This window comes from Janthinobacterium sp. BCJ23 (assembly GCF_059617945.1).
Genome location: NZ_JCAQAW010000002.1, coordinates 1,089,615 through 1,146,754 on the forward strand (window position 1 = coordinate 1,089,615; position 57,140 = coordinate 1,146,754).

Sequence of the window (57,140 nt, forward strand, 5' to 3'; positions counted from 1 at the left end):
TGAACATGGTGACGCGGCGCGGATTGGGCGTGCGGGGGCTGATAGTCAGTTTCATGTGCTTGGGTCTCGTCTTGTTATGTTGGTGGACGCGGCTGCGGGACAGGTCTGCGGCTGCATGGTCAGGCGTCCATCATACCAGCGCACCGCCATGGTGCGGCGCCCCTGGCGCGTTGACTTTGCCCCCGTTTCGCCTTAGATTGCTGTACGGGAACGCTGGCCGCCAGTTCCAGCGATGTCCCCCACACGTCATCAACGCCCGCAGCCCATCCGGCTGGCGGGCGTTTTATCCATGAAACTAGGGCATACCATGCATCGCACACCGACTCCGCGCTTCCGCCGCAGCCAACTGGCCGCCGCCGTCCTGGCACTGGCTTCCATCACCGCCGCCCATGCGGGCCACGCCGCACCCGCCAGCAGATACGCCTCGGCCAGCCACGCCGCTACGACCACCACGCAGTTGCCGCGCGGCGTCACGCCTTTGCACTATGCGCTGTCGATCACGCCGGACGCCGCCGCCTCCACCTTCAAGGGCGCAGCCGCCATCAAGGTCGCCGTCGACGCGCCGACCGCCAGCATCACCTTCAACGCCTTGAACCTGGAGTTTGCCGCTGCCGCCATCGAAGGCGCGGGCGGCGGCAAGCAGGTGACGCGCAAGATCGATTTCGATGCGGACAAGCAGACGGCCACCGTGCATTTCGCCCAGCCGCTGGCCAAGGGCGAGTACCTGTTGCGCATCGACTACAGCGGCAAGATCGGCACGCAGGCCACGGGCCTGTTCTCGCTCGACTACGACACGCCGCAGGGCCGCCAGCGCGCGCTGTACACGCAGTTCGAAAATTCCGACGCGCGCAGCATGCTGCCGTCATGGGATGAACCGGACTACAAGGCCACCTTCGCGCTGGACGTGATCGTCCCGAGCAGCCAGATGGCCGTCGGTAACATGCCGGTCGCCAGCAGCGAGGACCTGGGCAATGGCACCAAGCACGTGCGCTTCGCTACCACACCGCGCATGTCGACCTACCTGCTGTTCTTCGGCCTGGGCGACTTCGAGCGGGCCACGGCCATGAGCGACGGCACGGAAATAGGCGTCATCACGAAGAAGGGCGCGCTGGCGCAAAGCCGCTTCGCGCTCGACGAGTCGGCCGCCCTGCTGCGCGAATACAACGATTATTTCGGCGTGCGCTACCCGCTGCCCAAGCTCGACAACATCGCCGCGCCGGGCCGCAGCCAGTTCTTCGGCGCCATGGAAAACTGGGGCGCCGTGTTCACTTTTGAGTATGGCCTGCTGCTCGACCCGGCCATCTCGACCCAGGCCGACAAGGAAAACATCTACACCACCCTGTCGCATGAAATGGCGCACCAGTGGTTCGGCGACCTCGTCACCATGCGCTGGTGGGACGACCTGTGGCTCAACGAAGGTTTCGCCTCGTGGATGGAAGGCCGCACCACGGAGCGTTTGCACCCTGAATGGAACACGGCCCTGTCCAGCGTCGGCGGGCGCGAGTCGGCCATGAGCCAGGATGCGCTGCGCACCACGCACCCCGTGGTGCAGCGCATCGCCACCGTGGAGCAGGCCAGCCAGGCGTTCGACGGCATCACCTATCAAAAAGGCGAAGCCGTGATCCGCATGCTCGAAGCGTATGTGGGCGCCGATACGTGGCGCACGGCCGTGCGCAACTACATGCGCAAGCATGCGTATGGCAATACCGTATCCGACGACCTGTGGCGCGAAGTCGATGCGGCCGCGGGCAAGCCTGTCAGCGCCATCGCCCATGATTTCACCCTGCAGCCGGGCGTGCCAATGATCACGGTGGGCGAGGCCTTATGCAAAAACGGCAATACGCGCGTGCGCTTGACGCAGACGGAATTTTCCAAGGACCAGCCGAATAAGAGACCGCTGTCGTGGAAAGTGCCCGTGATCGCGTCGACGGTCGGCAACGGCAAGCTGGCCAAGGTGGTGCTCAAGGATGGCAAGGCCACCCTGAACGTGCCCGGCTGCGGCGCCCTGCTCGTGAACGCGGGCCAGAGCGGCTACTACCGTACCGTGTACGCGCCGGCCAACACGCGCGCGCTGGCGGGCAGCTTTGCGCGCCTGGCGCCGATCGACCAGCTGGGCTTGCTGGCGGACAGCCAGTCGCTGGGCCTGGCCGGTGCGCAAAACCTGGCCGACTTCCTGGAACTGGTGAAGGCGACGCCGCTGTCGGCCGATCCGCAGGTGCTGGGCAAGGTAGCCGCTTCCCTGGGCAGCCTGTACGAACAGTATGCCGGTGATGCCGTTCGCCAGCAGGCTTTCGGCCGCTTCGCCGTGGCGCGCCTGGCGCCGATGATGGCGCAGACGGGCTGGGAAGCGCGCGCGGGTGAAGCATCGAGCGTGGCGACCTTGCGCGGACACCTGATCGCCATCCTCGGCGACATGGGCGAACCGGGCGTGATCGCGGAAGCGCGCCGCCGTTACGCGGCCAACGAACAAGATCCCGCCGCCATGCCCGCGCCATTGCGCCGTACCATCCTGGGCGTGGTGGCGCAGCATGCGGACGCCGCCACCTGGGAGCAGCTGCACGCCAAGGCGCGGCAGGAAAAGACGCCGCTGGTCAAGAATCAGCTGTACGACTTGCTGGCATCGAGCGACGATCCCGCACTGGCGCAGCGCGCATTGGCGCTGGCACTGACGGATGAACCGGGCGTGACGAACAGCCCTGCCATGATCTCGCGCGTGTCGCGCTCGCATCCGGAACTGGCCTTCGACTTCGCGCTGGCGCACCTGGAGCAAGTCAATGCGCGCATCGACGCCAGCTCGCGCAGCCGCTATTTCCCGCGTCTGGCCGCCGGTTCGGCTCAGCCGGACATGATCGCCAAGCTGGAAGCGTACGCGCAAGCGAACCTGCCGGCCAGCGCGCGCGGCGACGCCGACAGCTCGGTGGCCGGTATCAAGTACCGCATCAAGGTGCGCGCCGAGCGCCTGCCGGCAGTCGATGCGTGGCTGGCGAAACAGGCGGGCTAAGTAATTGGCATCCCGACCCTGGTGCCGGGAACTGATGAAAACGCAGGCAAAAAAAACCGGCTTCGCAAAGTGCGGTAGCCGGTTGAAACGCTGTTTCAGAGCGCAGGGATAAAACGGGAAAACACATGAAAAAGTGGAAATCGTGCCGGTCATTGAGGTGTCCGGCAACCTTGCGCTTGGGGTTTCCGTGCGCCATGTATCCACTATGCCAGCCCTTCGTTGAAACAGGCTTAGGACTTCATTAAATCCCCGCCCGTTTCCCGCATTTCCCCTGCCCCGCCCTGCAATCATTACTATAAAACAAGTTTTACATGTCTGGTGCCGATGGTTGAGCTCACCGGCTAAGCTGTTGAGTCATGCCTGCATCCTATCGCTCCCGGAGCGTAGTGATCTGCGCATCGCATGCTGTGTGCCAACAAAAGCATCATAACAGCGTCATATGACCGCCATATGACCTAGCTCTAACATTGCACGCGCGCCGCCACGCGGATCGCGTACTATTCCCCCATCGCCCATCGCCCTTGTTCCATCTATTCCATCTGCCCCATGCCCAGCCAGAATCTTCGCACCGTTTTCCTGCTTGCCTGCGCCTTGCTGGCGTCCTGCACGCCCCTGCCGCCCGCGCCTGCCCCGGCTTCCGCGCCGGCTACTCCTGCCGCCATGCCCGCGCCCGCGTGGCAGCGGCAGGGCGTGCAGCTGCTGCACATCGCGCCCGACGATTCCCTGCTGACCATCACCGTGCGCCGTGGCGGTGCGCTGGCGCGGCTCGGGCATGACCACGTGGTGGCCAGCCGCAGCCTGCAGGGCGTCGTAGCGCCCGCGCTGGGGCGCGCGCAGTTCCGCTTCCGGCTCGACGAAATGAGCGTGGATGAAGAAAGCCTGCGCCAGGCGGCCGGTTTGACGACGACGCCGTCGGCCGACGCCATCGCCGGCACGCGCCACAATATGCTGGTGCGCGTGCTCGAGGCGGAACGCTATCCGTGGGTCAGCATCGCCGTCCGGCGCACGGACGACAAGCAGGTGTTCGATGCCGACATCACCCTGCATGGCGTGACGCGCACGGTGCAGCTGCCGGTGCGGGTCGAGCAAGCGGCCGATGGACGCCGCCTGCAGGCCAGCGGCAGCCTGCTGCTGAAACAGAGCGACTTCGGCATCGTGCCGTTCGCCGTCCTGGGCGGCGCCATGGCCGTGCAGGATCAGATGGAATTGGCGTTCCGCATTACCGCCCGGCAAGACGTCAGCGGGCCAGGATCAATCGCAAGCCCAGGCCGATGAAGATGGTGCCGGCCACCCGGTCCAGCCACAGGCCGGCGCGCGGGCGGCGGTTCAGCCACAGGCCGACGGCGCCGGAAAAATAGCCGAGCAGGCCGAACAGCACGCACGCCTGCGCCGTGAAGACCAGGCCCAGCTGCGCCGTCTGCCAGCTGGCGTTGCCTTGGCCAGCGACGATGAACTGCGGCAGGAACGACAGGAAAAACAGCACGACTTTCGGATTGATACTGTTGGCAAACAGTCCCTTGCCGAACAGGCGCAGCAAGGATTCGTCGGGCAAGGCCGCCGCACCATCGACTCTGGCGCCGCCACGGCTGCGCAAGGCGCCGATGCCCAGCCACACGAGATACAGCCCGCCGGCCACTTTGAGCGCCGTAAATGCCATGGGCGAGGCGGCCAGCAGGGCCGACACGCCGATGGTCGCCAGCACCGTGTGCGTGAGGCAGCCAAGGGCGCAACCGAGGCCGAACGCCATGCCCTGGCGGCGTCCGCGCGACATGCCCACGCCCAGCACCATCAGGTTGTCGGGGCCGGGGCTGGCGGTGATCAAGACGGCGGCGGCCAGGAAGGCCAGGAACTGGTCGGGACTGAGCATGAATATCTCGCGGGCAAAGGCGCCATGATACCGGAGCGGGCGCCAGGCAGACAGGACATGAAATTGCCCGTGTGTCACCGAGAGTCGATTAAAATGGGCACTCCAATGCAAACGGCGTTGCCGCCATTTCCGCGCGACCATCACCAAGCCCATCGATGCCAGCCCACCCGCCCCCTCCCTGCCACCGCGCTTCCAGCTACCGCGTCTGCGCCTGGCTATGCGGCTGGCCGCTCCTGCTCAGCCTGCTGTTCAGCCTGCTGGGCATGGCGGGCGCGGCGCAGGCGACTCCCATTCCCCTGGGCAAGCAAGGCATCCACCATTTGGGCATAGGTGGGCAACTATTTCTCGCCGACAACGAAGCCGCACCGGCCGATGCGGCCGCCCTGCCCGCCTGGCTGGCGCGCCAGCGTCCGGCCGGCCAGGTCGACCTGTTCGGCGGCGCCTACTGGCTGCATGCGCAGGTGCGCAACGACAGCGCTGAAACCGCCTGGGTCATCGACCCGAACGACACCCTGATCGACCTGGTGGACGTGCACGTGTATGGCCCCGGGCAGCACATGGCGCCGCAGACCTTGCTGACGGGCTACCAGCGGCCGCACGAGTATTTATTGCACTACGGCGGGAACGTGCAGCTGGCGCCCGGTGCCACGTATGACATCCTGATCCGCTTTTCCAGCCCGTATTACGCGCGCGCGCCCATGTTCGGCGTGAAGACGCAGCGCGATTACCGCAAGCTGGTGGGCAAGGAAAACTTCCTGATGGTGGCATCCATCGGCGCCCTGCTGGCGCTGGGCCTGTTCAATTTCTTCATTTTTTCCATCACCCTGGAAAAAGCCTCGGCCTATTACACGCTGTACGTGCTGACGTACGGCCTGGCCTGGGCCATGACTTTCCACGTGTTTGCCGACCTGTTCGACTGGCATCAGTTGCAGCTCCATTACGTGCCGTTTTTCCTGCTGCCCGTCTTCAGCACGCTGTTCTACATGCATTTCCTGCGCCTGCGCGACTACTCGCCCCGGCTGCACAGCATCAGCAAGATCAACCTGGTGCTGCCCTTGCTGCTGCTGCCGAGCTGCTTCTTCGCCCTGTCGTATGCGCATACCCTGGCCACCATCGCCATCAGCATCTGGATGCTGCTGGCGCTCATCTGCGGCATCGTCGTCTGGCGGCGCGGCTACCAGCCGGCGCGCTTCTTCGTGCTGGCCTTCGTCGCCCTGATGCTGCCCGGCTTTCTGATCCTGCCGGCCAACCTGGGCCTGATGCCGGCCATGGTGGCCAACGCCCAGCTGGTGACCCTGCTCGGCGGCACGCTCGACGGTTTGCTGCTGGCCTTTGCCCTGGCCGACCAGATCCGATTGCTGCGCAATAACCTGGAACAGCGCGTGCAGGAACGCACCCTGGCGCTCACCCTCAGCAACGACGCCCTGCTGAAGGCCAAGGAGCACGCGGAAGTGGTCAGCCGCCACCGCATCGATTTTCTGTCGGCCATGAGCCACGACATCCGCACGCCGCTGGCCGGCGTGATCGGCATGCTGAAATTCGCGCTGCGCGACCAGTCCGTGCGCGGGCGCACGCAGGAATACCTGCGCATCGGCTTGCACAACGGCGTGTCGCTATTGACCATCCTCAACGATATCCTCGATTTCTCGAAGATCGACGCGGGCAAGCTGACCCTGGAAACCGTGGACTTCGACTTGCTGGCGCTGATCGGCGACGCGGCCGGCATCGTGCAGGGCCAGGCCGACGCCAAAAGCCTGCTGCTGCGCCGCGAACTGGCGCTGGACCTGCCGCGCTACGTACGCGCCGACCCCACGCGGCTGCGGCAAATCCTCATCAACCTGCTGGGGAACGCGCTGAAATTCACGGCCAATGGCGAAGTGCTGCTGGAAGTGCGGCGCGCCCGTACGCCGCCACGCCAGGACGGCCGCAACGCCATTGAATTCATCATCAGCGATACGGGTCCCGGCATCGACGCGGACACCTTGCCGCGTTTGTTCCAGAAATTCGAGCAGGCCGACCATTCCACCACGCGCCGCTACGGCGGCACGGGCCTGGGCCTGGCCATCTGCAAGGAACTGGTCGAACTGATGAAAGGCACGATCGGCGTGGAAAGCCGGGTCGGCATCGGTTCGCGCTTCCATTTCACCTTGCCGCTGGAAGACGGCAGCGCGCCGGCGGCCGACGCGCGCCGGCCGGCACGCCACGCGCGCCACGCCTGCCGCCTGCGCATCCTGTGCGCCGAAGACGTGCGCACCAACCAGATCATCATCGGCACCCTGCTCGAAAGCATGGGGCATGAGGTGACCATCGTGGAAAACGGCGAGCAGGCGCTGCGCGCGCTGGGATCCGGCACCTACGATTGCGTGCTGATGGATGGCCGCATGCCGGAGATGGATGGCGAACAGGCCGCGCGCCTGATCCGCGCCGGCGGCAACGCGCAATTCCCCATTGCCGACGCGCAGATTCCCATCCTGGCGCTGACGGCCAACGCCAGCGAACATGACCGGCAGCGCTACCTGGCGTCCGGCATGGACGACTTCCTCAGCAAACCCGTCGACGAAGCGCTGCTGTTCGAAAAAATCGACGCCATCATCGACCTGCTGCTGGCGCGCGGCCACGCGCTGCCGCCTGCCGTACCCACCGAAGACGATACCCTGGCGCGCCAGTTCGGCCTGGACGGCGCCGACGACCAGTCACCCGCGCCGGCCGATCCCATGACGGCACCCGTACACATCCTGCCGCTGGCAGGCCTGTCGCAACAGCACCTGCAGCGCATCGCGCAAGCGTTCCTGACGGAAGCGCCTCGGCGCCTGGACCTCGCTTGCCACGCCGTGCGCGATGGTAACGCCAGCGCGGCCGCTGCCGCCTTCCACGCCCTGAAAGGCAGCGCCGGCTACCTGAGCCGGCCCACCCTGCACGGCCTGTGCCACCAGATGGAAACCCTGGCCTCGAACGGCCAGCTCGATAACGTGGAACAGTTTTTGCCGCAGCTGCGGACGGCGCTGGACGTGGCGCGGCGGGACCTGGAAAATCAGCCGGGCGCTTGAGGCATCCAGCCATGCGCCCGCAGCCACGCCAGCAACAGCTGCGGCCACGCGGCCGGCTCGCTGCCCGGCTTGCCCAATCCCCAGCCATGCCCTCCGCTCTGGAACTGATGCAGTTCGACGGACACGCCCGCGCGGCGCAGGGCGGCGGCCATCAATGTACTGTTATCGGACGGTGAAATCGGGTCATCGAGCGCCTGCGCGATGAAGGTGGGCGGCGTGCGCGCATCGACGTGCAATTCCACCGATAGCGCGTCGCGCGCCGCCCGCGTGGGATGGGCGCCCAGCAGCTGTTTCTTCGCATGCGTCGTGTCGAATGGCCGCTGCATGGTCAGCACCGGGTACAGCAGCACGGCAAAGTCGGGCCGCGCGGAGACGCCATCCATCGCATCGACAGGCGCATAGCGGGCGGCATCGGGCTGCACGGCCGTCATGCCGGCCAGGTGCGCGCCGGCGGAAAACCCCAGCATGCCGATGCGCGCCGGGTCGATGCCCCACTCGGCCGCGTGCGCCCGGATCACGCGCATGGCGCGCTGGCCATCCTGGAATGGCGCGGCTACCCCGCCGCCTTCCTGCGGCAGGCGGTACACGAGTTCAAACGCCATGACACCCTGCGTTTGCAGCCAGCTGGCGGCGGGGCCGCTCTCCTTGCCCGCCTCGATATGCGCATAACCGCCGCCACTGACCAGGAGAATGGCGATACCGTTCGGCTGCGCCGGGCGGTGCGCGATCAGATACGGTTGCTCGACCTGCGTGATGGAGCCCTTGGCGCTGTCGCGCTGCGGCCCCGGCGCCGCGCCACCAGGCGGGGCGCCGGGCCACAGCACAATGGCACCGGGCGGCGCGGCGCCCACGTGCAGGTGGAACAGAACCAGACACGACAGCATCAGGCGCCGCATGCCTAGAAATCCTTCTCGCCCTGGATCACGGCCGGATAGCCCGTCATGGCACGCGAGGTCTGCATGCCGGCCATCACGGCCGCCTCGACGCAGCCAGCGTTGAGGCCCGTCTTGATCCAGTCGCCCGTGAGGAACAGGTTGCTGAAGCCTGACTGGTCGGTGGCCAGCCGGTACTGCGTGCTGCCCACCACCGACATCACGTAGCGCTCGGACGGGTCGACGTTGGCACGCCAGTACTGGCTGTCGAAGCGCGCCGGTCCCATACTCTCCTTCGCATCGACCAGCCATTGCCACGGGAACGCGCCCGGCGCGCCCGCCTCGGACCACAGCGCGCCGATCTCGCTCTCGAGCTGGTGCAGCGCGCCCTGCTTCGCCCTGGCCGCGCAGCGGGCGGGAAAATCCGTGTCGGTGACGGGCGGGTAGCTGTCGACGGGGAAGGCGCTGCAAAAATACGAGACGTTTTTCGGCTCCAGCCCGACCGGCCAGTCTTCGTGCGCCAAGAGTTGGTCCATCGGCGCCCACGTGTCGTACGGCTCCGTAAAAGCCGACAGCACCGGCTGCTGGTCTTTCGGCTGCGTGGTCCAGCCCATCTGCGCCAGATTCTTGTTGAGCCACACCTGGTAAGCCTGCGTGGCCACGGTTTTCACCTTGTCGGCCGCCAGCTGCAAGGCCGGGCTTTGCGCCAGCAACTGCGGGCACAGGGCCTGCAGCGAACCGATGGAAATGCCGAACACCACCTTGTCGAAATCGACGCCCTTCTTCAATACCGTGGCGGGCAGCGCGCGGCCGAACGCTTGCTGGTACTGCTGCGGCCAGGCGCTCCAGTACGACTCCAGGTTGACTTCCTGCGCCTGCAGCAGCGCCGCCTGGGCCGGTTCGATCTGCGCGTAATCGGGCGCGCTGGGCCAGCAGGCGAGGCCCTTGACGTCTACCAGCGGCGCGTAGCCGGCGGCCGGGTCCTTCAATTGCACCTGCTGCGTGATGCGGATGCTGTCGATGTCGCCCGCGCCCGGTACCAGTTCTTCCACGCGCTGGAAGAATTTAAATTCCACGCCCCTTTTCTTCAGCACCTCGTACATCGGCGTAAAGATGGTGTCGCCCATGCCGGCCTGCATCTTGAACATGATGCCGCCCTTGTAGGCCAGGCCGATGCGCGCCATCGAGCGCAAGAGCGTCCCCGCCTCGATGTTCGGCTTGGAAAAGTCGCCGCCCTCGTAGGCAAACACCAGATCGTAAAAGCCGCGCACGGGCGCCGAATTGATGCTGAACTGCTCGTCGCCGCCATGCTTGCGCAGCCAGGCACGGAAATCGATGTCGTTGATGACGTCAAAGCCGTTCTTGAACACGCCATCCTCGAACATGCCTTTCATGACCGTGATGCCCAGGTCCAGGCAAGTGAACAACCGGCGCAATTCATCGTCGCCATCGATCAGGGCGCGGTAGCGCAGGCGCAGCCACGCGCGGATGCCGTTCAGGGTGCTGGCCAGCAGTTGGTGACGGGCCTGGTCGTGGCGCGTGGAATCGGGCGCCAAGTCGGCCACCAGCGCCACCAGCGCGCCGACGGACAAGCCCACGTCGAGGCCCAGTTCATCAGCCTGCCCCACCACTTCATCGGCCAGGCGGCGCAGCCAGCCCGGCCACACGCCTTCGCCTTGCGATGCGCTGGCGCGCACGATGCGCGCGTCGGCATCGGCCACTTGCCGGATCTGGCGTATCCACTGCTCGATCCAGCCCACCATGGCGATGGCCATCTGCCACAGCGTGATGTCTTCACCGCCCTCGCCCGGCTCGCCCGGCAAGGTGGGAAAGACGATGGACCAGTTGCGCCACTGCCCCTTGACGTCTTCCGACAGTGCCACGTAATCGTGCTGTTTAAAGGCGTCGCGCCAGGTGGCCAGCGGCGCGCCGGGCGGACGCTCCAGGCTCGCATACGCTTCCTTGATCATCTTGAAAGCGTTCGCGTAGAAGCCGAACCAGATATGCAGGCCGTGTTCCTCGATGCGCTGGCCCGCTTGCGCATTGCGCCCGCTGGCGCCCTTGCCGCCCAGGCGCCAGCCCAGCTGGTAGACGGTGATCGTGTGCCGGTTTTGCCAGCCCGGCTGGTTCGTCAAGTAATACGCGGTGGTCATGGCCGCCACGCCGCCGCCGAGGATGGCGATCTTTTCCGGCGCGATGCGGGAATTGTCGACCAGCTCCTCGCCCGGCATGGCCGTGAAATCGAAGTTCACATTGAAGGGCAAAATCGCCGTTTGCGGTCCCAGCTGCAAGCCCAGGGTCTGGTCCAGAGGGAAGCTGTCGAACGCATGCAAGGTGCATTCGTATTCATAACCGAGCAGGCGCGCGCTGTGCAGGCGGTTGATCTCGGCCGGCGCGGCCACGAGGGCCTGGTACACGGCTTTCACCCCCGCGCTGTCGGGGAATTGCTTGAGGAAAATCTGGTCGATGCGCGGATTGCGCAGCAAGGACAGAATATCGGCCCAGCCGGCCCGATCCATGTCGAAGAAATCGGGAATGGAGAGGAAAATCTGGAACGCCTGCTCGATGAGTTCCAGGAAACTGTTGACGGGCTTGTGCGGCCCCGTCTGCACGGTTGCGTTGACTTCCAGCAACGGGTGCAGCGCCAGTTTCGTTTCCGGTGAGAAATGCTGGAAGCCCTTGGCGGCGACGGAACAGCGCAGCGGCTCGCTGCCGGCGGCGGGAATCTCGTATTCGCACAGATATTTCGGATAGCCGAACAGTTCGCGCCCGTTGATCAGGGCCATCGCATCATCGACGAAAATATGGCACGGGTACCAATAGATATGCGCAAGCTTGCCTGCCGCATCCATCTGGCCGACCATGATCCAGGTGACGATATCGACTTCCGTGATCCAGCCCTTGGCCTGGTCGACGGGGTTGGCGGAATCCGCATGGTTGACGCGCGTAAACGTCAGCATCACATACGGCGACAGGGCTTTCAGGGTCATCTTGCTGCCCGCCACCTGGTTCAAGGTGGTATTCACGGTGGCCTGCAGCTTGGCCAGGTCGCCCTTGACGAAATAGCCATACATTTCCGACTGTTTCAATTGCAGCGGCGAGTGCATCATCACCGAACCGCCCTGATAGATATACGAAGGTCTTGCCGAAGGTTGCGCCGTCATTGCCCTGCCCCTGTGAAGTTTCAGAAAAACAAGATTGCTACAGTGTATTTCAGAAAGAGCATTGCATGATATGAAATAAATTAAAGGATTTGCCAAGATGCATAGCTTGGACTTGCGCACGGCAGCCGGGGCAAGCCCATGCCATCGGGTGTACGATAAAGCCTCTTGAGCGTTCCGAGCACCATGCCATGGCAATGATTACCACCGACTACGTTTCCACTTATTCCGGCAACCGTTTTTATCCCTTGCGCCCGCATATCGACAAGGTCGCCATCGAGGACATCGCCCACGGCCTCGCCTACCAGTGCCGCTTCAATGGACAGACGCAGGTGTTTTACTCGGTCGCCCAGCACAGCCTGATCGTCGCCGAACTGGTGCCGCCACCCCTGCGCCTGGCCGCCCTGCTGCACGACGCGGCCGAAGCCTATCTGGGCGACATGGTGAAGCCCTTGAAAGTATTGCTGCCGGAGTTTGCCGTGCTGGAAGACAAGGTCAGCGCCATCATCGCCGCCACGTATGGGCTGGATTTCTCCGATTACGCGCCCATCAAGCGGGCCGACCTGATCGCGCTGGCCACGGAAAAGCGCGACCTGATGCCACACTCCGCCGAGCGCTGGGCTTACCTTGACGGCATCGCCCCCTTGCCCGGTATAATCGAAGCCATGGGTCCGGCCGAAGCGAAGCAGCGCTTCCTGCATGCTTTCGCCCAACTGAGCGGGCTTGGACTTGCCGCATGAATGCTACGACCCTGCCTCACGAACGGGCGCTAAGCCCCGGTTTTTGCACGGCTTTTTTAGATATCCACAGCAACTGTGGATAAAGTTGTTGATAAGCCCCTCTTGACAAGCCGCAACACCAGTATTGATGCGGGTTTCAACAATTTGCTGATTTCACAGGCAATTTTTTACCCCAATGAAATCAATGACTTGCAATCACGATTTTGCGCTGGAGCAAAGTTACTTCACCACCATGAAAATATATTTTGCTGTGCATAAGCAATCCTGGCGCCAGGCCGTCTTGCTTGAACAGCATTGTTTTGACAAACCCCGTAGACTGGCATAGTGTGGAGTAGCGAGCACGATCAACGGTGGATAAACGCATGAACATGGATAGCGATAGTGCCGCCAAGGGGGCGGACGAACCGGACTGGCTGGTCGACGAACCGCTGGAACGGGCAGACGCGGCGGCAGAGCCTGCCACCGCGGCGCCATGGCGCGTGCTGATCGTCGATGACGATGTCGACGTGCACGTGGTGACCAAATTCGCCCTCAGCCAGGCCAGCTTCCAGGGACGCAGGCTGAGCTTTTTGCACGCGTATTCGGGCGCCGAGGCGCTGGCCTTGCTGCGCAGCACATCCGATATCGCCGTGGTGCTGCTCGATGTGATCATGGAAACCCAGGATGCCGGGCTGCAAGTGGCGCGCCAGATCCGCGAAGATCTGCACAACAGCGCCGTGCGCATCATCCTGCGCACGGGCCAGCCCGGCCAGGCGCTCGAGCACCGCATCATCATCGACTACGACATCAACGATTTCTGGTGCAAGACCGACCTGACCACGCGCAAGTTGTTCACCACCGTGATCGCCTCGCTGCGCACCTACGCCACCTTGCGCGAAGCGGAGCAACAAGTCGCCGAGCTCGCCGCAGCCCTGGCCCAGTGCGGCAACACGCCAGCGGCGCCGGCCGGCGGCACGCCCTGAACACGGCCGCTACTTTCAGTCATAAAACCAGAGCACTGGATAGGCATACAGGCTTGTGGCATGCCCCATTTTGGCCCATCCTGCCGGCCCATCGCATGTGCCGGGCGGCCCCCATTTCCTAAGTGGCGGATTGTTAAGCGCTTTTTCAGATATCCACACGGACTGTGGATATCTTTGTGGATAAGGCCCTATTGACAGCCCTCAAAGCCACAGCCCGTGCGGCTTTCAATAAACTGCTCAATCAAACAGCAAAAATAAAATCCATTAAAATCAAGCACTTGGAAACTCACACATAATCACAGGAAAATTATTTCAGCAATTTCGTTAACCCATCATTTGTGCATAACTGAGCCGTAATGATCAATCCGACAACACCGAGCTAACGCTGCCGGCAACACAGTTGCAATGCGGATACTCAATGCACGGTCTGGCGGCGCTGCTCCGGATGCAGCAGCACGCGCTCGATCAGCTCGGGGGCGATATTGTATGACTTCAGGTATTCCAGCGCGCACAAGGTGCTGAAGGCTGCCTGCACGGCGATGCCCAGGTTGACGATATCGCACATCTTCTGGTCGACGCGGGCATGCAGCGCCACGGGTTTGACGGGCATGTGCAAGGTTTCTTGGGAACTCAGCATGATGAATGACTCCTGCGGAAGGTAGACATGGCGGGACATGGCGGCGGAGAACGGCGCCGGGATGGCAGCGAGGAAGAGTGACAGCGAAAGTATTGCCGAAAAACGCGCGATGTCAATGCCAGCCAGTTATTCCCATGCAGTTTTTTTCTGATACACAAGGCCGCACGTCTAAGGCAGATCAAACGCAGCGCCTGTCGCCAGCCTAGTATGGACTGGCTGCCATCACGCGGCGTTCGCGCTGCATGGACGAGGAGACACGACATGAATACAACACCCGAACCAGCCAAAAATCCCGGCGACATCGCCCCTCCCGGCACTCCCGGAACCGGTGAAAACGTCTGCACGCATTGCCAGGGCCGGGGCGCCAAGGCCGATGGCCAGCCCTGCCCCATGTGCGGCGGCACGGGCGTGGTTATCGCCGGCATCGGCGGGGGCTGAGAACACCTATCAAAACCTACTGCGCGTCGTAATTTGCGGTCTGCGATGCTCACTGCCTCGGCGGCCCCGTACTTCGTACAGTTGCGCTTCTCAACCGCAACTTACTTCCGCTCGCTACGGTTTTGTTAGGTGTTATAAGCCACGCCAGCAACTATGTATGGACATAAGCATGGACAAGGCGAAGCAGGCACGGCGATAATCAGCCATGCCCGCACCTTCCACGCTTCCGCCCGACCTGCCCCGTCCGCAACCAGCTTCGCTTGCCGACCTGTTCTTCTCGTTCACCTGGCTGGCCCTGCAAGGCTTTGGCGGCGTGCTGGCCGTGATCCAGCGCGAGATGGTCGAGCGCAAGCGCTGGCTGACGCAGGAGGAATTCCTCGAAGACTGGGCCGTGGCGCAAATCATGCCCGGGCCGAATGTCGTCAACCTGTCCCTGATGGTGGGCGGGCGCTATTTCGGCTTGAAAGGCGCGCTGACGGCGCTGGCCGGCATGCTGGCCGCGCCCCTCGTCATCGTGCTCGTGCTGGGCGTGCTGTACACGCGCTTTGGCGACAATCCGCAGATGGCGGGCGCCTTGCGCGGCATGGCGGCCGTCTCGGCCGGCATGATCGCCGCCACGGGCGTGAAACTGGCGACCGCGCTGACCAAGCATCCGCTGCCCCTGTGGCTGACCTTGTCCATCACCGTGCTCGGTGTGCTGATGGTGGCGATCTTGCGCTGGCCCCTGCTGTACATCCTGCTGGGCCTGGGCGGCATCGGCTGCCTGCTCACCTATCGAAAGCTGTCCCCATGAATCCGCCCTTGCAACTGGTATTGAGCGCGGGCGACTGGCTGAACCTGTTCGGCCACTACCTGATGCTGTCGCTGATGTCGATCGGCGGCGCCATTTCGACCACCTCCGAAATGCACCGTTTTCTCGTCGAACAGCATGGCTGGCTGACCCAGGCGCAATTCAACGAGTCGATCGCCATCGCCCAGGCCGCGCCCGGCCCGAACGTGCTGTTCGTCGCCCTGATGGGCTGGAACGTGGGCATGAACGCGGGCAGCTACACGGCCGCCTACCTGGGCGTGTTCATCACCATGGTGGGCATCATGCTGCCCAGCACGACCCTCACCTACGTGGCGGCCCAATGGGGCTACCGCAACCGCGACCTGCGCCCCGTGCGCGCGTTCAAGCAAGGCATGGCGCCCATCGTCGTCGCCCTGCTGATTTCCACGGGCATGATTCTGGGCGGCGCCAACCATGACATCCGCACGGATTGGCCCTTGTGGAGCCTATCCATCGTGACCGGCCTCATCATCTGGCGCACGAAGATCCATTTGCTGTGGCTACTGGCGGCCGGCGCCGTGCTAGGCTGGTTCCAGCTGGTTTAGTACGCCTATCAAAACCTACTGCGCGTCGTAATTTGCGGCCTGCGATGCTCACTGTACATTCGTACAGTTGCGCTTCTCGACCACAACTTCCTTCCGCTCGCTACGGTTTTGTTAGGCGTTGTTAAGCCAGTTATTAAGCCTACACGGCCAAATGGCGCTTCACGTCGTCGCCATCCATCTGCGCAGCCAGTCCGCTGGCGACGACACTGCCGCGCGACAGGACGATGAATTCATTGGCCAGCTCGCGGGCAAAATCGAAATACTGTTCGCACAGCACGATGGCCATGTCGCCACGTTGTTTCAGCAAGGAAATGACCCTGCCGATATCCTTGATGACGGAGGGCTGTATGCCTTCCGTCGGCTCGTCAAAGATGATCAGCTGCGGCTCGGCCAGCAGGGCGCGGGCGATGGCCAGTTGCTGCTGTTGCCCGCCGGACAAATCTCCGCCGCGCCGCTGCAGCATCTCTTTGAGCACTGGAAACAGCTCATACACGTGGGGATCGATGCGCGACGCTTGTTTGCCCCGCTTCACCGCCATGCCCATCAGCAAGTTTTCCTCGACCGTCAGGCGCGCAAAGATGTCGCGCCCCTGCGGCACGTAGGCAATGCCCAGCTTGGCCCGCGCATGCGGCGTCAGTTTCGTGATGTCGCGCCTCTGGAAGACCACCTTGCCCTGCGCCACGGGCAGCACGCCCATCAGGCATTTGAGCAAGGTCGTCTTGCCCACGCCATTGCGCCCCAGCAAGGCCAGGCATTCGCCCTTGCGCGCCGACAGATTGATGCCGCGCAAGGTGTGCGAGGAGCCATAGTATTGATTCAATTGCTCAACTTCCAGCATATGTGTTCACCTTCCCAGATAGACTTCGATGACGCGCTCGTCGGCTTGCACTTCGTCCATGCGGCCCTGCGCCAGCACGGCACCCTCATGCAGCACGGTAACGATGCCTTGCTGGGCAATTTCCGCCACAAAACCCATGTCGTGCTCGACCACCATGATCGAATGCTTGCCGCGCAATTCATTGAGCAATTCCGCCGTGCGCGCCGTTTCCGCATCGGACATGCCGGCCACCGGTTCATCCAATAGAATCAGCTGCGGCTCCTGCATCAGCAGCATGCCAATTTCCAGCCACTGCTTTTGCCCGTGCGACAGCAAGCCGGCCGGCCGCGCTTCCTGGCCGTTGAGGCGAATCAGGCGCAAGATGGCTTCGATCTTGCCCGCCTGCTCGGATGTCAAACGGGCAAACAGGGTGGGCGCCACGCGCTTGTCCATCTTCATCGCCAGTTCCAGGTTGTCGAACACCGTGTGCTGCTCGAACACGGTGGGGCGCTGGAACTTGCGACCGATACCCGCGTGGGCAATCTGCGCTTCCGTCATCGTGGCCAGATTCATGGTCTGGCCGAACCAGGCCGTGCCGGACGTGGGTCGCGTCTTGCCGGTGATTACATCCATCATCGTCGTCTTGCCCGCGCCGTTAGGGCCGATGATGCAGCGCAATTCGCCCACGGAAATGTCGAGACTGAGCTTGTTGATGGCCTTGAAGCCGTCGAACGACACGCTGATCTCTTCCAGATACAGAATGGCGCCATGCGTCGTATCGACGCCCTCGCCTTTCACGCGCGAATAGCTGGCGCCCGTCTCTGTGCCGGCCATGCCGGGCAACATGCGGATACTCATGCGGCCTCCTCTGCCACGACGGCCGTTTTCTTGCGTTTGAGCTTGTTCAACACGCCGAGCATGCCTTGCTGCATGAACAGGGTGACGACGATGAACAGCAAGCCCAGCGCGAACAGCCACAGTTCCGGCAAGGCGGCCGTGAACCAGCTTTTCAAGCCGTTGACGGTGAAGGCGCCCAGGATGGGACCGATCAAAGTACCGCGTCCGCCGACGGCCACCCACACGACCATTTCGATGGAGTTCGCCGGTGACATTTCGGACGGATTGATGATGCCCACTTGCGGCACGTACAGAGCGCCAGCGATGCCGCACAGCACCGCCGACAAGGTCCAGACGAACAGCTTGAACCACAGCGGATTGTAGCCAAGGAACATCAAGCGCGCCTCGCTGTCGCGCACGCCTTGCAGCACCCTGCCCAGTTTCGAGCGGACGATGGCGCGCGCGCCGATCAAGGCCACCAGCAGGAAGGCCAGTGTCAGCAGGAACAGCACGGCCCGGGTGGCGGGCGCCGTGATGTCATGGCCAAGGATGGTCTTGAAGTCCGTGAAACCGTTGTTGCCGCCAAAGCCGGTGTCATTACGGAAGAACAAGAGCATGAAGGCATACGTCATTGCCTGCGTGATGATGGAAAAATACACACCCTTGATGCGCGAGCGGAAGGCAAAATAACCGAAGACAAACGCCAGCACGCCCGGCACCAGCACGACGAGGGCCATGCAGTACCAGAAATGTTCCGTGAAGGCCCAGTACCACGGGTAGGTTTTCCAGTCGAGAAAGACCATGAAATCGGGCAAGCTGCTCTGGTACTGGCCCTGGTCGCCGATAGCGCGCATCAGATACATGCCGTGCGCATACGCGCCCAAGGCAAAGAATACGCCGTGGCCCAGCGACAGGATGCCCGTGTAGCCCCATACGAGGTCCAGCGCCAGCGCGGCCAGCGCGTAGCACATGAACTTGCCCACCAGCGCCACCGTATAGGCGGACACATGCAAGGCATGGCCTTCGGCAAACGCCAGGTTAAAAGTCGGCAACAGCGCCGCCAGCAACGTGCATGCGGCAATCGCCAGCCAGACGGGCCGCGTGAACAGGCCCTGCTTGGATTGATAGGAGGTAGTCATTCGACGCTGCGTCCCTTCATGGCAAACAGGCCCTGCGGCCGGCGCTGGATGAAAATGATGATGAACACGAGAATGGCGATCTTCGCCAGCACGGCGCCCGCCACCGGTTCGAGGAATTTGTTCACTTCGCCCAGCCCCAGCGCAGCGATGACGGTGCCGGCCAGCTGGCCCACGCCGCCGAGCACCACCACCATGAAGGAATCGACGATGTAGCTTTGGCCCAGGTCCGGCCCCACATTGCCCAGCTGCGACAGGGCCACGCCGCCGAGCCCGGCGATGCCGGAACCGAGGCCGAAAGTCAGCATGTCGACCTTGCCCGTGGCCACGCCCACGCAATCGGCCATCCGGCGGTTTTGCGTCACGGCCCGCACGAACAGGCCCAGCCGTGTCTTGTTGAGGATCAGCCACACGGCCATCACGACAAGGACGGCGAAGACGATGATGGCCAGCCGGTTGTACGGCAGCACGAGGCCGCCCAGCACCGTCACGCCGCCCGACATCCAGGCGGGATTGGCCACTTCCACGTTTTGCGCGCCGAAGATCGTGCGCACCGTCTGCATGAGGATCAGGCTGATGCCCCAGGTGGCCAGCAGGGTTTCCAGCGGCCGCCCATACAGCCAGCGGATGACCGTGCGCTCGAGCGTCACGCCCACCAGTCCCGCGACGAGAAAGGCGGCCGGCAAGGCGGCCAGCAGGTAGGCATCCTGCAGGCCTGGCAGATAGGTGCGGAAGAACAGCTGGCACAGATACGTCGTGTAAGCGCCTATCATCAGCAATTCGCCATGCGCCATATTGATGATGCCCATCAAGCCGAAGGTGATGGCCAGCCCCAAGGCGGCTAACAGCAGCACGCTGCCCAGCGAAATGCCGTAGAACACATTGCCGGCGAATTCCATGCGCGCCACTCGTCCCTTGATCTGGCCCATGGTGTCGATGGCGGCCAGCTGCACGGCTTCGTCCGGCTCGCCGCCCTTGTCCAGCATGGCTTGCAGCACGGGCAGCAGCCGGGCATCGCTACTGCCCGCCAGGTCCTGCACAGCCTGCTTGCGCGTGGCGGCGTCTGGCGCATGCAGATTGGCGCTGGCGATCAGCACTTGCAATATCTGCTGGATCTCGGCATCGCTCTCTTGCGCCAGCGCCTTGTGGATCAGGGGCAGCTGCGCGGGATCGACGGATTGCTGCAATGCCTGCGCAGCGGCCAGGCGCGTTGCCCGCTCGGGCGCCAGCAGTTTCAACCCGGACAAGGCGCCCGCCACGGCCGAGCGCAAGCGGTTGTTGACCATGACGCCGTCGATGCCGTCCGGCAGCGGCACGCTCTTGCCGCTTGCCGGGTCATATGCCTGCTCGCCGTCGACGATGTAGACCTTGCCGTCGGGCGCTGCATACAGGCTGTCGTCTTGCAACGCTTGCAGCACCTTGGCAGCCTCGGGCGTGGCCAGGGCGGCGATCTGGGCGACGGCGGCGACCCTGGTATCGGGGTCGTCGCCGGATAGCGGTTTGAGCAGGTTGGGGGAAATGGCTGCCTGCGCAGACAGCGGCAACAGGCAAAGTAATAACAAAATACGACGTAGCAGACGCATGCGGAAAGACCTCTCATCGTTACTTCAGCCCAAGCGAAATCTGGGGTCAGACCCGTCGGGTCTGACCCCGGCCTTTCTGCTGCTAACTCATAACTTCTGCTTACCCTCATTCCCCTTGATAAACGGGCTCCAAGGCTGCGCGCGTATCGGTTCCTTGGTTTTCCACACGACATTGAATTGCCCATCGGCCTTGATCTCGCCGATCATCACGGGCTTGTGCAGGTGGTGGTTCGTGGCATCCATGGTCAGGGTGAAGCCCGATGGCGCCTTGACGCTTTGGCCGGCCATGGCGGCGATCACCTTGTCCGTGTCCGTCGACTTGGCTTTTTCCACGGCTTGCGCCCACATGTGGATGCCGACATAGGTCGCTTCCATCGGGTCGTTCGTCACGACCGAACCCGCGTTCGGCAGCTTTTGCGCCACGGCATACGCCTTCCACTGCTTGATGAAGGCCGTATTCACGGGGTTCTTGACGGACTCGAAATAATTCCATGCCGCCAGGTGGCCGAGCAGCGGCTTGGTATCGATGCCGCGCAGCTCTTCCTCGCCGACGGAAAACGCGACGACGGGCACGTCCGTGGCTTTCAAGCCTGCATTGCCCAGCTCCTTGTAGAACGGCACGTTCGAATCGCCATTGATGGTGGAAATGACGGCCGTCTTGCCACCCGTGGAAAACTTCTTGATGTTGGCGACGATGGTTTGATAGTCGGCGTGGCCGAACGGCGTGTAGACCTCGCTGATATCGCTATCCTTGACGCCCTTGCTTTTCAGGAAGGCACGCAGGATCTTGTTGGTGGTGCGCGGATACACGTAATCCGTGCCTAGCAGCACGAAGCGCTTGGCGCCGCCGCCATCCTTGCTCATCAGGTACTCCACTGCCGGGATCGCTTGCTGGTTCGGCGCGGCACCCGTGTAAAACACATTCTTTTCCAGCTCCTCGCCCTCGTATTGCACCGGGTAAAACAGCAGGCTGTTGAGTTCCTTGAACACGGGTAAAACCGACTTGCGCGACACGGACGTCCAGCAGCCAAACACGACAGCCACTTTATCCTGCGCCACCAGCTGGCGCGCTTTTTCCGCGAACAAAGGCCAGTTCGACGCCGGGTCGACGACGACGGCTTCCAGTTTCTTGCCCAGCACACCGCCCTTGGCATTGATCTCGGCGATCGTCATCAAGGCCACGTCTTTCAGCGACGTTTCGGAAATGGCCATGGTGCCCGACAGCGAGTGCAAAATGCCTACCTTGATCGTATCGGCGGCCAGGGCTGCCTGCATGTAAGTGGAGGTGGCAAGGGCCAGTGCGCCGGCGGCGGCCGCTTTCAGGATGATGCGTCGTGACATGGGGACTCCTGTGATGGGTTCGTGGGGGTCGAGCTGGGCATACGATGTTGTTAAAGCAGAATGCATGCCAGCGCCAGCAGGTGTCCGCCATGGTGCACGCGGCTCTCGCCGCACGAAAAAAAACCTGGCTGCACAAGGACTGTGCAGCCAGGTTTCAAATTGCCGTAAAACGGTGCGCCGGACGCAACAATCCCGGCATCAATCCTTGCGCGGTACGCCTCTCAAGCGGCGCCAACCCTTGCGTCCCAGCGGGAACAGCAACACGAAAGCGATCAGCCACGGCAGGATGTAGGCCATGGCCGTGATGGCGTTGGCCACGCCTTCCGACAGGTTGTCCGTGAAATTGCCCAGCGAGCGCTTGACGGGCGTCCAGAACGATTGCTTGCCTTCCGCGCTGATGGCCACGTTCAGCAAGTCCGTATCGATGCGCTGCATCAACAGCGCGTCGGCCGCCGTCGCCTGCTCCAGCTCCACTTGCACAGTGGCCAGTTCCTTGGTCACCTTGATGAGGGCATCGACATTCGCGCCCGAGCGCTTTTCCAGGTCTTGCAATTGCGCCTGGTATTGCTTGAGCATCTCCAGGCGTTTCTTGCTGTCGAGCACGGGGCGGCCCAGGTCTTCCACCTTGGTGCCCTGGCTGGTGACGTCGCCTTCGGCCGCGACCAGCGCGACAAGCTTCCTGATGCCGGCCGGCTTGGCGCGCATGCTGATGCGCGCATGCACATAGCGCCCGCTGTCGAGGCTGGAATCGAGCAGCAGGCAGCCGTTTTCCATATCGGCCTTGCAGGCGGCAAGCACTTTTTCATACAGGGGCCGCACTTGCGCCTCGTGCGTATCGACGCTGACATTATGTTCATAGGCAAGAAACTCGCTGCCCTTTTCCTTGCCATCGAGACGCGCGGCGCTCGACTGCCCGCCGCTCTCGCCCTTGCCACCGCAGCCGGCCAGCAACATCAGGCCGATCAGACCTACATACACTTTTTTCATGATTTCTTTCCTGGATTATTTTTGCAGCGGCAGCAATGTGATATCGGGCAGGTGCGCCGCCACGTCCTGCACGGTGGCGTATTGCGTCAGCGACGCCACCACCTGCGGCAGCGGTTCCGCCCAGATTTCCGGCAAGTCGCGTTCCTCGGGCGCCAGCACGGGAAAGGCCAGTTGCTCGCGTGGCGGCACAAAGGCGGCATCGACGCCGGGTTTGTTGCCGCGCGCATCGATACGGTACCAGCCAAAGTCCTGCAGATACACGGCGTTCAAGCCATGCAGGCAAAACGGCGGCCCCACTTCGCCGACGGCCAAGCGCTGGTAGCACAGGCCGGCAGGAATGCCGTTGGCGCGCAGCAGCGCGGCCAGCAGATGGCTCTTCGCATAACAGTAGCCCGTGCCATGCTGCAAGACGTCGGAAGCGCGGCAAGTGACGGGATTGCGCCGGTAATCCCAGCTGTGGGCCACCTCGTCGCGCACGAAGGCAAAGCAGCGGGCCGTGATGGCGGCGTCGCCCACGGCGCCGGCCGCCAGTGCGGCCGCCTTGGCGCGCACGGCCGGATGGTCGATGTCGATGTAGGTGCTGCTGGCTAGATATATGGAAAAGTCGGGGGGAAAGTCGGTAGACATGGCATAAAGGCAATGCGAAAAGATAATGCGCGATTTTAGTCGAAGCTTCGCAACATTCACCGTTTCTTTGCGCAGGAACAAAGAAAATCCACGCGCCGGGCCAGCTGCGCCGGGGACGGTGACTTTGGCGGCGGCCCGGTAGCTGGTATCATGCGGGCAAACACAGCCGACCCTACAGGCCCGGCACAAGCACTACCCTGCGAAGCGGCCCCGCCACCGGGCGCGCCGCCGACGCCACCCTACAGATCAGAGAAACGAGTTCCCTATGAGCACTTCATCGTCCCACCCATCGTTCTGGCGCCGTGTCCCGCTGGCTTTCGGCGCCTTCTTCAGCACCCTGTCGGACGCAGCCTATGCGGCCCGCGTGGAAAAGCTGTCCCTGCCCGAGGCTGCTCCCGTCGCGCCAGCGGCCCCGGCGCCAGCCCCCGTGCCGACACCTGCCGCCGCGCCCGTCATTTTGAAAGAAGCGACGCCGGACGCCGCCTTGCAGTTGCTGGCCCTGCTGCAACGCGAAGCGCGCCTGATCGACTTCACCCAGGAAAATCTGGGCAGCCATGCCGACGCCGACATCGGCGCGGCCGCCCGCGTCGTGCATGAAGGCTGCGCCAAGGTCATGCGCGAATACTTCACCATCGACGCCGTGCGCCAGGAAGCGGAGGGCAGCCGCATCGTCCTGCAGGAAGGTTTTGATTCTGCCCAGGTACGCCTGACGGGCAACGTGGTCGGCTCGGCGCCATTCACGGGTACCTTGAGCCACCGCGGCTGGCGTGCGTCCAGCGTGCGCCTGCCAAAACTGAGCGAGCAGCACGACGCCGCCATCCTCGCACCGGCCGAGGTGGAACTGTGAACGACACCACGAACGCCACCCCGAACACCCCGAACACCCCGCACTACGCCATCGGCATCGACCTGGGCACCACCCACAGCGCCCTGTCATATGTGAACCTGGTCGAGAGCGACGGCGAGCAATCGAGCCACGGCGTGCTGAAAGTGCCACAACTGTCGGCGCCGGGCACCGTCGAAGAGCTTTCGCTGCTGCCATCGTTCGTCTACCTGCCGCACGCCGATGAAGTCGCGGCCGGCGACCTGGCCCTGCCCTGGGTGACCGAGGAAGCGCAAGCGCCATTCGTCGTCGGCGAAATGGCCCGCAGCCGCGGCGCCACCACGCCGATCCGTCTGGTGTCGAGCGCGAAAAGCTGGCTGTGCCACCCGGGCGTGGACCGCCGCGCGGCCATCCTGCCGAACGACGCACCGGCGGAAGTCGCGCGCATCTCGCCGATCACGGCCGCTACGCGCTACCTGACGCACTTGCGCCAGGCCTGGGACAACGCCCACCCGCAAGCGCCGTTCGCCGAGCAGGAAATCACCGTCACGATTCCCGCCTCGTTCGACCCGGCCGCGCGCGAGCTGACGATGGAAGCGGCGCAGGCAGCCGGCTACACCTCATTGACCTTGCTGGAAGAGCCGCAAGCGGCCCTGTACAGCTGGATCCAGACGAGCGAAGGCCGCTGGCGCAAGGAAGTCAAGCCGGGCGACATCATTTTAGTGGTCGACGTGGGCGGCGGCACCAGCGACTTTTCGCTGATCGCCGTGCTCGAACGCGACGGCGTGCTGGAACCGCACAGGGTCGCCGTCGGTGAACACATCCTGCTCGGCGGCGACAATATGGACCTGGCGCTGGCCCACCTGGTGGCGCGCAAGCTGGCCGCCAACGGCACCCAGCTCGACGCCTGGCAAATGCGCGCGCTTACGTATGGCTGCCGCAGCGCCAAGGAAAACCTGCTGGCCGACAGCGGCATGGAAACGGCGCCGATCGTCGTGCCGAGCCGCGGCTCGAAACTGATCGGCGGCTCCATCCGCACGGAACTGACGCGCGCCGAAGTGTCCACCTTCATCCTCGACGGCTTCTTCCCGCAGGTGGAAGCGTCGAGCCGCCCTGCCGTGCGCACGCGCGCCGGCCTGACGCAACTGGGCTTGCCGTATGCGCAGGACGCGGCCATCACGCGCCACCTGGCCGCCTTCCTGGGCCGGCAAGTGGCGGCGACTGCCGAACTGGAAGGCTTTGCGGGCCGCCAGGCGGACGGCGCCAGCTTTTTGCACCCGACGGCCGTGCTGTTCAACGGCGGCGTCTTCAAGTCCGACTTGCTGGTCCAGCGCATCATGGCCACCGTCAACGACTGGCTGTACATGGAAGGCGCGGAACCGGCGCGCATGCTGGCCGGGGCCGACCTGGACCTGGCCGTCGCGCGCGGTGCCGCCTACTACAGCTACGTGCGGCGCGGCCATGGCGTGCGCATCCGCGGTGGCACGGCCAGTTCCTTTTATGTCGCCATCGAATCGGCCATGCCGGCCATTCCCGGCATGGAACCGCCGATCCAGGCCCTGTGCGTGGCGCCATTCGGCATGGAAGAAGGCAGCGAACTGGAACTGCCAGGCCAGCAATTCGGCCTCGTCGTGGGCGAACCCGTGCACTTCCGCTTCTTTGCCTCGTCCACACGCCGCAACGACCAGATCGGCGACTTGCTCGACTTCTGGGGTCCCGATGAATTGCAGGAACTGAGCGAAATCCAGGCCACCTTGTCCGCCGAAAGCCGTCAGGCTGGCGACGTGGTGCAGGTGAAACTGCATGCGCGCGTGACGGAAGCGGGCACTCTGGAACTGCTGGCCGTTTCCCCTGACGGCGCCGAGCGCTGGAAAGTGGAATTCGACGTGCGCGGCACGCCGCAGCAATAAGCATGCGCGGCGCTGCGGGCAAGCCGGCCTTCCTGGTCGGCATCGACCTGGGCACCACCAACACGGTGGTGGCCTATGCCAAGGCCAATGATGCGCAGGCTGAAATAAACCTGTTCGCCATCGAGCAGCTGCTCGCTCCCGGCGAAGTGGGTGCACGCCCGCTGCTGCCCTCCTTGCGCTACCATCCCGCCGCCGGCGAACTGGCGGCGGGCGACTTGCAGCTGCCGTGGCCACAGCAAGACCTGGAACATGCCGTGCTGGGCGCCCTGGCGCGCCAGCTGGGCGCCCAGGTGCCGGGCCGCCTCGTTTCCAGTGCAAAGAGCTGGCTGTCGCACGCGAACGTGGACCGCCAGGCGCCCATCCTGCCATGGGGCGCCGATGCCGACGTGGCCAAGGTGTCGCCCGTGGCGGCCAGCGCCAGCTACCTGGCCTACGTGCGCGCCGCGTGGAATCACCGCTTCCCGGATTCTCCGCTGGAAGCTCAGGAACTGGTACTGACCATCCCCGCCTCGTTCGACGAGGGTGCGCGCGCACTCACATTGGCATCGGCGCGCATGGCGGGCTTGCCTACCCTGCGGCTGGTGGAAGAACCGCAGGCGGCCTTTTATGATTACCTGCAGCGCCGGCGCGCCACGCTGCGCGACGACCTGGCCGACACGCGCCGCATTTTGGTCTGCGACGTGGGCGGCGGCACCACGGATTTCAGCCTGATCGACGTGGCCTTCGATGACGATGGCGAACCGCAGCTCACGCGCAGCAGCGTGGGCAACCATTTGATACTGGGCGGCGACAATATGGACCTGGCGCTGGCCCACCTCGTGGAAACGCGCATGGCCGCAGGCGTCGAAGGCGGCATGAAGCTGTCTGCCGCGCGCTTGTCGCAGCTGATGGAACGCTGCCGCGCTGCCAAGGAACTGCTGCTGTCGCAGGACGCGCCGGACAAGGCCACCGTCACGTTGCTGGGCGGCGGATCGCGTTTGATCGGCGGCAGCCGTTCCGCCGACGTCACGCGCGAGGAAGTGGCGGCCATGGTGGTCGACGGCTTCTTCCCGAAAGTGGAACTCACCGAGACGGCGAAAAAGGGCCGCGCCGGCATCGTCGAATTCGGCCTGCCGTATGCGCAGGACGCGGCCATCACGCGCCACCTGGCCAGCTTTTTGCAACAGCATCAAGGGGCATTGCCCGACACGCTGCTGCTGAACGGCGGCGTGTTCCGCGCCGACGCGCTGGCGCGCCGCCTGGCAGAAACCATGGCGCACTGGCGGGGCCAGCCCCTGACCATCCTGCATAACGATAATCCCGACGTGGCCGTGGCCCGTGGTGCCGTCGCCTACGCGCTGGCCCGGCGCGGCCAGGCACCGCGCATCGGCGGCGGCTCGCCGCGCAGCTATTTCCTCGTGCTGGGCGACGCGGGCAAGGACCACCGCGCCGTGTGCATCCTGCCCCGTGGCAGCGCCAGCGGCGAAGAAATCCGCCTGACAGAGCGCCTGTTCGCGCTGCGCCTGGGCCGGCCCGTACGCTTCCACCTGGCCACGTCCCTCTTTGAGGCGAGCACGCCACCGCAACTGGGCGAGATCGTCGATCTGGACGCCGGAGAATACTTGCGCCTGCCACCGCTGGCCAGCGTGCTGCAAGCGGAAAGCGGCGACAAGCGCGACATCACCGTGCAGCTGGCAACCGTCATGACGGAAGTGGGGACGTTGGAAGTGCACTGCGTGGCCGAAGCCGACGCCGGCCAGCGCTGGCTGCTGGAATTCCAGTTGCGCGCTGGTAAGGAAGAGCAAGGCGATGGCGAGGCTCAAGCCGTTTCGCCACGCATCAAGGAAGCCATCGAGAAGATCGAGCGCATCTTCGGCGGCAAGGCGCAAAAGGTCGACACCAAGGAAGTGCGCCAGCTGCGCCAGCACCTGGAACGGGGGCTGGGCGGACGCGAAAGCTGGGATACGCCGCTGCTGCGCCAGCTGTTCGACGCCCTGATGCTGCGCGCGCGCGGCCGGCGCCGCTCCGCCGAGCATGAGCGGGTGTGGCTGAACCTGACTGGCTACTGTTTGCGCCCCGGCTATGGCGATACGCTCGATCCATGGCGCATCGAGCAGCTGTGGGCCCTGTTCGACACGGGCGTCCAGCATCACAAGGATAACCAGGTGTGCGCCGAATGGTGGACCCTGTGGCGTCGGGTGGCCGGCGGCTTGAGCACGGAGCAGCAATTACGCCTGCTCGACGACTTCGCCTTCAACCTGCAAGCCGATGCGGCCCAGCGGGGCAGCCGCCCCGTCACCCTCGTCAACGGCAGCGACGACGACATGCTGCGCCTGGGCGCCTCCTTGGAGCGCATCCCCGGCGCCTACAAGGCCGAAGTGGGCGCCTGGCTGTTGAAACGCCTGGACAAGGCCAACAAGAAGGGCGAAGCGGCGGACACGAACACCCTGTGGGCGCTGGCCAGGGTCGGCGCGCGCCAGCCCTTCCACGGCAGCGCGCATGAAGTGGTCGACAGCGCCACTGTGGCCGAATGGCTGCACGTACTGCTGGCGCTGGACTGGAAAAAGACGGAACCGGCGGCGTTTGCCGCCACTCACCTGGCGCGCATGACAGGCGACCGCTCGCGCGACATCGGCGACGAGCTGCGCGCCACCATCCTCGCCCGCCTGAAAGCCGTGGGCGCCCCACCGCTGTGGCAGGCGATGGTCAGCGAAGTGACGCAACTCGACGAAGCGAACACCAAGCGCATGCTGGGCGAGGCGCTGCCGCCGGGGTTGAAGCTGATAGGCTGACATCATTGATCACGTAGGTCGGATTAGCCCGAAGGGCGTAATCCGACAACATCGCCGGCAGCACCTGTCGGATTACGCGGCGTGCCGCCGCTAATCCGACCTACTCGCTACGCGCCCCGCGATACCGTGGCAAACCATCTGCCAGCTTTACCCATTCCACTTGCGTGTCCGTATAGATATGGCTGTGCGGCGGCAAGCGCCCTGGCTCATCGAGACTGCCAGTGGTCAGGCCGACCTCGTCCGGGTCGCGCTCATCCTCGAACGTCAGCTGCGTGCCGCAGCGGGGGCAAAAACTGCGCGTGCAGTGTTCGCTGGACGCATACGGTGTGGCCTGCCCCTGCAGCCAGCGAAAATGCGCCCTCGGCACGCTGAACCAGGCGACAAACGGCGCGCCCGACGCGCGGCGGCACATAGAACAATGGCAGGCCGTTTCATGGAAGGCGCCCGTGCCCGCTTCGTAGCGCACGTCGCCGCATAAACATCCTCCGCTCAGCATGGCATCCTCCTGCAATTGAAAAGGCGCCCAGTGTAGCGCCGCTGCGGCGCCACGGTTTGCGCTAGATCACGGCGATGATCAACAGCAGCACCGCCAGCGGCGCCTGCACCAGCACGATACCCGGATGCGTGCGGCGCAGCTGGGCCCACACGGACAGGCCCGGCACTTCCTCATGCGGATGGTGGGCTTCGTCGCGCAGCGACATCGCGTGCAGGAACATGCCGGCGATCAGGGGGCCGGGATTGACCCACCAGCCCTGCTCGAGCAAGCCGCGCGACAAATAGATGGCCAGCGCGCCGATGGCAAACGGCGAGGCCCACACGAGCGCCAGCATCAAACGGATGCCATAGAATTCCGCCAGGGTGCCCACGCGGTGCAGGCGGCTGACATCGTGGTCTTCCATGCGCCGGTCGATGGCCAGCTCGGCGCGGCCGTACAGGGTCCACAGGCCGCCGAACAGGCAGCCCAGCAGCACGCCGATGACGATGTCGGCCACGAATACCGCATATTTGTTGACGTCGGCCGTGCCGATGCCCAGCGACGTGTGGGCGGCCGCATGCAGGTGCAGGCCGGCCTGCTCGCCTTCGGCCGTCGTATAGCGGTCGCGCACGTCATACGTGCTGCCGATATACACGACGTCCTTGCGCGGCGCTCCGGCGTCCACGCCGGCCTGGCCATCGATCAGCTTGACGCGCGTGCGCGTGGGGTTGAGGAATTGCGGCGCCACGGCGGCCGGGTGAAACGGCGCGGTGACGGCGTTCTGTTCGGCCGCCGCCTTGGCGTCGCCGCGGATGACGGGTTCGAACGCCCGGCGCGCCAATGTCTTCTCGCTGCCCGTGCGCCGCGCCAGCTGGCACACGCGGCCGGCCAGCGCCACCACTTCCTTTTGCTCGGACAAGGCGGCCGGCATGGGCTGCTTCTGCTCCTGCTCGTCGGCGCCATGCGCCAGCTCGAAGGCCACGGCCGCCAGCACGGGGCTTTTCAGCTCGATGCGCGTGACGGCGCCCATGCGTTCGCGGATGCGCGGGCTAGCAAAGTGGATGCCTGCCGCGCAGCGCGCGCGTATCCACGGCAGGTTGGCGTTGCGGTCCGACTGTTCGGGCAGGATCAGCACCAGCTGCCGGCCATCGGCGGCCAGCCGGTCGAGCAGGCCGTCCAGCGGCCGCTCGCCCGCCTTGTGCTGTTCGTACACGGCCGGCGCCAGGTCCAGGTCGATGGCCAGCACCTTGCTGCCGCGCGCGGCGGCGCTGGCGATCAATTGCTCCAGGCGCGAGCGCTCCAGCGGTTCGCGCTCTTCGAAGACCTGTTCGAACGCGGGCTGGTCGATTTCGATGATGCCGGGCCGGTAGGCGGCGCCCGGGTCCTTGCCCCGGTCCAGCAACTGTTCCTGCGCCGCGCTGGCGCGCAGCATGGCCGCATCGAGCCATTCGAGCACGTGAAAACCTTCGAGTGCCAGCATCAGCGCGGCGATCAGGCTGGCGCCGATCACGTGGTGCAGCAGATGCGTGCCCGTCAGCTTGAAGGCGGAGCCCAGCTGGACGGCCGGCCACAGCAGGCGCCGCCAAAGTGGCGGGCGCGGTTGATCCGGCTGGCTGGTTTCCACGGTGCGCTCCTCCCTTGCGTGCGATGCCTGAATTGCCATTCAGGCAATAAATGATGACGAAAGGATAGTGTATTGCAGTTGTGCCCGTTTCGCCGCACGGCTGGCATGGGCCCGCCTGGCAGCCTACTTCGGCCTGGCCAGCAGCAGCTTGCCCAGCGCTTCGAAGGCCGGCGTGGTGGTCGGATCGTTGGCCGCATTGGCCGCCGTCGGCGTGGAGGCGAAACGCACGATCACCATTTCCGCCTTCGGATCGATGTAGATGCGCTGGCCGTACACGCCGCGCGCCATGTAGGCGCCATGGTCGTTATGCGTGACCCACCACATGTCGCGGTAGCTCCAGCCCTTGAGCAAATCGTAGCCGCCCTTGGCGAACAGCTGCTTGTCGCCGCCACGGCGGATATCGTCGACGGCCGCCTTCGGAATGATTTGCTGGCCGTTGTAGCGGCCATCGTTGCGCAGCATCTCGCCGAATCGGGCCAGGTCGCGCAAGCCCGCGCTCAAGCCGCCGCCGGCAAACGGCGTGCCCGTCGAATCGACCGACATGTAGCCATCCTGCTCGGCGCCCAGCTTTTGCCAGACATGCTCGGACAGGTAGTCGTTGACGTTCCGCCCCGTGACCCTGGCGATGATCCAGCCCAGCACGTCGGAATTGACCGTGCGGTAGCCGAAGCCCTCGCCATGTTTTCCCTCATGCCGCACCGTTTGCAGGTACTCGAAATAGCTGCGCGGCCCCGTGTAATCCTTGGGCTTAGGCAGCGGGTTGCCGGCCGCCGCGTGCTGCCACACTTCCGCGTTCGGGTCGGCGTAATCTTCGCTGAATTTCAGGCCCGTGGTCATGTCGAGCACCTGGCGCACGGTGGCGTCGCCAAAAGCGGATTTGGCCAGTTCCGGCACGTACTCGGCCACTTTCCTGGCCGGATCGAGCTTGCCTTCGGCCACCAGGGCCGCGCCGATGGTGCCCATCACGGACTTCGTCACCGACATGGCGCCATGCTGGCCGCCCTCCTTCAATACGCCGAAATAGCGCTCATACACGATGCGGCCCCGGTGCAGCACGACGATGCCGTCCGTGTAATTGGCGCCCAGCGACTGCTCCCACGTCATCGTGTCCTTCGCGCCCAGGGGCGTGAAGCGCAAGCTGTCGATATCGTTGCGCAGCGCGCGCGGCAAGGGCACGGGCGCCCTCAAGCCGCGCGCCACTGCCACCGTCGGCATCAGCTGGCGGAAGTGCGATACGCTCCAGCGCAGCTGCGGGAAATTGAAATAGCTGCCATCGTCGAAGCGGATGATTTTATCGGCCGGCGGCGGCGCGCCCACCATCCATTGCAATGCAGCCGGATCGCTGGCGGCGGCCGACAGCGGCGCCGTCGTCTCTGCCGCATGGGCGCCGGCGGCCAGCGCCAGGCAGGCTGCGGCCATAGCCAGGCGGCGGATTGGTGGCAGTGTCGTCATGCATTTCTCCTGTCATGGCTGGCGCCCGCGGCGGCGCTCGCTTCATGCGATGCATGCTAACAGAGAAACTTTTTATCTTGTCCTGCGGCATCCTATTGTGCGGGCCACGCGCTGAGACGAACGTCTCACGCGTGCGCCATGCTGCAGCGCAGGATGCGCGGCCCCGCGCTTCGTGCTAAAAACGAAAACACCATAAAAAAACAGACACGAGACACTGGAGAGCGCCATGCCCTACGTCCGCCAGACCAGCCATATCGACCGCGTGCGCGACCTGATCGCCGGCCGCATCGTCAATCCAGGCGCCGATACGGCCAGGCTGGCGTCGTCGTACCGGCGCTCGCTCGACGACTACCGGCTCGATCCCGCATCCACCACGGGGCCGCGCATACTGACGGGCGCCGAACTGCGCGCCATCCAGCAGTCGGAAGAAGATTTTCTGCGCTCCACGGGCCAGTGCCTGCCGCGCCTGCACGCCATGGTGCGCGAAGCGGGTTACTGCGTCATCCTCGCCAATGCGCGCGGCGTGACGATCGACTATGTGGTCGACACGGACCAGCGCAAGGACTTCAAGAAGGCGGGCCTGTACCCGGGTTCGTGCTGGTCGGAAGAAGAGGAAGGCACGTGCGGCATCGCCTCCGTGCTGCTCGACCACGAAGCCATCACCGTGCACAAGACCGACCATTTTCGCGCCGCGTTCACGGGCCTGACCTGCAGCGCCGCGCCGATCTTTTCGCCGCACGGCGACTTGATCGGCGTGCTCGATGCATCGGCCCTGCGTTCTCCCGACGCGCGCGACAGCCAGCGCCTCGTCAAGCAGCTGGTGCGGCAAGGCGCGACCCTGATCGAGGACGGCTTTTTTCTGAAGTCCTACAGCCATTGCTGCATCCTGCTGGCGCACCGCAACCGCCACTTCGTGGAAGTGCAGCCGGAAATGCTGCTCGCCATCGACGAACATGGCGACATCGTCGCCGCCAACCGCTGCGCGCGCGACGTCATCGCGGGCCTCGGCAGCCTGCCGCGTCCCGTCGCCGAGGTGCTGGAAGTGCGCGCCGAACGGCTGTTCGATGCGCGCGCGGGACGCAGTCTGCTGTCCTTGCGCCTGGCTAGCGGCAGCACCTGGCTGCATGCGCGCGTCCGCGTGCCGCTGCGACCGGCCAAGGCGCGTCCGCGCGCCATGCGCGAGGCGACCGTCGCGCAAGACGTGGTGGCCTACACGGCGCCGGAACTGGCCGAACGCACGCGCATCGTCCACGCCATGAACGCCGCCAAATGGCGCCCGCTGCAGGCGGCCGCCATGCTGGGCATCTCGCGCGCCACCCTGTACCGGCGCCTCAAGCAGCTGCACATCGTGGCGCCGCACCGGCAATGATGCGGCAAACGCGCTGAGACTTCCGTCTCAATCGCCGCCATGCTGCGCTGCGCAATGCGGCGCCGGAACGCCAGTGTTACAACATCGTCAGCGGCAACACAGCCGCATCCCATCATAAAGTCAGCAGACTTGGAGGAGACACGATGCAAACCGATATCAACCCGCACGACCTGGCCGTGGCCGGCATCCTGGAGCAGCTCGAAGGCGCGCTGCGCGCCGGCGACAGCACGGGCGCCGCGCAACTGTTCGAACAGGACGGCTACTGGCGTGACCTGGTACTGTTTACCTGGAACCTGAAAACCCTGGAGGGCCGCGAACAGATCGCCGCCATGCTGGCCGCCCAATTGGGCGCCGTGCAGCCAGTCTCCATCCGCATCGCCGATGGCGAGCATGCGGTGGAAGCCGGCGGCGTGCTGCAAAGCTGGATCACGGTGGAAACGAACGTGGCGCGCGGCGTGGGTTTCATCCGCATCCGCGACGGCAAGATCTGGACCCTGCTCACCACCATGAGCGAATTGAAGGGTTTTGAAGAAGCCAAGGGCGGCCGGCGGCCCATGGGCGCCGAACACGGCGCGCGCACCAACCGCAGCAGCTGGCTGGAAAACCGCGAGCAGGATGCAAAGGAACTGGGCTATACGCGCCAGCCCTATTGCGTCATCATCGGCGGCGGCCAGGGCGGCATCGCGCTCGGTGCGCGGCTGCGCCAGCTGAACGTCCCCACCATCATCATCGAGAAAAACGCGCGTCCCGGCGACAGCTGGCGCAAGCGCTACAAGTCTCTGTGCCTGCATGACCCCGTCTGGTACGACCACATGCCCTACATCCCGTTTCCTGACAACTGGCCCGTCTTCACGCCGAAGGACAAGGTCGGCGACTGGCTGGAAATGTACACCAAGGTGATGGAACTCAATTACTGGGGTTCGACTTCCTGCGAATCGGCCAGCTTTGACGAAGCCACGGGCGAATGGACAGTGCAGGTACTGCGCGACGGCCAGCCCGTTACCCTGAAACCGAAGCAGCTGGTGCTGGCCACGGGCATGTCGGGCAAGGCGAACATGCCGAAGTTCAAGGGCATGGACGTGTTCCAGGGCGAGCAGCAGCACTCGTCGCAGCATCCGGGGCCGGACGCCTATGTGGGCAAGAAAGTGGTCGTCATCGGCGCGAACAATTCCGCGCACGATATCTGCGCCGCCCTGTGGGAAGCGGGCGTGGACGTGACGATGGTGCAGCGCTCGTCGACGCACATCGTCAAGTCCGATTCCCTGATGGACCTGGCCTTGGGCGACCTGTACTCGGAACGGGCGCTGGCGGCCGGCATGACGACGGCCAAGGCCGACCTGACGTTCGCCTCGATTCCGTACAAGATCCTGGCCGACTTCCAGAAGCCCGTCTTCAAGGCCATCCGCGAACGCGACGCGGATTTTTACCAGCGCCTGGAAGAACGGGGCTTCATGCTGGACTTTGGCGACGACGATTCCGGCCTGTTCATGAAATACCTGCGCCGCGGTTCCGGCTACTACATCGACGTGGGCGCCTCGGAGCTGGTCGCCGACGGCAAGATCAAGCTGAAAAGCGGCGTCGGCGTGCAGGAGCTGAAAGCCCATTCCATCGTGCTGTCGGACGGCACGGAACTGCCGGCCGACCTGGTGGTGTACGCCACCGGCTACGGCTCCATGAATGGCTGGGCGGCGGACCTGATCTCGCCCGAGGTGGCGAACAAGGTAGGCAAGGTATGGGGCCTCGGTTCCGCCACGACGAAGGACCCTGGCCCGTGGGAAGGCGAACAGCGCAATATGTGGAAACCCACGCAGCAGCAAGCGCTGTGGTTCCACGGCGGTAACCTGCACCAGTCGCGCCACTATTCCCAGTACCTGTCGCTGCAGCTGAAGGCGCGCATGGAAGGGTTGAACACGCCCGTGTATGGGCAGCAGGAGGTGCATCACTTGTCGTGATTGTCTTGCCTCCCTGGCGCATGTCGGCTTATGTCGGATTACGTGCGGCTTTGCCGCGCTAATCCGACCTACTGTCGAAAAAGCGGTGGATTTTGGCCCGCCGCTTCTTGCGGCACCTGCAAAACCACGTAGGTCGGATTAGCGCGCAAGCGCGTAATCCGACACAATGTTGGCGCATACCGGATTACACACGAAAAAATGGCGGCGGACCGAAGTCCGCCGCCATTTTTACGTCATGCAGCCAACGATTACTGTTTGATGGCTTCGATGGCGAAAGTCAGGGTGACATCATCGCTGACAGCTGGCGCATATTTGCCGGCGTTGAATTCCGAGCGCTTGATCTTGGCCGTGGCGTTGGCGCCGCAGGCGTCTTTTTTCAGCATCGGGTGCGGTGCGCAGGCGAACGAGGTGACGGTCAGGGTGACTGGCTTGGTCACGCCTTTCAGGGTCAGGTTGCCTTCAACGGAGGCCAGCTTGTCGCCGTCGAAATTGAACTTGGTCGATTTGTAGGTGGCGACAGGATACTTGGCCGTGTCGAGGAAGTCTTCGCCCTGGATGTGCGAGTTGAACAGGGTCGAGCCCGTGTCGACGGACTTGGTGTCGATCAGCACTTCGACGGCGCCCGTCTTGGCTGCGCGGTCCAGCGTGACCTTGCCAGTGGTGTTATTGAAACGGCTTTGCTGCGTCGAGAAGCCCATGTGGGTGTACTCGAAACGGGGGAAAGTGTGGCTGCCATCGATGACATAGACTTCTGGAGCGGCAAAAGCGGACAGCGAGAAGCCGGCGGCGGCGATAAAAGCGAGCAGTTTTTTCATAATGGATTCCTGATAGGAGTGGAGGATGTCAAAACCGCAAGCAGCTGCAGGCGGGAAACGCTGCGGCTGATTGTCTGGCTTCAGTTGCAACAGATTATGCATGGCATGAAGATCGATGTAAAACGGAAAATATACCTAGTTAGCATCGAAAAAATCGATAATAAGAGCAATGATGTCCATGACAGCGTCTTCTGCTGCCGATTATTGTCTGCATTGCCAAAAATATCCAGCGTTATCAAATTCATAGATGAGAATGATTCTTGTTATTATTCTGTGCAATGGTTATCATCACGGCCCTGGCGCGTATGCAACGGCGCCTTGATTCATCCATAATAGAGCAGAACACAGCACAGAAAAAACATGACGGCCACCCGCCAAGATACGCGCACCTTGAACGCACTTCCCACCGCCTCCCCGCCCTGCAGCCAGGGCCTGACCGCCGGCGCCCTCGCCTGATGCGCGAGCCGCACGCCCAGCCGCCACTGCGCGAAGCGCACGGCGTACGCCTGCGCCGCTGGGCCTGGACCGCCGCCGGCGCCCTGATGGTGCTGCTGGGGATCATCGGCGCCATGCTGCCCGTCATGCCGACGACGATTTTCCTCATCCTCGCCCTGGCCTGCTTCAGCCGCGCCTCGCCGCGCCTCGAGCACTGGCTGCTGCAGCATCCCCGCTTCGGTCCGCCGCTGCGCCAGTGGCGCGAACACCGCGCCGTTTCGCGGCGCGGCAAGGCCATGGCTTGCTTGGGCATGGCCATCGGCTTTGTCGCCATGTGCCTGGGCCACCCGCCGTGGTGGGTCATCGCCATGGTGGGCGCCATGGAAATCGCCGTCCTCATCTACCTGCTGCGGCGTCCCGAAGGCCCTGCCGCCAGCGGGGCAGAATCTGCCCGCGAAGAGGGCAATGGCGGGCAGTAAACCGCCCTGCCCGCATCCAAAAAACGGCAAGTGAGCCGAACTGCACATAAAAGCACTGCGATGCATCCGCAGGGCGCGGCGAACTTTTCACCAAGATGCGGTGCCTTCGCACCCCTCCACGTGATTAAATTCGGCAAGAACGCCGCTTTCCCGCTTTTTCAACCAACAAACACGCACATAGACATTATTTGCATATTCAAAGCAAGATTCTGTCGTAGGAGTAATAACACGATCGGAGGTATACTACGCAACCGACGTAACAGGCTGGGCGATTTGGCCCCTGCAAGCGCGCCTGTCATGGTCCAATAAAAAAGGAAACACTGCATGACCACACCACACCGTACGCCGGTGATTCGCATCGATGGCGCGAACAAGACCTTCGCGCTGCCCAAAGGCGAACAATTCCACGCGGTCAAATCGGTCACGCTGGAAGTCTATCCCGGTGATATTTTCGGCCTGATCGGCAAGAGCGGCGCCGGCAAATCGACCCTGCTGCGCCTGATTAACCTGCTCGAGCGCCCTGACAGCGGCACCATTACCGTGGCCGGGCGCGAACTGACACGCTTGGGCAAGAGCGACTTGCGCGACGCGCGCCAGAATATCGGCATGATTTTCCAGCAGTTCAATCTGCTGCAAAACGCCAGCGTCTTCGACAACGTCGCCTTCCCCCTGAAAATCCATGGCACGACCAAGGGCGAGCAGATCGCCGCCAGGGTCGAGGAATGCCTGGCGCTCGTCGGCCTGTCCGACAAGCTGCACAGCTATCCGGCGCAATTGTCCGGCGGGCAGAAGCAGCGCGTGGCCATCGCCCGCGCGCTGGCCAGCCACCCCGACGTGCTGCTGTGCGACGAGCCGACGTCCGCGCTGGACGCGGAAACGACGCGCGCCCTGCTCGACACCCTGCGCGACATCAATGCGCGCCTGGGCGTGACCATCGTCATCGTCAGCCATGAGCTGTCGGTGCTGGGCGCCATCTGCAACCGCGTCGCCGTCGTGGAAAAAGGCGCCATCGCCGAACAATTCGATCTGAGCGACACGGCCACCCCGCGCAAGACGGCGCTGGGACGCGAGCTCGCTTATTACGGCACCGAGGCGTTTGAAGCCACCGCATGGAAGGATGCAACACATGTTTGAAGAATCGATCAATAACATCATCAACCTGCTGCCGGAAATCTGGGTGGCGCTGGGCCAGACCATGACCATGCTGGGCATTGGCCTGACGGCCGCCATCCTGGTCGGCGGCCCGCTGGGCATCCTGCTGTTCCTCGTGTCGGAAGGCCAGTCGCTGGAAAACCGCCCGCTGTCGATGATCTTGGGCTGGCTGGTGAATACCGTGCGCAGCTTCCCCTTCATCATCCTGCTGGTCGCCCTGACGCCGTTTACGCGCATCATCGCGGGCACCTCGATCGGCCCGCTGGCAGCTGCCGTGCCGCTGTCGTTTGCCGCCATCCCCTACCTGGCGCGCCTGGTGGAACAGAACCTGCGCGAAGTGCCGCGCGGCGTGATCGAAGCGGCGCACGCCATGGGCGCGTCGGAAATGCAGATCATCTTCCGCGTACTGCTGGTCGAAGCGCGTTCCGGCCTCGTGCTGGCGCTGACCGTGCTGTCGATCAGCTTCCTGTCGTATTCGGCCGTGGCCGGCGTGGTGGGCGGCGGCGGCATCGGCGACCTGGCCATCCGCTACGGCTACTACCGCTTCGAGACGGACATCATGGTCGCCACCGTGGCCATCCTGATCGTGCTGGTGCAAACCATCCAGTTCGCCGGTACGCGCATCGCCAAGCGCCTCGACAAACGTTAATTCATATTCAGTATTTCAGTACAAGGAAAAGCATGAACCACATTCGCCGCACCCTGCTCGTCGCCGCCACCAGCCTGGCCTTCGCCACCGCCGCCCACGCCAAGGACCCGAAAGAACTCGTCATCGGCACCAGTTCCGGCCCCTACTCGGACCAGCTGAAACTGGGCATCAAGCCTATCCTGGAAAAACAGGGCTACAAGGTCAAGATCGTGGAATTCAACGACTACGTGCAGCCGAACTACGCGCTGGCCGAAGGTTCGCTCGACGCCAACGTGTTCCAGCACATCGTGTATCTGACCAAGTTCGCCACCGATAACAAGCTGCCATTGAGCCCCTTGATCACTGTGCCGACCATGCCGATCGGCCTGTACGGCGGCAAGCAGAAGTCCCTGGCCGACGTGAAGAACGGCGCCACCATCACCATGCCGAACGACCCGACCAACCAGGCGCGCGCGCTGGTCATGCTGGCCAAGATGGGCTGGATCAAGCTCAAACCGAACGTCGACCCGCTGCGCGCGTCCGAGCGCGACGTGCTGGAGAACCCGAAGAAGCTGAAACTGGTGCCGCTGGAAGCGGCGCAGCTGCCACGCTCGCTGGCGGACGCCGACTACGCTTTCGTCAACGGTAACTTCGCCCTGGCCGCCGGCATGAAGCTGACGTCGGCCCTCGCCGTGGAAAAGATCTCGGACAGCTACATCAACCTGGTGGCCATCCGCACGGCCGACAAGGCCAAGCCATGGGTCAAGGACCTGGAAGCGGCCTACCGCTCGCGCGCCTTCCTCGACGCAACGAACAAGTATTTGGCCGGCTACGAAAAAACGGACTACCAGCTGGCGCTGGAAAAAACGCTGAAAAAATAAAGCGGCACATGCCATGCAAAAAGACGGCCAGGTTCACACCTGGCCGTCTTTTTTATTGTCCGCGCCGCATGGGCGCAGCCGGTCACTGCTTAGAAGCGGTAGCCGACACCGACACCGATCAGGAGAGGATCGACCTTGACTTCGCTGGCCTTGGCGCCACCGATGAAGACGTCGCTGCGAATCTGCACTTTCTTGATGTCGAAGTTCAGGGACCAGTTTTTATCCAGTTTGTAGTCGACACCGGCTTGCAGCGAGTAGCCCCAGCTGTCGTGCTCCAGGCGGCCGGCGCCGTTCAGCAATTTCACGTCGGAGATATTCGTGTAGTTGATGCCGGCACCCACGTAAGGGCTGAACTGTTTTTCAGGCATGAAGTGGTATTGCAGCGACAGGGTCGGCGGCAAATGCTTGAAGGTACCGATATTGTTGCCATCGAGCTTGACGTCATGCTTTTGCGGGTAAGTCAGGATCAGCTCGGCAGCGATATTCGGGGTAAAGAAGTACGAAATATCGATTTCAGGAATCGTCTTGCTGCTGACCGTCAAACGGTCGGATGCGCCGACGCCACCAACAGGAGCAGATTTATCGGCCGGATCGAGGTGCACGGCGCGCGCACGGACCAGCCATGGGCCTTCCTGTGCCATTGCGTTGCTGGCGAATGCGCCGATGGCGGCCAGGACGATTGCTGCTGCAGTTGCGGACTTTTTCATTCTAGTTCCCTCTTTTTGTCGTTAAGTAACGCTGCGAAGTCTAAGATTGCAGTGCAACAAAAACTTTGATCCACATCAAATAGTGCTAGATGGCATCACTAGAGGGATTTTTTCCTTTACCCAGGTCAAGAAAATGCCGCAGCGCGTCAATTCGCCTCGGCAAACACGCTGGCGACCCAGTCGGCGAACACGCGCACGCGTGGCGACAATTGCCGGTGATGGGGATACAGCACGGACACGGGCAGCGGGTCGGGACGCAAGTCCCGCAGCACTTCCACCAGCTCGCCAGCGGCCAGCGCCGATTCAAGGTGATACCGGGGCGCCTGGATCAGGCCCATGCCCGCGCGGCAGCAGGCGTGGTACGCGTCCGCATTGTTGACGGACACCGTGCCCGGCAAGGCCACGCTGTGCCGCTGCCCATCCACCTTGAAATCGAAGGGCCAGACCTTGCCCGTTTGGGCGGAAAAGAAATTGACGGCGCGGTGGCCCGCCAGTTGCGCCAGATTTTCCGGCGTGCCGTGTGCGGCCAGGTAGGCGGGACTGGCGCAGGTAAGCTGTTCGAGCAACGCCACCCTGCGCGCCACCATCGACGAGTCGCCCAGTTCGCCCACGCGCAGCACGCAATCGACCCCTTCGCGCACCAGGTCGACGAGGCGGTCGCCCATGCCGATTTCCAGTTCGATCAAGGGATAGCGGGCGCAGAACTGGTCCAGCACGGGCATGACGAAATGCATGGCCAGGGTCGCGTGCAAGTCGATGCGCAGCTTGCCGGCCGGCTGCTGCGCCGCCGAGGAAAACACGGCTTCCGTTTCTTCCAGGTCCGCCAGCAAGCGCACGCAGCGCTGGTAATACGCTTCGCCATCGGGCGTGGGCGTGACTTGCCGCGTGGTTCGCTGCAGCAGGCGCACGCGCAGCCGCGCTTCGAGCTGCTTGATCGCATGCGTGACGGTCGCTTTCGGGTAGCCGAGGTCATGCGCCGCCTGCGTGAAACTGCGTAACTCGACGATGCGCGTAAAGATCCGCATCGCATCAAATCGGTCCATGCCGTGCTCCATTGTTACTCCCTGTTGCACAGTGTAGCGGTTCAACGCGTATTTTCCGATTCTTCATGATAACTGGCGGCACAAGTTGCCCGCCACGCAATCGCCACTTGCGCCGATGTCACTGGATTGCCGCCTGCCCGCGCAGCATACTATCCAGTTCACACGATACAAATGAGAATAGTAATGATTATCATTTGCGATATAATGAATGACCTCGCTAGGCGACTACAAAAAAGGAATGGGAGACATGGATATATTGAGGGAACTGCGTGAATCGGGCTTGAAAGTGACCATCCCCCGCTTGCGGATTCTGCAGCTGTTTCAAGAAGGCACGATCAAGCACCTGAGTGCGGACGATGTCTACAAACTCTTGCTGGCCGAAAAGATCGACGTGGGCCTGGCCACCATCTACCGCGTGCTGATGCAGTTTGCCGAAGCGGGCATCCTGTTTCGCCGCCACTTCGAATCGGGCCACGCCGTCTTCGAACTGAACGAAGGCCAGCACCACGACCACCTGGTCTGCACCGGTTGCGGCAAGGTCGATGAATTCGTCGATGAAGGCATCGAGCTGCGCCAGAACGAAATCGCCGCCGAGCGGGGCTTCGTGCTGCACGAGCACGCGCTGTCGCTGTACGGCACCTGCGCCGAGTGCACGGCGAAGAAAGTCCCGCCGCGCAAAGCGTCCTGAGGCAGCGCGCAAGCTAGCGCCTGGCAAGCCAGCTGCGCTACACTGCGTACGCCGCAGCTCGATAAAAGGACAAGGACAAGCATGTACATCGGAGAAATCGCCCGCCTGGCGGGCACCTCGCCCAAGGCCTTGCGCCACTATGAAGCGCTGGGCTTGCTGGGGGACGTGCGCCGCTCGGGCGTCTATCGCGTCTACACGCAGCAAGACCTGGCGCAAGTGAAGCTGATACGCCAGGCGCAGGTCCTGGGCTTCCGCCTGGCCGAACTGCTGCCCGTCCTGGCCGGCGACGACACGGACTGGGCCGCCCTGTCGCAGCACATCGCCGCCAAGCGCGCGCAGGTGCGGCAGGATATCGCCCGCCTGCGCCAGCTCGACGCGCAATTGGCCGACATCGACACGGAAATCGGCGACTGCCTGGCACGCCAGCGTCTGCAAGAGGCCGCTTGACTCTGCCACTAGGGGCAGGCTTTAGCATGCAAGCTCTTCTTTAACGGACAGCTTGCATCATGACCAAGACGACACCCAAGCGCATTTTGATACTCCTCGGCCACCCGTCCAGCGACAGCTTTTGCGCCGCCCTGGCCGATGCCTACGCCGCCACGGCCCGCAGCGAAGGCCACACCGTGCGCGAGCTGCGCCTGGGCCAGCTCGACTTCGATCCCATCCTGCACGAAGGCTACCGCCAGGTGCAGCCGCTGGAAGCGGACTTGCTGGCGGCGCAGGAAGCCATCAGCTGGGCCGAGCATCTGGTGTTCGCCTACCCGATCTGGTGGGGCGGCGCGCCGGCCCTGCTGAAGGGCTTTGTCGACCGCGTCTTCCTGCCCGGCTACGCCTTCAAATATCGCCCGGGCAAGGCATTCCCGGCGCAGCTGCTGCTGGGCCGCACGGCCCAGCTGCTGGTGACGATGGATACGCCGCCCTGGTATTTCCGCTGGGTCTACCGCATGCCCGGCATCCACCAGCTGCGCAAGACGACGCTGGAATTTTGCGGCATCAAGCCCGTCAAGGTGGCCAGCTTCGGTCCCATTTTGAACTCCACCGAGCCGCAGCGCGCGCGCTGGCTGGAACAGGCGCAGGCGCTGGCCCGGCGCCTGTAAGTTGCTTGCCATGCAGCCATCTTGCATACGGTTTTGACAAGCTGGTAATCAAGCCGTCATATTCAAAGGCTACCATGATGATATTGCCTGTTTGTCAGTCGCCTTGCTCTCGCGACAACAAGGGTCCGACCGTCATCTAAAGGTAGCCGCTGTGGAGTTCAACGCTTCTCGATTGCATCTTCCCCGTTATCGCACGTCCGTGGCGTCCGACCTGTGCATCGCCACGGAATCCGTGCAGGCCGACGCCAGCAATTTCGCCGTGCTGGAACTGTTCACGGAACGGCGCGACATGATGAGCCTGCCCGTCACGGAACAGCACAAGCCCATCGGCTTGATCAGCCGTAACATCTTCATGTCGCAGATGTCCAAGCCCTTTTATCACGAGGTGTACGGCAAGAAGAGCTGCATCGCCTTCATGGACAAGGAACCGCTGATCGTCGACGGCGCCATGAGCATCGAAGACCTCACCTTCCGCGCCGTGGAAGCGGGCGAGAAGGCGCTGGCCGACGGCTTCATCATCACCGAAGATGGCGCGCTGGCCGGCGTGGGCTTCGGCTTGCAGCTGATGAACGTGGTCGCCACCATGCAGGCGGAAAAGAACCGGCAGATCATGCACAGCATCGATTACGCCAGCGTGATCCAGCGCGCCCTGCTGCGCACCTCCGATGCGGAATTGCGCGCCACCCTGCCCGACGCGCACCTGGAATGGCAGCCGCGCGACGTCGTCGGCGGCGATTTCTACTTTTTCGAACGCCACGCGGGCGGCTGGTTCGCCGCCATCGCCGACTGCACGGGCCACGGCGTACCGGGTGCCTTCATGACCCTGATCGCCTCGTCGGCCCTGAGCCAGGCCCTGCGCGAACTGGGGCCGCACGATCCGGCCGCCCTGATCGGCGCCGTCAGCCGCGCCATCAAGACCTTGCTGGGCCAGGATGGCGCCAGCACCGGCCACCATGCCGGCTCGAATGACGGCATGGATTGCGCCTTCCTGTGCTACGACACGGCCAGCGCCAGCCTGCGTTTCGCGGGGGCGAAACTGGCGCTGCACGTGGTCGCGCCCGGCGAGGACAGCGTGCGCGCCATCGACGGCGCGCGCATGGGCGTGGGCTATGTCGACACGCCGGCCGGCTACTGCTGGCACAACGAGACGCTGGCCATACCCGCCGGCAGCCTGCTGTTTCTCACCACCGACGGCTTGCTCGACCAGATCGGCGGCGCGCGCGACATCGCCTACGGCAAGCGCCGCATGCGCGAGCAGCTGCTGGCGCGGCGCCACGCTCCCGCCGGCGACGTGGCGGCGGCCCTGCTGCAGGATAGCGCCGCGTGGCAGGGAGCGCAGCCGCGCCGCGACGACCTGACTTTTTTCTGTTTCCGCCTGTAGTTTTGGCGCCATCGAGCCACCTTATCAACAAGAAACCGGGACACCGGCTAGCCAGGAGCACGGACGTGCTGTACGAAGAATTCAACGAGTTTTGGGATGTGGCACGCAAGCGCAACATCATCTTTTTTTACGTGGGCTATTTCTCGCAGCACGTGGTGAACGCCATTTCCGAAACCATCAAGGCGCGCCTCGACACGGCCGGCGCGGCAGGGCCCACGCGGCGGCGCATCTTTTCCTCGTTCATCGAGATGTCGCAAAACATCATGCACTATTCCGCGGACAGCCTGACGCCCGATGCGCAGCTGGACCAGCAGATGCGACGCGGCTCGTTTTGCATCGGCACGCGCGGCGACAGCTTTTTTCTGCTGTGCGCCAACCCCGTCTCGACGGACAACGTGGCGCAGATCCGCGCCCGCCTGGAGCCGCTGCACACCATGACGATGGAGGAAATCCGCCTGGCCTATAAAAAGGCCCTGCGCGAGGAAGCGCCGGCCGACAGCAAGGGCGCGGGCCTGGGTTTTCTCACCATGGCGCGCGACGCCAGCGAGCCGCTGGAATTCGAATTCGTCCAGGATCCCCAGGAACCTGGCCACACCATCTTCTGCATCAAAGCCATCATTTGAAAGAGCCGACTCAGGAAAGCATATGCAATTACCGTCACCACTGTTCATCGCCGCGACCCCGAGTTCGCCCGAAATCGACTTCCGTTTCGAGCAGCACACCCTGTCGATCAAGGGCGAGTCGTATCCGGAAAATGCGGCCGCCTTCTATGGCCCGCTGATCGCCGCCGTGCGCGCCTATCTGGAAGGCTGCCGCGAAGCGGCCATCACCGTCAACGTCTCGCTGGCCTACTTCAACAGCTCGAGCACGAAGATGCTGTTTACCCTGTTCGACACCCTGAACCAGGCAGCCGTCGATGGCAACCAGGTACGCCTGAACTGGTACCACGACGAAGACGACGACACCATCCTGGAATTCGGCGAGGAGCTGCAGCAGGACTTCACGGCGCTGGACTTCCACGACCATCCCGTGCAGGGCAGCTAGGACATGCGCGCCGCCCTCTCCGAGTCCGGCCTGGAGCCCGACCTGTTCACCGTGGAAGCGGCGGCGCTGGCTGCCGCGCGCCGCATGCACGCCGACGCCAATGCCTCGGGCGCGGAACAGCGGCGCGTGCTCGGTGAACTGATCGTCCACTACGAGCGGCTGATGCGCGAGACGCGGCGCCTGATCGGCCGCAGCGACCGCGCCGAGCGCGACATGCATCTGCTGAACCGTCAATTGCAAACCCTGGCCGGCCAGCTAGAATACCGTGCCACGCACGACCCGCTGACGGGCGCCCTGAACCGCGGCGCCGTCATCGACCACGCGTCGCGCTGCCTGGCGCAGGGCGACATGGCGCTGATCGTGCTCGATATCGACCTGTTCAAGCAGGTCAACGACGACTTCGGCCACCCGGCCGGCGACGGCGTGATCCAGGCCGTGGTCGACTGCCTGAAGGGGCTATTGGGACAGGAAACGGCCATCGGCCGGGTCGGCGGAGAAGAGTTTTCCGTTGTCTGGCCCACCTCTTCGCGCGACGACGCGGCGCAAGTGGCGCAGCGCATCTGCGAGACGGTCGGCCGCCAGCGCCATGCGGCCCCCATCACGCGCGCCATCACCGTCAGCGTGGGCCTGAGCTGGAACCGCGCCGGCACGCCGTTCGAGACGGCCTACAGCCATGCGGACCAGGCCTTGTACCAGGCCAAGCGCGAAGGACGCAACTGCGTGCGCCAGTGGCTGGAGAGCTGAATCAGTGCACTGAATTAGCGCAGCTGTTCGCGCGCCATGCTGCCGTCGCGGCGCATGGCGGCCGCCGCGCGCTGCATGGCCGCCACCTGCGCCTCGGGCAATTGCTTGTTGCAGGCGAGGTAAGTCTGCACGCGGTTGAAGGTCAGCAGCGGCACCACCTTGCCCTCCCACTCCTTGCCGACGAAAGGCTTGCTGCCCACCGCCATGCCGACGGCCCACAGGTCGATACGCCCCAGCAGCAGCTTTTGCGGATTGAGCCACTCCTGCGTCACGGGCGCCACGTTCATGCCGCGCTGGCGCAGGTAATCGTCGCGCGCGTCGCCGAGCACCGTGCCGATCACCAGGCCGCGCGCATCGGCCAGCGTGCGCAAGGTGAGGTGCCGCTCGGCCAGGCCATACAGTATCCATTCCGCTTCGTTGAGGGGGCCGATCCAGCGAAATTGCGCTTCGCGTTCCTGCGTGCGGCTGGTGGAAAAGATGCAGGTGTCGGCTTCGCGCAACGCCTGCGCATACGCGCGCTTCCACGGCAGCAATTCGATGCTGTAGGCGATACCGGCGCGCGCCATGATGCCGCGCACCTTGAGCGTTTCACGCCCCACGACGACATTGCCTTCCATCATGCTCGATGGCGGCAAATGCTCGCCGACGATGCGCAGGCCGGCCGCGGCGGCCAGCGCCGGCATCAGCAGCGCCGCTGCCAGCAGCCGTGCCATGCTTGCTTGTTTCATGCTTGCTTTCTTCTGCTACAGGGGATTCAAGCCGATGTTACCATCGGCCCGCAGCGGCATCGCCGCATATGGGCAATTCAATCAACTATTTTCGGCAGCGTGGCAACAAGCCAACGCCAGCAGAACGCCATGCGGGAGGGGATGGGAAGAAAGTAACTGGCGGAAAACAGTAGGAGTCGAACCTACGGGAGAACGTCTGACGCCCTCCACCGGGTTTGAAGCCCGGCCACATCACCGGATGAGTGTGCTTTCCGCGGTGCCTGAGCTAGCTGTTGGGCGAGGCTGCCGTATAGGACCACAGCGCTTGCGGGCGCAATAGATGCCCATTGCCAACACGGCGAGTATAACCGACGCGGTCAAAGAATTCCAAGACCTGGATCGCCCGCTTGCGGCCCAGGCCGCTGGCGTCGCGGAAGGTGGCCGCGCCCACGGCGCCGGCACCGGGCGACAGGCTCTCGTCGGTCTCCGCTTTTTCGGTCAGGGTGCGTACCAGTTGCGCCAGCTCGGCCAACGCCGCCTGGTGATAGAACAGGTCGTGCACGACCTGGCTGATCTGGCCTGCCTTGGCAAGTTTGCGCAACAGCCTGCGCGTCTCGTCCTCGGCCAGGCCAAAGCTGCGCGCCAGGTCGCGCGTCCATGGCGGATCGGCTCGCCCCTGCTCCAGCGCGGCCAGCAAGGGTTCGGCCACCGATTGCTCCTGCGGCGTCAATTCCACGCTGTGCGTCGGCAAGTGCAGGCTGGCGCCGCGCGCGAGGATCTCGCCGCGCGCCAGCAAGCCTTCGACCAGATGGCTCCACAAGGCGTCTTCCATCTCCGCGTCGACGATGCGTTTCAGCCGCCACAATTCCGGCCCCGCCTCGTCGGGCGCGCGCGCGTGGAAGTTTTCCAGTGCGGCCAGCACCCGCTCCTGCAGCACCAGCAACGCCGGCGGCGCCACCAGCAAGGCGTCGCCGCCGCGCAGGGCGATACGCCGCGTGTCGGGCGGCAGCGCCAGAGCCCCCGCCGGCAGCAGGGACAGGCGCACCAGCAGCGACTCGCGCAGACCCAACGGGCTTTGCGCCAGCAGGGCCGCATAGTCGCCGTGCGCGATGAAGGCGGCCAGGGCATCGAGCCATGCCAGCCTGGCCGGGCTGCGCCGCTTGCGCGCGGGGCCGAACGGGTCGAGCACCATGCCACCGCCCACCGTCTGCGTGGCTTGCGCGTTGCGCATGACGAAGCGGTCGCCCGGCACGCCGTGCATGGGCGACTCGAACACCAGCTGTACTCTTCCCGTCTGCCCCGGCGACAGGGTCTCGCCATCGAGCATCACGGCGCGCGCCAGCTGGTGCGCCGCGCCCAAGTGCACGTGCAGCGGCGACCAGGCTTTCAGCTGCACGCCCGCGTCGGGCAAGAGCGTCAGTTCCACGTCGAGGCGCTCGGAGCACTGCGCCAGTTCAGGCGCGACGATCCAGTTGCCCCGCTCGATGCGCTCGCGGTCAATGCCGGCCAGGTTCAGCGCCAGGCGCTGGCCCGCCATGCCCGTCTCGGCCGCGCGGTTCTGCGCATGAATGCTGCGCACGCGCGCCGGCGCGCCGCCGGGCGCCAGCTGCAGCATGTCGCCCACCTGGGCGCGTCCCGCCAGCGCCGTGCCCGTAACGATGGTGCCCTGCCCCGACAAGGTGAACACGCGGTCCACGCCCAGGCGGAACAAGCGCCGCTCGTCGCGCTGCGGCAAGCTGCGCGCCACTTGCGTCAGATGCGCCAGCAAGGCGGCCACGCCGGGATCGGTATCACGATGGGCGGCCGTGAGGAAGATGGGGCTGCCCGCCAGCGGCGTGCCGGCCAGCAGCGCTTCGATGTCAAGCTCCACCTGCGCCACGCGGGCGCTGTCGGCGCGGTCGATCTTGGTCAGCGCCACGGCGCCACGCGTCACACCGAGCAGCTGCAAGATGGCCAGGTGCTCGTGCGTCTGCGGCATGATGCCGTCGTCGGCCGCCACCACGAGCAGGGCGAAGTCGATGCCCGTCACGCCGGAAGCCATGGTGCGGATGAATTTTTCGTGGCCCGGCACGTCGATCACGCCCAGCACCGTGCCGTCCGCCAGCGGCAGGTAGGCGTAGCCCAGTTCAATCGAAATGCCGCGCGCCTGCTCTTCCTTCAGGCGGTCCGTGTGCACGCCCGTCAGCGCGCGCGTGAGGGTGGTCTTGCCATGGTCGATATGGCCTGCGGTGCCGACGATCATGCGGACAACTCGGCGAGTTGCGCGGTGAAGGCCGTCTCGTGCGCCGCTTCCAGGCAGCGCAGGTCCAGCCACAGAGTGTCCTGGCCGATGCGCCCGATCACGGGGCAGGGCAAGGCGCGCAAACGCTGTTCCAGCACGCCCAGGGGATTGCTCAGGCGCGAACCGGGCGCGCTGCGGATGCACAAGCCAAAGCTGGGCAGCTGGTCGACGGGCAAGGCGCCGCTGCCGATCTGGCTTTTCATGGCTTCGGCGGTGACCACATAGTCGGCACCGAGTACGCCTTGCAGCAGCGGCAGCACGGTTTCCGCCTGCGCGCGCATGGCGGCGGCGGGACGCGTCAGCAAACGCAAGGTGGTCAGCCGTTCGGCCAGCAAGTCCGGCGCGCGGTACAGCTGCAGCACGGGGGCCAGTGCGGCCAGGGTCAGCTTGCCGACCCGCAGTGCCCTTTTCAATGGGTTGCGCTTGATCTTCGCGATCAAGTCTGCCCGCCCGACGATGACGCCGCACTGCGGGCCGCCCAGCAATTTGTCGCCGCTGAAGGTCACCAGGTCGGCGCCCGCTGCTATCGTTTCGCGCACCGTCGTTTCATGCGGCAAGCCATACTGCGCCAGGTCAACCAGGGTGCCGCTGCCCAGGTCCACGGCCGTCGGCACGCCGTGTTTTACGGCCAGCGGCACGAGTTCATCGAGCTCCACGCTTTTCGTGAAACCTGTAATCGCGTAATTGCTGCAATGGACCTTCATCAGCAAGGCCGTGTTCTCGTTCACGCCATGCGCGTAATCGGCCAGGTGCGTGCGATTGGTGCTGCCCACTTCGCGCAGCACGGCGCCCGCGCGCGTCATGACGTCGGGGATGCGGAAGGCGCCGCCGATTTCCACCAGCTCGCCGCGCGAGACGACGACCTCCTTGTTCTGCGCCAGGGTATTGAGCATCAGCAGCACGGCGGCCGCGTTGTTGTTGACGATGGTGGCCGCTTCGGCGCCCGTCAGTTCGCGCAGCAATTCCTCGACCAGGTCGTCGCGGTCGCCGCGCTTGCCCGTCTCCAGGTCGAATTCCAGGTTCATCGGCCACTGCAACGCTTCCACCACGGCTTGCACGGCCGTATCGGGCAGCAGTGCGCGGCCCAGGTTCGTGTGCAGCACGGTGCCCGTCAGGTTGAAGACGGCGCGCAGCTGCGGGCGCGCTTGCGCTAGCAGCCGCTCATCCATTTGCGCGGCGATGGCGGCAATCGATGCGCCCTCTTCGCACACTGCGCCCGCCAGCATGGCCGTGCGCAGTTCGGCCAGCACGGCGCGCGCGCAGGCCAGGGTCTGCACGCGGCCATAGCGCGCGATCAGGTCCAGGCAAGCCGCGTCGCCCAGGATGCGGTCGACCGACGGCAGGCGCACGGTTTGCCCCGTCGTCATGACGGCTGATCCGAGCTTTTACCCAGCCACAGCAGCGGATTGCCGCTGGCGCGCTGGTAGCCCGCTTCGCCCACCAGCAGGTCGAGCATCAGGCTGGCCAGGTCGTCGGCCAGCGGCTCGACGTTGTAATCGTGTTCCTGGTTGAAGACCTTGCGGTAGGTGTGGCAGTCGTCGCAGGTTTCCGCGCGCGCCACCTTCTTCGGGTCGTTCGCCTTGTTGGGCAGCTTGTCGTCCTTGGCCGTCACGGGGTCGAACGGCTTTGCATCGGCCGCGTCCAGGCCCTGGTAGGCGATCTTGCCATTCTGTTCGCACGTCGAGCACTTGACGCGCACCATATGCCATTCGCTTTCGCAAATGCCGCAGTGCAGATAACGGTAGCCCTGCGACTGGCCGCCGATGCGGATCACGCTGGCGACCGGGTGCGAACCGCAGACGGGGCACAAAGTGCCCGTTTCCAGATCCGGCACGCGCGCAGCGCGCAATTCGCTGGCCGACACCGACCACAGGATTTGCAGGGCGGCCGCGACGAACGGCGCATGCATGGGATTGAGGTTGTCGCCATTTTCATCGAGCACGGCATCGGCGCAGGCGTCCAGCGCTGGCGCATCGAGCGCGCGCAGCTGGGCCAGCACCTGCGTCAGGCCGCCGGACAAGGCTGGCTGGCTTGCCGCCGTGGCGGCCAGTTCATCGAGCAGGCTGGCGAAAATGTCGCGCCAGACGGGTGGGCGGGCGCCGCTGACGGGCAGCACCGGCATGCGGTGCTGGATGGCGCGGCGCAGCGCGTCGGGGTCGGCGGCAGGCACGGCGCCGGGCGCCAGTTTTCCCACCACGGCCGCTTGCGCATCGGCCAGCGCGGCCATCAGCACCAGGTAGCCCTGCATGCCCGCGTCGACGGGGATGCCCTTGATGTTACCTTGCGCCAGTTCGCGCAGGCGCAAGGCGCGCGCCGTAAACAGGCTGCCAGGCTGCGGCAGCAGCAGGCGCGGAATCGCGTTGTGGTCCAGGCCTTCGATTTCGCCTGGCTGAAGAATGCGTTGTACCAATGGAGTTTTCCCATCAAAAAAGCACAGCATGGCCAGCGGAGTTGGCTGTGCTGTAAAAAGTATTTTAATCGATACAGTCATCGCAAGCCTCAAAGTAAAACAGGGGTCAGACCCGACGGGTCTGACCCCAGCTTTTGCACTTGCGGCAAAACGTACCCTAACTGCCTACTTTCTCGTATTGCGGATCACCGACTCAAACCACTTCGGATGGTGCTTGCGCGCCCAGCCGTAGGTGACGGTGCCGCGCACCATGGCGCCGATCGAGCCCTTGACCCACAGGGCCGCGTAGATGTGCACGATGATGGCGCAGATGATGGCGAAGGCGCAACCGGCATGCAGCAAGGCGGCAAAGCGCACCACGTCGATCGGGAAATAGAACGCGAAATACGCGCGCCAGATCACGATGCCCGACAACAGCAAGCCGACCATGCTGGCCAGCAGCACGAAGAACAGGATCTTCTGGCCGGCATTGTATTTGCCGATCTTCGGAAGCTTTTCTTCGCGGTTATTGAGCACGTCGTCCATCTGTTTCAGCCACTGCTTGTCGCCGTCCTCGAACTTGTTGTGGTGCCAGAAGCGCACCACGAGGATCGCGAACGAGACGAACATCACCAGGCCGGCAAACGGATGCAGGATGCGCGTCCATTGCCCGCCGCCGAACAGATTCGCCAGCCACGCCATCGACGGATGGAACATGGCCAGCCCGGACAGGGCCAGCATGACGAAGGTGATGGCGGTCACCCAGTGATTCGTGCGCTCGTTCGGGTTGTAGCGTTCGATCAAGGGATTGCCATCCTTGTCGCGCAGCTTGCCATCGTGAAGTTCACTATGCTTCATGCTGTTCCTCCCGGATGCGCCTGGCCTCTTCCAGCGCTTCGTGCTCTTCGTCCTTGCTCACTTCGTTCGGACCGACACGCGTGTAATGGAACAGGCCTGCCAGGGCCGTGGCGGCCATACCGGCCACCGCCAGCGGCTTGGACCAGCCCTTCCAGAAGCCCACCATCGGGCTGATGCGCGGGCGTTCCGGCAAGTTCGAATACAGCTTCGGCTTGTCGGCATGGTGCAGCACGTACATCACGTGCGTGCCGCCCACGCCCAGCGGATCGTACAGGCCCGCGTTTTCGAAACCGCGCGACTTCAGGTCGACGATGCGTTCTTCCGCATGCACCTTCATGTCTTCCTTGGTGCCGAACACGATGGCGCCCGTCGGACATGTTTTCACGCAGGCCGGTTCCTGGCCCACGGCCACGCGGTCCGAGCACAAGGTGCACTTGTAGGCGCGGTCGTCCTTCTTCGAAATGCGGGGCACGTCGAAAGGACAGCCGGCCACGCAGTAGCCGCAGCCGATGCAGTTTTCCTGGTGGAAGTCCACGATGCCGTTCGTGTACTGCACGATGGCGCCCGGCGCCGGACAGGCCTTCAGGCAGCCCGGGTCCTCGCAGTGCATGCAGCCGTCCTTGCGGATCAGCCACTCGAGGTTGCCGTCATTGTTTTCGTGTTCGGCAAAACGCATCACCGTCCACGATTGCGGCGTCAGGTCCGTCGGATTGTCATAGGTGCCATGGTTTTCGCCGACTTCGTCACGCAAGTCGTTCCATTCCATGCACGCCGTCTGGCAAGCCTTGCAGCCGATGCATTTCGACACATCGATCAGCTTGGCCACGGTGCCCGTCACCGGGCTGCGCGCTTGCGGCGGGGTCACCGTGGTAGCCGACAGGCGCCGGATATCTAAGGATTGCAGTGCCATTATTGAGCTCCCATCATGCTTTTTCCACCTTCACGAGGAAGGACTTGAATTCCGGCGTTTGCGAATTCGCATCCCCCACGCCCGGCGTCAGGGTATTGATCAGATACCCCGGCTTGGCCACGCCCGTAAAGCCCCAGTGCAGCGGCAGGCCCACGGTATGCACCGGCTTGCCCTCGATCATCAAAGCCTTGATGCGCTTGGTGACGACGGCCTTGGCGATGATGTGGCCCCGTTTGGAACTGACGCGCACTTCACCGCCGGCAACGACACCGATGCTTTTCGCCAGCTCTTCGCCGATTTCAACGAATTGCTGCGGCTGGATGATGGCATTCAGGCGTGCATGCTTGGTCCAATAATGGAAATGCTCGGTCAGGCGGTAGCTGGTGGCCACATGCGGATATTCCTCATGCGTGCCGAACATTTTCCGGTCATCGGCGAACACGCGCGCGGCCGGATTGCTGGTCGCTTGCGGGTTTTTCGGATGCATGGGGTTGTAGCCGAGCGGATTTTCGAACGGCTCGTAATGCTCGGGGAACGGACCTTCGGCCATGGCGCCACGCGCAAAGAAGCGCGCCACGCCCTCGCCCAGCATGATGAACGGGCCCATGCCGTTTTCCGGCGGTTCATCGACCTTGAAGTCGGGAATATCGGCCCCGCTCCAGTTCGTGCCATTCCACTCGATCAGCTTGCGGGTCGGGTCGAAAGGCTTGCCCTTCAAGTCGCACGAAGCGCGGTTGTACAGCACGCGGCGGTTCGCCGGCCATGCCCAGGCCCAGCCCAAGGTCTGGCCGATGCCGGTCGGGTCGCTATTGTCGCGCCGTCCCATCTGGTTGCCCGCCTGCGTCCAGCTGCCGGCGAAGATCCAGCAACCGCTGGTGGTCGTGCCATCGTCGCGCAATTGCGCAAACGAGGCCAGCTGCTCGCCCTTCTTCACCAGCAGCTTGGTCGGATCCTTGGGATCGTACAGGTCGGCCAGCGCCTTGCCGTTGAATTCGCGGGCGATTTCTTCGGGCTGCGGGTTATGCGGCTGCGCATAATTCCACGTCAGGTTGACGATAGGATCGGGGAACTTGCCGCCCTCTTTCTGGTACATGCTGCGCATGCGCAGGAACAGGCCCGACATGATCTCGAGGTCGCTGCGCGCCTGGCCCGGCGGTTCAGCCGCCTGCCAGTGCCACTGCAAGACACGCGAAGAACTCACGAGCGAACCGCGTTCTTCGGCGAAGCAGCTGGTCGGCAGGCGGAACACTTCCGTCATGATCTTGGTCGGATCGACTTCGTGGTACTGCCCGTGCGCCTTCCAGAATTCGCCCGTTTCCACGGCCAGCGGATCCATGATGACGAGGAACTTCAGCTTCGACAGCGCTTCCGTGACCTTCTGCTTGTTCGGCGCGGACGCCAGCACGTTGAAGCCCTGGCAGATATAGCCCGTCATCTTGCCTTGATGCATGTTCTCGATCGCTTGCATCAAGTCATACGGCTTGTCGAGCTTTGGCAGGTAGTCGAAGGCGTAGTTATTGTCCGCCGTGGCAAAGTCGCCCCACCACGTCTTCATGAAGCTGACGTGGAATTTGCGGTAATTGCTCCAGTAGCTGAGCTGGTTAGGCCGCAGCGGCTTGGTGGCGCGCGCGGCGATATAGCCATCGAAATCCTGCTCGGACTCGTTCGGCAAGGTCATGTAACCCGGCAACAGGTTCGACATCAGGCCCAGATCGGTCAAGCCCTGGATATTCGAGTGGCCGCGCAAGGCGTTCATGCCGCCGCCGGCGATGCCCATATTGCCCAGCAACAGCTGCACCATGGCGCCCGTGCGGATGGTTTGCGCACCGGTCGAGTGGTGCGTCCAGCCCAGCGCGTACAGGATGGTACCGGCGCGTCCCGGCACGGCGGTCGAAGCCAGGGCTTCCGCCACCTTGTGGAACTTGTCGGCCGACACGCCGCACGTACGTTCGACCATCTCGGTCGTGTAGCGTGCGTAGTGCTTCTTCATCATCTGGTAGACGCAGCGCGGGTGTTCCAGGGTCGGGTCGACCTTGGCATAGCCGTCTTCGCCGATCTCGTAATCCCAGGTGGCCTTGTCGGTGTACTTGCCTTTTTCCTTGTCGAAACCCGAGAACAGGCCGTCCTCGAACGCATAGTCTTCGCGCACGATGAAGGGCATGTCCGTGTAGTTGCGCACGTACTCATGCTGGATCTTGTCGTTCGTCAGCAGATAATTGATGATCGCGCCGAGGAAGACGATGTCCGTGCCGGTACGCGTGGCGCAGTAGTAATCTGCCACGGATGCGGTACGGGTAAAACGCGGATCGACAACGATCAGCTTGGCCTTGTTATGCGCCTTCGCTTCCGTTACCCATTTGAATCCGCAAGGATGTGCTTCTGCTGCATTGCCGCCCATGACCAGGATCACGTCGGCATTCTTGATATCGACCCAATGATTCGTCATCGCGCCACGGCCAAACGTCGGGGCAAGACCTGCCACCGTCGGTCCGTGTCATACACGCGCCTGATTATCAAAGGTCAGCATCCCCATGCTGCGCACTGTCTTGTGGGTCAAATACCCGACCTCATTGCTGCCGGCGGACGCGGCAAGCATGCCGGTGGAGAGCCAGCGGTTGACGGTCTTGCCGTCGGCATTCTTTTCGATCAGATTGGCGTCGCGGTCATCCTTCATCAGGCGCGCGATCTTGTCGAGCGCCACATCCCAGGAGATCGGTTGCCATTCCGTGCCGCCCGGTGCGCGGTATTCGGGCACTTTCAGGCGGTTCGGGCTGTGGATGAAGTCGACCAGGCTGGCGCCTTTCGGGCACAGGGTGCCGCGGTTCACCGGGTGATCGGCATCGCCTTCCACGTGGATGATGCTGGAGACGGCATTTTTCGCGCCGTCGCCCAGTCCATACAGCAGGACGCCGCATCCTACCGAACAGTAGGGACAGGTATTGCGTGTCTCGGTCGTGCGAGACAGCTTGTATTGCCGCACTTCCGCCATCGCCTGGCCCGGTGCGAAACCGAGCAGGGCGAGGCTGGAACCAGCAATGGTCGCGCCAGTTACCCGAAGGAACTGGCGCCTGGACATCTGAACCATATTCAGGCCTCTA

The 57,140-nt window shown here is 63.9% G+C and carries 49 protein-coding genes and 1 tRNA gene (1 of these 50 only partly in view); 24 read left to right on the plus strand and 26 right to left on the minus strand.

Going from position 1 to position 57,140, the window contains the following annotated elements:
* Positions 1–55, minus strand: the 5' portion of a protein-coding gene (locus AC54AG_RS10940) for a glutathione S-transferase family protein (protein WP_496630311.1). It extends 569 nt beyond the left edge of the window; 55 of the gene's 624 nt are visible here — the first part of the coding sequence; its start codon is at positions 53–55; its stop codon lies beyond the left edge, outside the window.
* 252 nt (positions 56–307) lie between these two features.
* On the opposite strand from AC54AG_RS10940, the gene AC54AG_RS10945 reads away from it, so the two are divergent.
* Together AC54AG_RS10945 and AC54AG_RS10950 are read left to right on the plus strand one after the other, a co-directional pair.
* Positions 308–3,001, plus strand: a complete 2,694-nt coding sequence (locus tag AC54AG_RS10945; RefSeq protein ID WP_496630312.1) for a M1 family metallopeptidase — start codon at positions 308–310, stop codon at positions 2,999–3,001.
* A 546-nt stretch (positions 3,002–3,547) separates the two neighbouring features.
* A complete protein-coding gene (locus tag AC54AG_RS10950) occupies positions 3,548–4,276 on the plus strand; it encodes a YceI family protein (protein WP_496630313.1) in 729 nt (242 codons plus the stop codon).
* Here the strand turns inward: AC54AG_RS10950 and AC54AG_RS10955 are convergent.
* Positions 4,239–4,868, minus strand: a complete 630-nt coding sequence (locus tag AC54AG_RS10955) for a LysE family translocator (RefSeq protein ID WP_070302025.1) — start codon at positions 4,866–4,868, stop codon at positions 4,239–4,241. The two genes, AC54AG_RS10950 and AC54AG_RS10955, sit on opposite strands and share 38 nt — an antisense overlap.
* A 155-nt stretch (positions 4,869–5,023) precedes the next feature.
* Here AC54AG_RS10955 and AC54AG_RS10960 point away from each other — a divergent pair, with 155 nt between their 5' ends.
* Positions 5,024–7,915, plus strand: coding sequence for a hybrid sensor histidine kinase/response regulator (locus AC54AG_RS10960; protein WP_496630314.1), 2,892 nt, complete (start codon positions 5,024–5,026; stop codon positions 7,913–7,915).
* Here the strand turns inward: AC54AG_RS10960 and AC54AG_RS10965 are convergent.
* Together AC54AG_RS10965 and AC54AG_RS10970 are read right to left on the minus strand one after the other, a co-directional pair.
* Complete coding sequence (locus AC54AG_RS10965) at positions 7,900–8,811, minus strand: alpha/beta hydrolase (protein WP_496630315.1); 912 nt, start codon at positions 8,809–8,811, stop codon at positions 7,900–7,902. The two genes, AC54AG_RS10960 and AC54AG_RS10965, sit on opposite strands and share 16 nt — an antisense overlap.
* Positions 8,812–8,813: 2 nt before the next feature.
* The gene (locus tag AC54AG_RS10970; protein WP_496630316.1) at positions 8,814–11,951 is read right to left on the minus strand and encodes an NAD(P)-binding protein; all 3,138 of its coding nucleotides are present in this window, start codon (positions 11,949–11,951) and stop codon (positions 8,814–8,816) included.
* 188 nt (positions 11,952–12,139) lie between these two features.
* Here AC54AG_RS10970 and AC54AG_RS10975 point away from each other — a divergent pair, with 188 nt between their 5' ends.
* Together AC54AG_RS10975 and AC54AG_RS10980 are read left to right on the plus strand one after the other, a co-directional pair.
* On the plus strand, positions 12,140–12,688 hold the full coding sequence (locus AC54AG_RS10975) for a phosphohydrolase (protein ID WP_051991807.1): 549 nt from the start codon (positions 12,140–12,142) through the stop codon (positions 12,686–12,688).
* A 362-nt stretch (positions 12,689–13,050) separates the two neighbouring features.
* Positions 13,051–13,650 (plus strand): response regulator, encoded by a 600-nt coding sequence (locus tag AC54AG_RS10980; protein WP_235194314.1) that lies wholly within the window; start codon positions 13,051–13,053, stop codon positions 13,648–13,650.
* 415 nt (positions 13,651–14,065) lie between these two features.
* Here the strand turns inward: AC54AG_RS10980 and AC54AG_RS10985 are convergent, their stop codons facing one another.
* Positions 14,066–14,287, minus strand: a complete 222-nt coding sequence (locus AC54AG_RS10985; protein ID WP_051991806.1) for a hypothetical protein — start codon at positions 14,285–14,287, stop codon at positions 14,066–14,068.
* A gap of 261 nt (positions 14,288–14,548) precedes the next feature.
* On the opposite strand from AC54AG_RS10985, the gene AC54AG_RS10990 reads away from it, so the two are divergent.
* The 3 genes from AC54AG_RS10990 (at position 14,549) to AC54AG_RS11000 (ending at position 16,099) form a co-directional block, all read left to right on the plus strand.
* The gene (locus AC54AG_RS10990) at positions 14,549–14,725 is read left to right on the plus strand and encodes a hypothetical protein (protein ID WP_200873059.1); all 177 of its coding nucleotides are present in this window, start codon (positions 14,549–14,551) and stop codon (positions 14,723–14,725) included.
* Between the two features lie 205 nt (positions 14,726–14,930).
* Positions 14,931–15,518, plus strand: coding sequence for a chromate transporter (locus AC54AG_RS10995; RefSeq protein ID WP_034756758.1), 588 nt, complete (start codon positions 14,931–14,933; stop codon positions 15,516–15,518).
* Entirely contained in the window at positions 15,515–16,099 is a 585-nt protein-coding gene (locus AC54AG_RS11000) for a chromate transporter (RefSeq protein WP_034756756.1), read from the plus strand. The genes AC54AG_RS10995 and AC54AG_RS11000 overlap by 4 nt, the downstream gene beginning before the upstream one ends.
* Before the next feature lie 139 nt (positions 16,100–16,238).
* On the opposite strand, the gene urtE is transcribed toward AC54AG_RS11000, so the two are convergent.
* The 7 genes from urtE to AC54AG_RS11035 form a co-directional block, all read right to left on the minus strand.
* Positions 16,239–16,937, minus strand: a complete 699-nt coding sequence (gene urtE / locus AC54AG_RS11005) for an urea ABC transporter ATP-binding subunit UrtE (RefSeq protein WP_496630318.1) — start codon at positions 16,935–16,937, stop codon at positions 16,239–16,241.
* Positions 16,938–16,943: 6 nt separating this feature from the next.
* Entirely contained in the window at positions 16,944–17,774 is an 831-nt protein-coding gene (gene urtD, locus AC54AG_RS11010) for an urea ABC transporter ATP-binding protein UrtD (RefSeq protein ID WP_496630319.1), read from the minus strand.
* Entirely contained in the window at positions 17,771–18,892 is a 1,122-nt protein-coding gene (urtC, locus tag AC54AG_RS11015; protein ID WP_496630320.1) for an urea ABC transporter permease subunit UrtC, read from the minus strand. Before urtC ends, urtD begins: the two co-directional genes overlap by 4 nt.
* Positions 18,889–20,472 (minus strand): urea ABC transporter permease subunit UrtB, encoded by a 1,584-nt coding sequence (gene urtB / locus AC54AG_RS11020; protein WP_496630321.1) that lies wholly within the window; start codon positions 20,470–20,472, stop codon positions 18,889–18,891. The genes urtC and urtB overlap by 4 nt, the downstream gene beginning before the upstream one ends.
* An 87-nt stretch (positions 20,473–20,559) precedes the next feature.
* The gene (urtA, locus tag AC54AG_RS11025; RefSeq protein ID WP_070305111.1) at positions 20,560–21,813 is read right to left on the minus strand and encodes an urea ABC transporter substrate-binding protein; all 1,254 of its coding nucleotides are present in this window, start codon (positions 21,811–21,813) and stop codon (positions 20,560–20,562) included.
* A 198-nt stretch (positions 21,814–22,011) separates the two neighbouring features.
* Positions 22,012–22,800, minus strand: a complete 789-nt coding sequence (locus AC54AG_RS11030; protein ID WP_496630322.1) for a DUF4349 domain-containing protein — start codon at positions 22,798–22,800, stop codon at positions 22,012–22,014.
* Positions 22,801–22,815: 15 nt separating this feature from the next.
* A complete protein-coding gene (locus AC54AG_RS11035) occupies positions 22,816–23,427 on the minus strand; it encodes a transglutaminase-like domain-containing protein (RefSeq protein ID WP_496630323.1) in 612 nt (203 codons plus the stop codon).
* A gap of 265 nt (positions 23,428–23,692) precedes the next feature.
* Between AC54AG_RS11035 and AC54AG_RS11040 the strand changes: the two genes are divergently transcribed.
* The 3 genes from AC54AG_RS11040 to AC54AG_RS11050 are packed head-to-tail and all read left to right on the plus strand — an operon-like array spanning position 23,693 to position 28,931.
* Positions 23,693–24,274, plus strand: a complete 582-nt coding sequence (locus AC54AG_RS11040) for a DUF2760 domain-containing protein (RefSeq protein ID WP_166448096.1) — start codon at positions 23,693–23,695, stop codon at positions 24,272–24,274.
* On the plus strand, positions 24,271–26,160 hold the full coding sequence (locus AC54AG_RS11045; RefSeq protein WP_496630324.1) for an Hsp70 family protein: 1,890 nt from the start codon (positions 24,271–24,273) through the stop codon (positions 26,158–26,160). Before AC54AG_RS11040 ends, AC54AG_RS11045 begins: the two co-directional genes overlap by 4 nt.
* Before the next feature lie 2 nt (positions 26,161–26,162).
* On the plus strand, positions 26,163–28,931 hold the full coding sequence (locus tag AC54AG_RS11050; protein ID WP_496630325.1) for an Hsp70 family protein: 2,769 nt from the start codon (positions 26,163–26,165) through the stop codon (positions 28,929–28,931).
* Between the two features lie 100 nt (positions 28,932–29,031).
* Here AC54AG_RS11050 and AC54AG_RS11055 read toward each other — a convergent pair whose 3' ends face one another.
* The 3 genes from AC54AG_RS11055 to AC54AG_RS11065 form a co-directional block, all read right to left on the minus strand.
* Positions 29,032–29,427 (minus strand): GFA family protein, encoded by a 396-nt coding sequence (locus AC54AG_RS11055; protein WP_496630326.1) that lies wholly within the window; start codon positions 29,425–29,427, stop codon positions 29,032–29,034.
* A 61-nt stretch (positions 29,428–29,488) separates the two neighbouring features.
* Entirely contained in the window at positions 29,489–31,030 is a 1,542-nt protein-coding gene (locus AC54AG_RS11060; RefSeq protein ID WP_496630327.1) for a CHASE2 domain-containing protein, read from the minus strand.
* Positions 31,031–31,153: 123 nt separating this feature from the next.
* On the minus strand, positions 31,154–32,482 hold the full coding sequence (locus tag AC54AG_RS11065) for a serine hydrolase domain-containing protein (RefSeq protein WP_496630328.1): 1,329 nt from the start codon (positions 32,480–32,482) through the stop codon (positions 31,154–31,156).
* Between the two features lie 226 nt (positions 32,483–32,708).
* On the opposite strand from AC54AG_RS11065, the gene AC54AG_RS11070 reads away from it, so the two are divergent.
* Together AC54AG_RS11070 and AC54AG_RS11075 are read left to right on the plus strand one after the other, a co-directional pair.
* Complete coding sequence (locus AC54AG_RS11070) at positions 32,709–33,851, plus strand: sigma-54-dependent Fis family transcriptional regulator (RefSeq protein ID WP_496630329.1); 1,143 nt, start codon at positions 32,709–32,711, stop codon at positions 33,849–33,851.
* Between the two features lie 143 nt (positions 33,852–33,994).
* Positions 33,995–35,803 carry an NAD(P)-binding domain-containing protein gene (locus AC54AG_RS11075; RefSeq protein ID WP_496630330.1) on the plus strand — a complete coding sequence of 603 codons (1,809 nt, stop codon included), beginning with the start codon at positions 33,995–33,997 and terminating at the stop codon, positions 35,801–35,803.
* A gap of 248 nt (positions 35,804–36,051) precedes the next feature.
* On the opposite strand, the gene AC54AG_RS11080 is transcribed toward AC54AG_RS11075, so the two are convergent.
* Positions 36,052–36,618 (minus strand): YceI family protein, encoded by a 567-nt coding sequence (locus AC54AG_RS11080; RefSeq protein WP_034756709.1) that lies wholly within the window; start codon positions 36,616–36,618, stop codon positions 36,052–36,054.
* A 455-nt stretch (positions 36,619–37,073) separates the two neighbouring features.
* On the opposite strand from AC54AG_RS11080, the gene AC54AG_RS11085 reads away from it, so the two are divergent.
* The 4 genes from AC54AG_RS11085 to AC54AG_RS11100 all read left to right on the plus strand — a co-directional run bounded on the left by AC54AG_RS11085 (position 37,074) and on the right by AC54AG_RS11100 (position 40,193).
* Positions 37,074–37,532 carry a YbaN family protein gene (locus AC54AG_RS11085; RefSeq protein ID WP_080698754.1) on the plus strand — a complete coding sequence of 153 codons (459 nt, stop codon included), beginning with the start codon at positions 37,074–37,076 and terminating at the stop codon, positions 37,530–37,532.
* Positions 37,533–37,856: 324 nt separating this feature from the next.
* On the plus strand, positions 37,857–38,666 hold the full coding sequence (locus AC54AG_RS11090; protein ID WP_070305126.1) for a methionine ABC transporter ATP-binding protein: 810 nt from the start codon (positions 37,857–37,859) through the stop codon (positions 38,664–38,666).
* Positions 38,659–39,333, plus strand: a complete 675-nt coding sequence (locus AC54AG_RS11095; protein ID WP_072452914.1) for a methionine ABC transporter permease — start codon at positions 38,659–38,661, stop codon at positions 39,331–39,333. The genes AC54AG_RS11090 and AC54AG_RS11095 overlap by 8 nt, the downstream gene beginning before the upstream one ends.
* 32 nt (positions 39,334–39,365) lie before the next feature.
* Positions 39,366–40,193, plus strand: a complete 828-nt coding sequence (locus AC54AG_RS11100; RefSeq protein WP_072452913.1) for a MetQ/NlpA family ABC transporter substrate-binding protein — start codon at positions 39,366–39,368, stop codon at positions 40,191–40,193.
* A gap of 89 nt (positions 40,194–40,282) precedes the next feature.
* Here the strand turns inward: AC54AG_RS11100 and AC54AG_RS11105 are convergent, their stop codons facing one another.
* Together AC54AG_RS11105 and AC54AG_RS11110 are read right to left on the minus strand one after the other, a co-directional pair.
* The gene (locus AC54AG_RS11105; protein WP_034756695.1) at positions 40,283–40,900 is read right to left on the minus strand and encodes an OmpW/AlkL family protein; all 618 of its coding nucleotides are present in this window, start codon (positions 40,898–40,900) and stop codon (positions 40,283–40,285) included.
* 146 nt (positions 40,901–41,046) lie between these two features.
* On the minus strand, positions 41,047–41,943 hold the full coding sequence (locus tag AC54AG_RS11110) for a LysR family transcriptional regulator (protein ID WP_496630331.1): 897 nt from the start codon (positions 41,941–41,943) through the stop codon (positions 41,047–41,049).
* A 247-nt stretch (positions 41,944–42,190) separates the two neighbouring features.
* Between AC54AG_RS11110 and fur the strand changes: the two genes are divergently transcribed.
* From fur to AC54AG_RS11145, 7 genes are all read left to right on the plus strand, one after another.
* The gene (fur, locus tag AC54AG_RS11115) at positions 42,191–42,631 is read left to right on the plus strand and encodes a ferric iron uptake transcriptional regulator (protein WP_034756687.1); all 441 of its coding nucleotides are present in this window, start codon (positions 42,191–42,193) and stop codon (positions 42,629–42,631) included.
* 81 nt (positions 42,632–42,712) lie between these two features.
* Positions 42,713–43,078, plus strand: coding sequence for a MerR family transcriptional regulator (locus AC54AG_RS11120; RefSeq protein WP_219327307.1), 366 nt, complete (start codon positions 42,713–42,715; stop codon positions 43,076–43,078).
* Positions 43,079–43,137: 59 nt separating this feature from the next.
* On the plus strand, positions 43,138–43,728 hold the full coding sequence (locus AC54AG_RS11125) for an NAD(P)H-dependent oxidoreductase (RefSeq protein ID WP_496630332.1): 591 nt from the start codon (positions 43,138–43,140) through the stop codon (positions 43,726–43,728).
* 172 nt (positions 43,729–43,900) lie between these two features.
* Positions 43,901–45,109 (plus strand): SpoIIE family protein phosphatase, encoded by a 1,209-nt coding sequence (locus AC54AG_RS11130; RefSeq protein ID WP_496630334.1) that lies wholly within the window; start codon positions 43,901–43,903, stop codon positions 45,107–45,109.
* Positions 45,110–45,174: 65 nt separating this feature from the next.
* Positions 45,175–45,732 carry a SiaB family protein kinase gene (locus tag AC54AG_RS11135; RefSeq protein ID WP_034756676.1) on the plus strand — a complete coding sequence of 186 codons (558 nt, stop codon included), beginning with the start codon at positions 45,175–45,177 and terminating at the stop codon, positions 45,730–45,732.
* Between the two features lie 22 nt (positions 45,733–45,754).
* Positions 45,755–46,153 carry a DUF1987 domain-containing protein gene (locus AC54AG_RS11140; RefSeq protein ID WP_070305130.1) on the plus strand — a complete coding sequence of 133 codons (399 nt, stop codon included), beginning with the start codon at positions 45,755–45,757 and terminating at the stop codon, positions 46,151–46,153.
* Between the two features lie 3 nt (positions 46,154–46,156).
* Positions 46,157–46,897 carry a GGDEF domain-containing protein gene (locus AC54AG_RS11145; protein WP_070305132.1) on the plus strand — a complete coding sequence of 247 codons (741 nt, stop codon included), beginning with the start codon at positions 46,157–46,159 and terminating at the stop codon, positions 46,895–46,897.
* A 14-nt stretch (positions 46,898–46,911) separates the two neighbouring features.
* Here AC54AG_RS11145 and AC54AG_RS11150 read toward each other — a convergent pair whose 3' ends face one another.
* From AC54AG_RS11150 to fdnG, 8 genes are all read right to left on the minus strand, one after another.
* Positions 46,912–47,625: a substrate-binding periplasmic protein gene (locus AC54AG_RS11150; protein WP_235194313.1), complete on the minus strand. Its 714-nt coding sequence runs from the start codon at positions 47,623–47,625 to the stop codon at positions 46,912–46,914.
* 157 nt (positions 47,626–47,782) lie between these two features.
* Positions 47,783–47,878, minus strand: a tRNA-Sec gene (locus AC54AG_RS11155).
* A gap of 12 nt (positions 47,879–47,890) precedes the next feature.
* Positions 47,891–49,846: a selenocysteine-specific translation elongation factor gene (selB, locus tag AC54AG_RS11160; RefSeq protein WP_496630336.1), complete on the minus strand. Its 1,956-nt coding sequence runs from the start codon at positions 49,844–49,846 to the stop codon at positions 47,891–47,893.
* Entirely contained in the window at positions 49,843–51,252 is a 1,410-nt protein-coding gene (gene selA / locus AC54AG_RS11165; RefSeq protein ID WP_496630338.1) for an L-seryl-tRNA(Sec) selenium transferase, read from the minus strand. Before selA ends, selB begins: the two co-directional genes overlap by 4 nt.
* Positions 51,249–52,325, minus strand: a complete 1,077-nt coding sequence (gene fdhE, locus AC54AG_RS11170) for a formate dehydrogenase accessory protein FdhE (protein ID WP_496630340.1) — start codon at positions 52,323–52,325, stop codon at positions 51,249–51,251. The genes selA and fdhE overlap by 4 nt, the downstream gene beginning before the upstream one ends.
* Before the next feature lie 135 nt (positions 52,326–52,460).
* Positions 52,461–53,132, minus strand: a complete 672-nt coding sequence (locus AC54AG_RS11175) for a formate dehydrogenase subunit gamma (protein WP_496630342.1) — start codon at positions 53,130–53,132, stop codon at positions 52,461–52,463.
* Positions 53,122–54,042, minus strand: a complete 921-nt coding sequence (gene fdxH / locus AC54AG_RS11180; RefSeq protein ID WP_070305145.1) for a formate dehydrogenase subunit beta — start codon at positions 54,040–54,042, stop codon at positions 53,122–53,124. The genes AC54AG_RS11175 and fdxH overlap by 11 nt, the downstream gene beginning before the upstream one ends.
* A 13-nt stretch (positions 54,043–54,055) precedes the next feature.
* Positions 54,056–57,127, minus strand: coding sequence for a formate dehydrogenase-N subunit alpha (gene fdnG / locus AC54AG_RS11185; RefSeq protein WP_083292970.1), 3,072 nt, complete (start codon positions 57,125–57,127; stop codon positions 54,056–54,058).
* Between the last annotated feature and the right edge of the window lie 13 nt (positions 57,128–57,140).

What these genes read in the sequence shown, in the direction of transcription:
- AC54AG_RS10945 (WP_496630312.1), top strand. Translation starts at nt 308, where the DNA reads ATGCATCGCACACCGACTCCGCGCTTCCGCCGCAGCCAACTGGCCGCC.
- AC54AG_RS10950 (WP_496630313.1), top strand. Translation starts at nt 3,548, where the DNA reads ATGCCCAGCCAGAATCTTCGCACCGTTTTCCTGCTTGCCTGCGCCTTG.
- AC54AG_RS10955 (WP_070302025.1), bottom strand. Translation starts at nt 4,868, where the DNA reads ATGCTCAGTCCCGACCAGTTCCTGGCCTTCCTGGCCGCCGCCGTCTTG.
- AC54AG_RS10960 (WP_496630314.1), top strand. Translation starts at nt 5,024, where the DNA reads ATGCCAGCCCACCCGCCCCCTCCCTGCCACCGCGCTTCCAGCTACCGC.
- AC54AG_RS10965 (WP_496630315.1), bottom strand. Translation starts at nt 8,811, where the DNA reads ATGCGGCGCCTGATGCTGTCGTGTCTGGTTCTGTTCCACCTGCACGTG.
- AC54AG_RS10970 (WP_496630316.1), bottom strand. Translation starts at nt 11,951, where the DNA reads ATGACGGCGCAACCTTCGGCAAGACCTTCGTATATCTATCAGGGCGGT.
- AC54AG_RS10975 (WP_051991807.1), top strand. Translation starts at nt 12,140, where the DNA reads ATGGCAATGATTACCACCGACTACGTTTCCACTTATTCCGGCAACCGT.
- AC54AG_RS10980 (WP_235194314.1), top strand. Translation starts at nt 13,051, where the DNA reads ATGAACATGGATAGCGATAGTGCCGCCAAGGGGGCGGACGAACCGGAC.
- AC54AG_RS10985 (WP_051991806.1), bottom strand. Translation starts at nt 14,287, where the DNA reads ATGCTGAGTTCCCAAGAAACCTTGCACATGCCCGTCAAACCCGTGGCG.
- AC54AG_RS10990 (WP_200873059.1), top strand. Translation starts at nt 14,549, where the DNA reads ATGAATACAACACCCGAACCAGCCAAAAATCCCGGCGACATCGCCCCT.
- AC54AG_RS10995 (WP_034756758.1), top strand. Translation starts at nt 14,931, where the DNA reads ATGCCCGCACCTTCCACGCTTCCGCCCGACCTGCCCCGTCCGCAACCA.
- AC54AG_RS11000 (WP_034756756.1), top strand. Translation starts at nt 15,515, where the DNA reads ATGAATCCGCCCTTGCAACTGGTATTGAGCGCGGGCGACTGGCTGAAC.
- urtE (WP_496630318.1), bottom strand. Translation starts at nt 16,937, where the DNA reads ATGCTGGAAGTTGAGCAATTGAATCAATACTATGGCTCCTCGCACACC.
- urtD (WP_496630319.1), bottom strand. Translation starts at nt 17,774, where the DNA reads ATGAGTATCCGCATGTTGCCCGGCATGGCCGGCACAGAGACGGGCGCC.
- urtC (WP_496630320.1), bottom strand. Translation starts at nt 18,892, where the DNA reads ATGACTACCTCCTATCAATCCAAGCAGGGCCTGTTCACGCGGCCCGTC.
- urtB (WP_496630321.1), bottom strand. Translation starts at nt 20,472, where the DNA reads ATGCGTCTGCTACGTCGTATTTTGTTATTACTTTGCCTGTTGCCGCTG.
- urtA (WP_070305111.1), bottom strand. Translation starts at nt 21,813, where the DNA reads ATGTCACGACGCATCATCCTGAAAGCGGCCGCCGCCGGCGCACTGGCC.
- AC54AG_RS11030 (WP_496630322.1), bottom strand. Translation starts at nt 22,800, where the DNA reads ATGAAAAAAGTGTATGTAGGTCTGATCGGCCTGATGTTGCTGGCCGGC.
- AC54AG_RS11035 (WP_496630323.1), bottom strand. Translation starts at nt 23,427, where the DNA reads ATGTCTACCGACTTTCCCCCCGACTTTTCCATATATCTAGCCAGCAGC.
- AC54AG_RS11040 (WP_166448096.1), top strand. Translation starts at nt 23,693, where the DNA reads ATGAGCACTTCATCGTCCCACCCATCGTTCTGGCGCCGTGTCCCGCTG.
- AC54AG_RS11050 (WP_496630325.1), top strand. Translation starts at nt 26,163, where the DNA reads ATGCGCGGCGCTGCGGGCAAGCCGGCCTTCCTGGTCGGCATCGACCTG.
- AC54AG_RS11055 (WP_496630326.1), bottom strand. Translation starts at nt 29,427, where the DNA reads ATGCTGAGCGGAGGATGTTTATGCGGCGACGTGCGCTACGAAGCGGGC.
- AC54AG_RS11065 (WP_496630328.1), bottom strand. Translation starts at nt 32,482, where the DNA reads ATGACGACACTGCCACCAATCCGCCGCCTGGCTATGGCCGCAGCCTGC.
- AC54AG_RS11070 (WP_496630329.1), top strand. Translation starts at nt 32,709, where the DNA reads ATGCCCTACGTCCGCCAGACCAGCCATATCGACCGCGTGCGCGACCTG.
- AC54AG_RS11075 (WP_496630330.1), top strand. Translation starts at nt 33,995, where the DNA reads ATGCAAACCGATATCAACCCGCACGACCTGGCCGTGGCCGGCATCCTG.
- AC54AG_RS11080 (WP_034756709.1), bottom strand. Translation starts at nt 36,618, where the DNA reads ATGAAAAAACTGCTCGCTTTTATCGCCGCCGCCGGCTTCTCGCTGTCC.
- AC54AG_RS11085 (WP_080698754.1), top strand. Translation starts at nt 37,074, where the DNA reads ATGCGCGAGCCGCACGCCCAGCCGCCACTGCGCGAAGCGCACGGCGTA.
- AC54AG_RS11090 (WP_070305126.1), top strand. Translation starts at nt 37,857, where the DNA reads ATGACCACACCACACCGTACGCCGGTGATTCGCATCGATGGCGCGAAC.
- AC54AG_RS11095 (WP_072452914.1), top strand. Translation starts at nt 38,659, where the DNA reads ATGTTTGAAGAATCGATCAATAACATCATCAACCTGCTGCCGGAAATC.
- AC54AG_RS11100 (WP_072452913.1), top strand. Translation starts at nt 39,366, where the DNA reads ATGAACCACATTCGCCGCACCCTGCTCGTCGCCGCCACCAGCCTGGCC.
- AC54AG_RS11105 (WP_034756695.1), bottom strand. Translation starts at nt 40,900, where the DNA reads ATGAAAAAGTCCGCAACTGCAGCAGCAATCGTCCTGGCCGCCATCGGC.
- AC54AG_RS11110 (WP_496630331.1), bottom strand. Translation starts at nt 41,943, where the DNA reads ATGGACCGATTTGATGCGATGCGGATCTTTACGCGCATCGTCGAGTTA.
- fur (WP_034756687.1), top strand. Translation starts at nt 42,191, where the DNA reads ATGGATATATTGAGGGAACTGCGTGAATCGGGCTTGAAAGTGACCATC.
- AC54AG_RS11120 (WP_219327307.1), top strand. Translation starts at nt 42,713, where the DNA reads ATGTACATCGGAGAAATCGCCCGCCTGGCGGGCACCTCGCCCAAGGCC.
- AC54AG_RS11125 (WP_496630332.1), top strand. Translation starts at nt 43,138, where the DNA reads ATGACCAAGACGACACCCAAGCGCATTTTGATACTCCTCGGCCACCCG.
- AC54AG_RS11140 (WP_070305130.1), top strand. Translation starts at nt 45,755, where the DNA reads ATGCAATTACCGTCACCACTGTTCATCGCCGCGACCCCGAGTTCGCCC.
- AC54AG_RS11145 (WP_070305132.1), top strand. Translation starts at nt 46,157, where the DNA reads ATGCGCGCCGCCCTCTCCGAGTCCGGCCTGGAGCCCGACCTGTTCACC.
- AC54AG_RS11150 (WP_235194313.1), bottom strand. Translation starts at nt 47,625, where the DNA reads ATGAAACAAGCAAGCATGGCACGGCTGCTGGCAGCGGCGCTGCTGATG.
- selB (WP_496630336.1), bottom strand. Translation starts at nt 49,846, where the DNA reads ATGATCGTCGGCACCGCAGGCCATATCGACCATGGCAAGACCACCCTC.
- selA (WP_496630338.1), bottom strand. Translation starts at nt 51,252, where the DNA reads ATGACGACGGGGCAAACCGTGCGCCTGCCGTCGGTCGACCGCATCCTG.
- fdhE (WP_496630340.1), bottom strand. Translation starts at nt 52,325, where the DNA reads ATGCTGTGCTTTTTTGATGGGAAAACTCCATTGGTACAACGCATTCTT.
- AC54AG_RS11175 (WP_496630342.1), bottom strand. Translation starts at nt 53,132, where the DNA reads ATGAAGCATAGTGAACTTCACGATGGCAAGCTGCGCGACAAGGATGGC.
- fdxH (WP_070305145.1), bottom strand. Translation starts at nt 54,042, where the DNA reads ATGGCACTGCAATCCTTAGATATCCGGCGCCTGTCGGCTACCACGGTG.